This window comes from Rhizobium bangladeshense (assembly GCF_017357245.1).
GTDB lineage: Bacteria > Pseudomonadota > Alphaproteobacteria > Rhizobiales > Rhizobiaceae > Rhizobium > Rhizobium bangladeshense.
Genome location: NZ_CP071617.1, coordinates 57672 through 114713 on the forward strand (window position 1 = coordinate 57672; position 57042 = coordinate 114713).

Annotated in this window: 55 protein-coding genes and 1 pseudogene (2 of these 56 running past the window's edge); 38 read left to right on the forward strand and 18 right to left on the reverse strand. The window is 61.0% G+C overall.

The window, feature by feature from the left end; translation table 11 throughout:
• The 6 genes from J2J98_RS29415 to glpK form a co-directional block, all read left to right on the forward strand.
• Positions 1-411, forward strand: the final stretch of a protein-coding gene (locus tag J2J98_RS29415) for an ABC transporter ATP-binding protein (protein ID WP_207604262.1). Its footprint begins 660 nt before the window's first position; 411 of the gene's 1071 nt are visible here — the last part of the coding sequence; its start codon lies beyond the left edge, outside the window; it ends in the stop codon at positions 409-411.
• 3 nt (positions 412-414) lie between these two features.
• Positions 415-1281 (forward strand): carbohydrate ABC transporter permease, encoded by an 867-nt coding sequence (locus J2J98_RS29420; protein ID WP_064709986.1) that lies wholly within the window; start codon positions 415-417, stop codon positions 1279-1281.
• A gap of 15 nt (positions 1282-1296) precedes the next feature.
• Positions 1297-2124: a carbohydrate ABC transporter permease gene (locus J2J98_RS29425; protein ID WP_064709985.1), complete on the forward strand. Its 828-nt coding sequence runs from the start codon at positions 1297-1299 to the stop codon at positions 2122-2124.
• A gap of 13 nt (positions 2125-2137) precedes the next feature.
• On the forward strand, positions 2138-2419 hold the full coding sequence (locus J2J98_RS29430) for a DUF2160 domain-containing protein (protein WP_064709984.1): 282 nt from the start codon (positions 2138-2140) through the stop codon (positions 2417-2419).
• A gap of 77 nt (positions 2420-2496) precedes the next feature.
• Complete coding sequence (locus tag J2J98_RS29435; RefSeq protein ID WP_064709983.1) at positions 2497-4221, forward strand: ABC transporter substrate-binding protein; 1725 nt, start codon at positions 2497-2499, stop codon at positions 4219-4221.
• A 150-nt stretch (positions 4222-4371) separates the two neighbouring features.
• The gene (glpK, locus tag J2J98_RS29440) at positions 4372-5874 is read left to right on the forward strand and encodes a glycerol kinase GlpK (protein WP_207604263.1); all 1503 of its coding nucleotides are present in this window, start codon (positions 4372-4374) and stop codon (positions 5872-5874) included.
• 24 nt (positions 5875-5898) lie between these two features.
• Here glpK and J2J98_RS29445 read toward each other — a convergent pair whose 3' ends face one another.
• The 4 genes from J2J98_RS29445 to J2J98_RS29460 all read right to left on the reverse strand — a co-directional run bounded on the left by J2J98_RS29445 (position 5899) and on the right by J2J98_RS29460 (position 10540).
• Positions 5899-6900: an ABC transporter permease gene (locus J2J98_RS29445; RefSeq protein WP_207604264.1), complete on the reverse strand. Its 1002-nt coding sequence runs from the start codon at positions 6898-6900 to the stop codon at positions 5899-5901.
• A 2-nt stretch (positions 6901-6902) separates the two neighbouring features.
• On the reverse strand, positions 6903-7922 hold the full coding sequence (locus tag J2J98_RS29450) for an ABC transporter permease (protein WP_207604265.1): 1020 nt from the start codon (positions 7920-7922) through the stop codon (positions 6903-6905).
• Complete coding sequence (locus tag J2J98_RS29455) at positions 7912-9462, reverse strand: sugar ABC transporter ATP-binding protein (protein WP_207604266.1); 1551 nt, start codon at positions 9460-9462, stop codon at positions 7912-7914. The genes J2J98_RS29450 and J2J98_RS29455 overlap by 11 nt, the downstream gene beginning before the upstream one ends.
• Before the next feature lie 67 nt (positions 9463-9529).
• The gene (locus J2J98_RS29460; protein WP_207604267.1) at positions 9530-10540 is read right to left on the reverse strand and encodes a sugar ABC transporter substrate-binding protein; all 1011 of its coding nucleotides are present in this window, start codon (positions 10538-10540) and stop codon (positions 9530-9532) included.
• Positions 10541-10960: 420 nt separating this feature from the next.
• On the opposite strand from J2J98_RS29460, the gene J2J98_RS29465 reads away from it, so the two are divergent.
• The 7 genes from J2J98_RS29465 to J2J98_RS29495 all read left to right on the forward strand — a co-directional run bounded on the left by J2J98_RS29465 (position 10961) and on the right by J2J98_RS29495 (position 16104).
• Positions 10961-11824, forward strand: a complete 864-nt coding sequence (locus J2J98_RS29465) for a helix-turn-helix domain-containing protein (protein WP_138395888.1) — start codon at positions 10961-10963, stop codon at positions 11822-11824.
• 107 nt (positions 11825-11931) lie between these two features.
• A complete protein-coding gene (locus tag J2J98_RS29470; protein WP_138395889.1) occupies positions 11932-12369 on the forward strand; it encodes a VOC family protein in 438 nt (145 codons plus the stop codon).
• Between the two features lie 55 nt (positions 12370-12424).
• Positions 12425-13471, forward strand: a complete 1047-nt coding sequence (locus tag J2J98_RS29475; protein WP_138395890.1) for an ABC transporter substrate-binding protein — start codon at positions 12425-12427, stop codon at positions 13469-13471.
• Between the two features lie 8 nt (positions 13472-13479).
• Positions 13480-14268 carry an ABC transporter ATP-binding protein gene (locus J2J98_RS29480; RefSeq protein ID WP_207604268.1) on the forward strand — a complete coding sequence of 263 codons (789 nt, stop codon included), beginning with the start codon at positions 13480-13482 and terminating at the stop codon, positions 14266-14268.
• On the forward strand, positions 14265-15035 hold the full coding sequence (locus tag J2J98_RS29485) for an ABC transporter permease (RefSeq protein ID WP_207604269.1): 771 nt from the start codon (positions 14265-14267) through the stop codon (positions 15033-15035). Before J2J98_RS29480 ends, J2J98_RS29485 begins: the two co-directional genes overlap by 4 nt.
• Positions 15036-15193: 158 nt before the next feature.
• On the forward strand, positions 15194-15625 hold the full coding sequence (locus tag J2J98_RS29490) for an antitoxin Xre-like helix-turn-helix domain-containing protein (RefSeq protein WP_138395934.1): 432 nt from the start codon (positions 15194-15196) through the stop codon (positions 15623-15625).
• Complete coding sequence (locus J2J98_RS29495; RefSeq protein ID WP_064712020.1) at positions 15622-16104, forward strand: RES family NAD+ phosphorylase; 483 nt, start codon at positions 15622-15624, stop codon at positions 16102-16104. Before J2J98_RS29490 ends, J2J98_RS29495 begins: the two co-directional genes overlap by 4 nt.
• A 38-nt stretch (positions 16105-16142) precedes the next feature.
• Here J2J98_RS29495 and pdxA read toward each other — a convergent pair whose 3' ends face one another.
• The 4 genes from pdxA to J2J98_RS29515 all read right to left on the reverse strand — a co-directional run bounded on the left by pdxA (position 16143) and on the right by J2J98_RS29515 (position 20633).
• Entirely contained in the window at positions 16143-17129 is a 987-nt protein-coding gene (gene pdxA / locus J2J98_RS29500; protein ID WP_207604270.1) for a 4-hydroxythreonine-4-phosphate dehydrogenase PdxA, read from the reverse strand.
• A gap of 27 nt (positions 17130-17156) precedes the next feature.
• Entirely contained in the window at positions 17157-18290 is a 1134-nt protein-coding gene (locus J2J98_RS29505; RefSeq protein ID WP_138395895.1) for an iron-containing alcohol dehydrogenase, read from the reverse strand.
• Positions 18291-18533: 243 nt separating this feature from the next.
• Entirely contained in the window at positions 18534-19718 is a 1185-nt protein-coding gene (locus tag J2J98_RS29510) for a sialidase family protein (RefSeq protein WP_207604271.1), read from the reverse strand.
• A gap of 9 nt (positions 19719-19727) precedes the next feature.
• Positions 19728-20633, reverse strand: coding sequence for a dihydrodipicolinate synthase family protein (locus J2J98_RS29515; protein ID WP_138395897.1), 906 nt, complete (start codon positions 20631-20633; stop codon positions 19728-19730).
• Positions 20634-20909: 276 nt separating this feature from the next.
• Between J2J98_RS29515 and J2J98_RS29520 the strand changes: the two genes are divergently transcribed.
• The 7 genes from J2J98_RS29520 to J2J98_RS29550 all read left to right on the forward strand — a co-directional run bounded on the left by J2J98_RS29520 (position 20910) and on the right by J2J98_RS29550 (position 28441).
• On the forward strand, positions 20910-22544 hold the full coding sequence (locus tag J2J98_RS29520) for an ABC transporter substrate-binding protein (protein ID WP_207604272.1): 1635 nt from the start codon (positions 20910-20912) through the stop codon (positions 22542-22544).
• 135 nt (positions 22545-22679) lie between these two features.
• Complete coding sequence (locus J2J98_RS29525) at positions 22680-23636, forward strand: ABC transporter permease (RefSeq protein ID WP_207604273.1); 957 nt, start codon at positions 22680-22682, stop codon at positions 23634-23636.
• Between the two features lie 2 nt (positions 23637-23638).
• On the forward strand, positions 23639-24598 hold the full coding sequence (locus J2J98_RS29530; protein ID WP_138395900.1) for an ABC transporter permease: 960 nt from the start codon (positions 23639-23641) through the stop codon (positions 24596-24598).
• A complete protein-coding gene (locus J2J98_RS29535; protein ID WP_375337118.1) occupies positions 24598-25602 on the forward strand; it encodes an ABC transporter ATP-binding protein in 1005 nt (334 codons plus the stop codon). The genes J2J98_RS29530 and J2J98_RS29535 overlap by 1 nt, the downstream gene beginning before the upstream one ends.
• On the forward strand, positions 25602-26594 hold the full coding sequence (locus J2J98_RS29540; RefSeq protein ID WP_064712026.1) for an ABC transporter ATP-binding protein: 993 nt from the start codon (positions 25602-25604) through the stop codon (positions 26592-26594). Before J2J98_RS29535 ends, J2J98_RS29540 begins: the two co-directional genes overlap by 1 nt.
• A complete protein-coding gene (locus tag J2J98_RS29545; protein ID WP_207604275.1) occupies positions 26591-27655 on the forward strand; it encodes a four-carbon acid sugar kinase family protein in 1065 nt (354 codons plus the stop codon). The genes J2J98_RS29540 and J2J98_RS29545 overlap by 4 nt, the downstream gene beginning before the upstream one ends.
• 21 nt (positions 27656-27676) lie before the next feature.
• Complete coding sequence (locus J2J98_RS29550) at positions 27677-28441, forward strand: FadR/GntR family transcriptional regulator (RefSeq protein WP_064709973.1); 765 nt, start codon at positions 27677-27679, stop codon at positions 28439-28441.
• A gap of 52 nt (positions 28442-28493) precedes the next feature.
• On the opposite strand, the gene J2J98_RS29555 is transcribed toward J2J98_RS29550, so the two are convergent.
• The 4 genes from J2J98_RS29555 to J2J98_RS29570 all read right to left on the reverse strand — a co-directional run bounded on the left by J2J98_RS29555 (position 28494) and on the right by J2J98_RS29570 (position 33439).
• Positions 28494-30278, reverse strand: coding sequence for a thiamine pyrophosphate-requiring protein (locus tag J2J98_RS29555; protein ID WP_207604276.1), 1785 nt, complete (start codon positions 30276-30278; stop codon positions 28494-28496).
• A 94-nt stretch (positions 30279-30372) separates the two neighbouring features.
• Entirely contained in the window at positions 30373-30780 is a 408-nt protein-coding gene (locus J2J98_RS29560) for a DUF2934 domain-containing protein (protein ID WP_207604277.1), read from the reverse strand.
• Between the two features lie 51 nt (positions 30781-30831).
• Positions 30832-31359, reverse strand: coding sequence for a DUF4142 domain-containing protein (locus tag J2J98_RS29565; RefSeq protein WP_138395905.1), 528 nt, complete (start codon positions 31357-31359; stop codon positions 30832-30834).
• 97 nt (positions 31360-31456) lie between these two features.
• Positions 31457-33439 (reverse strand): protein-L-isoaspartate(D-aspartate) O-methyltransferase, encoded by a 1983-nt coding sequence (locus J2J98_RS29570; RefSeq protein WP_207604278.1) that lies wholly within the window; start codon positions 33437-33439, stop codon positions 31457-31459.
• A 522-nt stretch (positions 33440-33961) separates the two neighbouring features.
• Between J2J98_RS29570 and J2J98_RS29575 the strand changes: the two genes are divergently transcribed.
• The gene (locus tag J2J98_RS29575; RefSeq protein WP_064709969.1) at positions 33962-34207 is read left to right on the forward strand and encodes a hypothetical protein; all 246 of its coding nucleotides are present in this window, start codon (positions 33962-33964) and stop codon (positions 34205-34207) included.
• 32 nt (positions 34208-34239) lie between these two features.
• Complete coding sequence (locus tag J2J98_RS29580) at positions 34240-34503, forward strand: hypothetical protein (RefSeq protein ID WP_064712032.1); 264 nt, start codon at positions 34240-34242, stop codon at positions 34501-34503.
• 70 nt (positions 34504-34573) lie between these two features.
• On the opposite strand, the gene J2J98_RS29585 is transcribed toward J2J98_RS29580, so the two are convergent.
• Positions 34574-35374: an SDR family NAD(P)-dependent oxidoreductase gene (locus J2J98_RS29585; protein WP_207604290.1), complete on the reverse strand. Its 801-nt coding sequence runs from the start codon at positions 35372-35374 to the stop codon at positions 34574-34576.
• A gap of 11 nt (positions 35375-35385) precedes the next feature.
• Positions 35386-36555 carry a zinc-dependent alcohol dehydrogenase gene (locus tag J2J98_RS29590; protein WP_207604279.1) on the reverse strand — a complete coding sequence of 390 codons (1170 nt, stop codon included), beginning with the start codon at positions 36553-36555 and terminating at the stop codon, positions 35386-35388.
• Positions 36556-36812: 257 nt separating this feature from the next.
• Here J2J98_RS29590 and J2J98_RS29595 point away from each other — a divergent pair, with 257 nt between their 5' ends.
• The gene (locus J2J98_RS29595; protein ID WP_207604280.1) at positions 36813-37019 is read left to right on the forward strand and encodes a hypothetical protein; all 207 of its coding nucleotides are present in this window, start codon (positions 36813-36815) and stop codon (positions 37017-37019) included.
• A 17-nt stretch (positions 37020-37036) separates the two neighbouring features.
• Here the strand turns inward: J2J98_RS29595 and J2J98_RS29600 are convergent, their stop codons facing one another.
• Both J2J98_RS29600 and J2J98_RS29605 read right to left on the reverse strand, forming a co-directional pair.
• On the reverse strand, positions 37037-37759 hold the full coding sequence (locus tag J2J98_RS29600; protein WP_064709964.1) for a metallophosphoesterase family protein: 723 nt from the start codon (positions 37757-37759) through the stop codon (positions 37037-37039).
• Between the two features lie 10 nt (positions 37760-37769).
• Positions 37770-38576 (reverse strand): nucleotidyltransferase family protein, encoded by an 807-nt coding sequence (locus tag J2J98_RS29605; protein ID WP_064709963.1) that lies wholly within the window; start codon positions 38574-38576, stop codon positions 37770-37772.
• A gap of 197 nt (positions 38577-38773) precedes the next feature.
• Between J2J98_RS29605 and J2J98_RS29610 the strand changes: the two genes are divergently transcribed.
• The 3 genes from J2J98_RS29610 to J2J98_RS29620 are packed head-to-tail and all read left to right on the forward strand — an operon-like array spanning position 38774 to position 39356.
• A complete protein-coding gene (locus tag J2J98_RS29610) occupies positions 38774-38995 on the forward strand; it encodes a hypothetical protein (RefSeq protein WP_207604281.1) in 222 nt (73 codons plus the stop codon).
• A complete protein-coding gene (locus tag J2J98_RS29615; RefSeq protein WP_138395911.1) occupies positions 38992-39189 on the forward strand; it encodes a hypothetical protein in 198 nt (65 codons plus the stop codon). Before J2J98_RS29610 ends, J2J98_RS29615 begins: the two co-directional genes overlap by 4 nt.
• Positions 39186-39356 carry a hypothetical protein gene (locus tag J2J98_RS29620; RefSeq protein ID WP_167358982.1) on the forward strand — a complete coding sequence of 57 codons (171 nt, stop codon included), beginning with the start codon at positions 39186-39188 and terminating at the stop codon, positions 39354-39356. The genes J2J98_RS29615 and J2J98_RS29620 overlap by 4 nt, the downstream gene beginning before the upstream one ends.
• Positions 39357-39360: 4 nt before the next feature.
• On the opposite strand, the gene J2J98_RS29625 is transcribed toward J2J98_RS29620, so the two are convergent.
• Positions 39361-40386 (reverse strand): Gfo/Idh/MocA family protein, encoded by a 1026-nt coding sequence (locus J2J98_RS29625; protein WP_138395912.1) that lies wholly within the window; start codon positions 40384-40386, stop codon positions 39361-39363.
• On the reverse strand, positions 40383-41372 hold the full coding sequence (locus tag J2J98_RS29630) for an MDR/zinc-dependent alcohol dehydrogenase-like family protein (protein WP_138395913.1): 990 nt from the start codon (positions 41370-41372) through the stop codon (positions 40383-40385). The genes J2J98_RS29625 and J2J98_RS29630 overlap by 4 nt, the downstream gene beginning before the upstream one ends.
• A 179-nt stretch (positions 41373-41551) precedes the next feature.
• Between J2J98_RS29630 and J2J98_RS29635 the strand changes: the two genes are divergently transcribed.
• The 12 genes and pseudogenes from J2J98_RS29635 to J2J98_RS29690 form a co-directional block, all read left to right on the forward strand.
• Entirely contained in the window at positions 41552-42655 is a 1104-nt protein-coding gene (locus J2J98_RS29635; RefSeq protein WP_171049280.1) for an NAD-dependent epimerase/dehydratase family protein, read from the forward strand.
• Positions 42652-44694 (forward strand): NAD-dependent epimerase/dehydratase family protein, encoded by a 2043-nt coding sequence (locus J2J98_RS29640; RefSeq protein WP_207604282.1) that lies wholly within the window; start codon positions 42652-42654, stop codon positions 44692-44694. Before J2J98_RS29635 ends, J2J98_RS29640 begins: the two co-directional genes overlap by 4 nt.
• Positions 44691-45803: a glycosyltransferase family 4 protein gene (locus J2J98_RS29645; protein WP_259665045.1), complete on the forward strand. Its 1113-nt coding sequence runs from the start codon at positions 44691-44693 to the stop codon at positions 45801-45803. The genes J2J98_RS29640 and J2J98_RS29645 overlap by 4 nt, the downstream gene beginning before the upstream one ends.
• A 2-nt stretch (positions 45804-45805) precedes the next feature.
• Positions 45806-46936, forward strand: a complete 1131-nt coding sequence (locus J2J98_RS29650; protein ID WP_207604283.1) for a CgeB family protein — start codon at positions 45806-45808, stop codon at positions 46934-46936.
• Positions 46933-48021 carry a CgeB family protein gene (locus tag J2J98_RS29655; RefSeq protein WP_207604284.1) on the forward strand — a complete coding sequence of 363 codons (1089 nt, stop codon included), beginning with the start codon at positions 46933-46935 and terminating at the stop codon, positions 48019-48021. Before J2J98_RS29650 ends, J2J98_RS29655 begins: the two co-directional genes overlap by 4 nt.
• Entirely contained in the window at positions 48018-49118 is a 1101-nt protein-coding gene (locus tag J2J98_RS29660; RefSeq protein ID WP_207604285.1) for a CgeB family protein, read from the forward strand. The genes J2J98_RS29655 and J2J98_RS29660 overlap by 4 nt, the downstream gene beginning before the upstream one ends.
• 12 nt (positions 49119-49130) lie before the next feature.
• The gene (locus J2J98_RS29665; RefSeq protein WP_207604286.1) at positions 49131-50177 is read left to right on the forward strand and encodes a UDP-glucuronic acid decarboxylase family protein; all 1047 of its coding nucleotides are present in this window, start codon (positions 49131-49133) and stop codon (positions 50175-50177) included.
• A 20-nt stretch (positions 50178-50197) separates the two neighbouring features.
• Complete coding sequence (locus tag J2J98_RS29670; protein WP_064709952.1) at positions 50198-50932, forward strand: TIGR04290 family methyltransferase; 735 nt, start codon at positions 50198-50200, stop codon at positions 50930-50932.
• 340 nt (positions 50933-51272) lie between these two features.
• Positions 51273-52436, forward strand: coding sequence for a helix-turn-helix domain-containing protein (locus J2J98_RS29675; protein WP_207604287.1), 1164 nt, complete (start codon positions 51273-51275; stop codon positions 52434-52436).
• A 74-nt stretch (positions 52437-52510) separates the two neighbouring features.
• On the forward strand, positions 52511-52903 hold the full coding sequence (locus J2J98_RS29680; RefSeq protein ID WP_207604288.1) for a response regulator: 393 nt from the start codon (positions 52511-52513) through the stop codon (positions 52901-52903).
• A gap of 150 nt (positions 52904-53053) precedes the next feature.
• A complete protein-coding gene (locus J2J98_RS29685; RefSeq protein ID WP_207604169.1) occupies positions 53054-54076 on the forward strand; it encodes a chemotaxis protein CheB in 1023 nt (340 codons plus the stop codon).
• Positions 54077-54140: 64 nt separating this feature from the next.
• Positions 54141-57042: pseudogene (locus tag J2J98_RS29690) on the forward strand (CheR family methyltransferase); it runs 1099 nt beyond the window's last position.

The following is a 57042-nucleotide window of genomic DNA, read 5'->3' on the forward strand; positions in this document are numbered from 1 at the left end:
CAGATCGGCACGCCGGCCGAACTCTTCGAGCGCCCAAGCCACACCTTCGTCGGCTATTTCATCGGTTCGCCTGGTATGAACGTCATGCCGGCGCAGGTTAACGGCAGCGCGGTCAAGGTGGGGGACGAGGTGCTGACGCTCGATTACGCGCCGAAGACAGAAGGAAGTTCCAAGACCGAGCTCGGCATCCGCCCCGAATTCATCCGTCTCGGGCGGGAAGGCATGCCGGTCACCGTCACCAAGGTCGAGGATATCGGCCGGCAGAAGATCGTTCGCGCCCGCTTCGCCGGCCAGCCGATTGCTATCATCGTGCACGAGGATGCCGACATACCCGCCGATGCCCGCGTCACTTTCGATCCGTCCGCCATCAGCATTTACGCCGACAGCTGGCGTGTCGGCAGGGAGGCCTGAGCCATGCAGAAGACGTGGAATAATAAAGCCTGGTTTCTGGTCCTGCCGGTGCTGCTGCTTGTCGCCTTTTCGGCCGCCATCCCGCTGATGACCGTCGTCAATTATTCCGTCCAGGATACGTTCGGCAACAATGAGTTCTTCTGGGCCGGCACCGACTGGTTCGTCGAGACCCTACATTCCGACCGCTTCTGGGAAGCGCTCCAGCGCAATCTGCTCTTCTCCTTTATAATTCTGGCGCTGGAGATTCCGCTCGGCATCTTCATCGCGCTCAACATGCCGAAATCGGGCCTGGGCGTCCCCGTCTGCCTGGTGTTGATGGCGCTGCCGCTGCTCATTCCATGGAATGTCGTCGGCACCATCTGGCAGGTTTTCGGACGCGTCGATATCGGCTTGCTCGGCCACACGCTCGAAGCAATCGGACTTGATTACAACTATGTCCGCGATCCCGTCGACGCCTGGGTCACCGTCATCGTCATGGATGTCTGGCACTGGACGAGCCTCGTCGTGCTGCTCTGCTATGCCGGCCTCGTTTCGATCCCGGACGCCTATTATCAGGCCGCCAAGATCGACGGCGCCTCGCGCTGGTCCGTGTTCCGCTATATCCAGCTTCCGAAGATGAAGCGGGTGTTGCTGATCGCTGTGCTGCTGCGCTTCATGGACAGTTTCATGATCTATACCGAGCCCTTTGTCGTCACCGGCGGCGGTCCCGGCAACTCGACGACGTTCCTTTCCATCGATCTCGTGAAGATGGCTGTCGGCCAGTTCGATCTCGGCCCCGCCGCGGCGATGTCCATCATCTACTTCCTGATCATCCTGTTGCTGTCATGGATCTTCTACACGGTCATGACCAGCAGCGACGCCAACGCTTGAGAAAGGAGAGATCCCATGGGTTCGAGAATGAAATACAAGCCCGCAGGAAATCTCTCCTGGGTAGTCACGACGCTCTACATCCTTTTTCTGCTCCTGCCGATCTACTGGCTGATCAACATGAGCTTCAAGGAGAATGCCGAGATCACGGGCGCGTTCTCGCTGTGGCCGCAAAATCCGACGCTTCGGAACTACACCGTCATCTTCACCGATCCGTCCTGGTACAGCGGTTACATTAACTCCATCATCTACGTGGCGATGAACACGGTAATTTCAGTGCTCGCAGCGCTGCCGGCGGCCTACGCCTTTTCGCGTTACCGTTTCCTCGGCGACAAGCACCTGTTCTTCTGGCTGCTGACCAACCGTATGGCGCCGCCCGCCGTTTTCGCGCTGCCCTTCTTCCAGCTCTATTCGGCCTTCGGTCTCATCGACACGCATATCGCCGTGGCGCTTGCCCACTGCCTGTTCAACGTGCCGCTGGCGGTCTGGATCCTCGAAGGCTTCATGTCCGGCGTGCCGAAGGAGATCGACGAAACCGCCTACATCGACGGCTACTCCTTCCCGCGCTTCTTCGTGAAGATATTCATGCCGCTGATCGCAAGTGGGATCGGCGTCGCCGCCTTCTTCTGCTTCATGTTCTCCTGGGTCGAGCTGCTGCTTGCCCGCACGTTGACGACGACGGCGGCCAAGCCGATCTCGGCGATCATGACGCGCACGGTCTCCGCCTCCGGTATGGATTGGGGCGTGCTGGCGGCGGCCGGCGTGCTCACCATCATCCCCGGCGCGCTCGTCATCTATTTCGTCCGCAACTACATCGCCAAGGGCTTTGCCCTGGGCCGCGTCTGAGGAGGAGACCGCAATGACATTTTCCTGGATGGCATGGACGCTGCCGACGGCGCTGTTCTTCCTGACGATCCTGGCGCTTCTGATCGCGATGAGCGGCTGGGAATATTTTTCGCCGGGCGGCTCGCCGCGCACAGGCGTGCTGCGTTTCGAGACGACGCGCGGCGACCGGCTTTTCATTTCGCTGCTGGGCAGCGCTTTCATTCATCTTGCATGGCTTGGGCTCGCTGGGCCCAACCTGTGGTGGGCTCTTGCCATTTCCGTAGTCTACGCCATCGGCGTGTTCCGCTACGTGTGACGGCAAGGAGAAGACAGATGGCCGGGGTACTGGCCGCCTGAGACGTGACTGCAATCGCAAACCCTTGGGAGGATATTATGCGACGGCACTTATTGACGACGACAGCATGCTTGCTGCTGGCGATGACAGGTTCGGCCTATGCCGGCATGGACGAGGCGAAGACCTTCCTCGACAAGGAAGTCGGCGACCTCTCGACGCTTCCCCGCGCCGACCAGGAAAAGGAAATGCAGTGGTTCGTCGATGCAGCGAAACCCTTCGCCGGCATGGACATCAAGGTCGTTTCCGAAACGATCGCGACCCACGAATATGAATCCAAGGTGCTGGCCCCGGCTTTCACCGCCATCACCGGCATCAAGATCACCCATGACCTGATCGGCGAAGGCGATGTCGTGGAAAAGCTGCAGACTCAGATGCAGTCGGGCGAAAACATCTATGACGCCTACATCAACGATAGCGACCTGATTGGCACCCATTGGCGCTATCAGCAGGCCCGCTCGCTGACCGACTGGATGGCCAATGAAGGCAAGGACGTCACCAATCCGGGCATCGACATCGACGACTTCATCGGCAAGTCCTTCACCACGGCCCCGGACGGCAAGCTCTACCAGCTGCCGGACCAGCAGTTCGCGAACCTCTACTGGTTCCGCTACGACTGGTTCAATGACGAGAAGAACAAGGCGGACTTCAAGGCGAAGTACGGCTACGATCTCGGCGTGCCGGTCAACTGGTCGGCCTATGAGGACATCGCCGAGTTCTTCACGGGCCGCGAAGTCGACGGCAAGAAGGTCTATGGCCACATGGACTACGGCAAGAAGGACCCGTCGCTCGGCTGGCGCTTCACCGACGCCTGGTTGTCGATGGCCGGCAATGGCGACAAGGGCATCCCGAACGGCAAGCCGGTCGACGAATGGGGTATCAAGGTCGACGAGAACTCCCGTCCTGTCGGTTCGTGCGTCGCGCGCGGTGGCGACACCAACGGTCCGGCCGCGGTCTATTCCATCCAGAAGTATCTAGACTGGATGAAGGCCTATGCACCGGCTGCCGCTCAGGGTATGACCTTCTCCGAATCCGGGCCGGTCCCCTCGCAGGGCGAGATCGCGCAGCAGATGTTCACCTACACGGCCTTCACCGCCGACTTCGTCAAGGAAGGCCTGCCGGTCGTCAATGCGGACGGCACGCCTAAATGGCGCTTCGCACCGAGCCCGCATGGCGTCTACTGGAAGGACGGCATGAAGCTCGGCTATCAGGATGCCGGATCGTGGACGCTGATGAAGTCCACGCCAGACGATCGCGCCAAGGCCGCCTGGCTCTATGCCCAGTTCGTCACATCGAAGACCGTCGACGTGAAGAAGAGCCATGTCGGCCTGACCTTCATCCGCCAGTCCACGCTCGATCATAAGTCCTTTACCGACCGCGCACCGAAGCTCGGGGGCCTCGTCGAATTCTACCGTTCGCCGGCCCGCCTGCAGTGGTCGCCGACCGGTACGAACGTTCCTGACTATCCGAAGCTCGCGCAGCTCTGGTGGCAGGCGATTGGTGACGCCTCCTCCGGCGCCAAGACGGCTCAGGCAGCAATGGACTCGCTTTGCGCCGAACAGGAAAAGGTGCTGCAGCGCCTGGAACGCGCCAAGGTCCAGGGCGATATCGGTCCGAAGCTCGCCGAAGAGCACGATCTTGAATATTGGAACAAGGACGCCGTCGCGAAGGGCAACCTTGCACCGCAGCTGAAGATCGAAAACGAGAAGGACAAGCCGATCACTGTCAACTACGACGAACTCGTCAAGAGCTGGCAGAAGAACTAAGGCGGACCCTGCCGGAAGCGACGAGGCTTCCGGCCATCACTTCCCGCCACCGGCGATTAGCCGGTGGCACCCCACAATCTTTCTCTCACAAATTATCCGCGCCCTGCCGCCCGGCGGCAGGGACCGGTTTCGTGCGAGCTGGAGACGGTTATGAGCGGCTACATTCTTTCGATCGATCAAGGCACGACATCGTCGCGCGCGATCATCTTCGATGGCGACATGAAAATGGCCGGCTCGGCCCAGGCGGAAATCACCCAATATTATCCGCAGCCCGGCTGGGTGGAGCATGACGCCGCCGAAATCTGGCAGTCCGTCATCGATACCGTGCGAGGGGCAATCGCCGATGCCCGCTTGGACGCCGACGCAATCGCTGCGATCGGCATCACCAATCAGCGCGAGACGGCGGTCGTCTGGGATCGCCGCTCCGGAACACCGCTTCACCGCGCGATCGTCTGGCAGGATAGGCGCACGGCCGAAATGTGCGAGAGCCTGAAGGCCGACGGATATGAGAAGTTGTTCAGCGCCAAGACCGGCCTGCTGCTCGATCCCTATTTCTCAGGAACGAAGCTGCGCTGGCTGCTCGATAATGTGGATGGCCTGCGCGAAATGGCGGAGGCGGGCGAAGTCTGCTTCGGCACGATCGACAGTTGGCTGATCTACAAGCTGACTGATGGTCGCGTGCATGCCACCGATGCGACCAATGCGTCGCGGACGCTGCTCTACAATATCGACGACGGCGCGTGGGACGAGGAGCTTCTCGGCATTCTCGGCATCCCGGCCGTCATGCTTCCCGAGGTGAAGGAATGCGCCGATGATTTCGGCCAGGTGGACGAGGCGCTGTTCGGCGCCCCGCTCCCGATTCTCGGTGTGGCAGGCGACCAGCAGGCGGCGGCGGTGGGCAATGCCTGCTTCGAGCCAGGCATGATGAAATCCACTTACGGCACCGGCTGCTTTGCCCTGCTCAATACCGGCAGGGACCGTGTTTCCTCTTCCAACCGCATGCTGACGACGATTGCCTGCCGGCTCGACGGCGAAACGACCTATGCGCTCGAAGGCTCGATCTTCATCGCCGGTGCCGCCGTCCAATGGCTGCGCGATGGGCTCGGCATCATAAACCAGGCCTCCGAGGCGGGGGGGCTTGCGACCAAGGCCGACCCCGGACAGCAGGTCTATATCGTTCCCGCTTTCACCGGTCTCGGCGCGCCCTATTGGGACCCGGCCGCGCGCGGCGCAATTTTCGGCCTGACGCGCAACAGCGGCCCGGCGGAGTTTGCCCGCGCCGTGCTTGAATCCGTCGCCTATCAGACGCTCGACCTGCTGGTGGCCATGAAAAAGGACTGGGGCGCAAACCAGTTGGAAACCGTGCTGCGCGTGGATGGCGGCATGGCAGCGTCGGATTGGACGATGCAGTGCCTGGCGGACATCACCGGAAATCCCGTCGATCGCTCGGCGATCCGCGAGACGACGGCGCTCGGAGCCGCCTGGCTTGCCGGCTCGAAAGCCGGCATCTGGCCGGGCAAAGGGGAGTTTGCGCAGGCTTGGGCCTGCGATCGCCGCTTCAGCCCTTCGATGGAAGAGACCGAGCGGCAGGCCAAGATCATCGGTTGGAAGAATGCGGTGTCGCGGATGATCTCGGACACCTCGGCGGGCTGACCTATTCCGCGGATACTGCAGCTCTCACGCGCGGGTGGCGGCTTTCCTGTTGATGAAGCTCAGGGCGAGCACGACAAAAATCAGCGTGCCTGTCCCGACCTGCTGCCAGTAGAAATTCAAATCGGTCAGCAGGAGGCCGTTGGCGACGATGCTGAGCAGCAGCACGCCGAGGACGGTGCCGCTGACGTTCGGCCGCCCGAGCGGGCTGAGCGTCGTGCCGATAAAGGTCGCGCCGATGGCGTTCAGCAGGAAGGCGTTGCCAGAGGAGGGGATGTAGACGTTAACGGTCGCCGTCAGGATCAAGCCGGCGACAGCCGCGATCAACCCGACGATGACGAAGGTTGCGGCGATATGGGCCGATGCAGCGATGCCGGAATAGCGCACGACGGCCGGCTGGATGCCGATCGACAGGATGACGCGGCCGAAGCGCGTGCGGGCAAAGGCGACCGCGGCGGCGGCTATGATGAGGATTGCGGCCGCAAGCGGCACCGGAAAGCCGGCGATCGTGCCGTGGCCGAGAAAGCGGAAGGCTTCCGGCACACCGCTCGGCGGCAGGTAGACAGGGTTGCCGCAATTGGTCAGTAATTGCTGGGCACTGCGGCCGATGAACAGCGTGCCGAGCGTTGCAAGGAAGGGGGAGACGCCAATCCCTGAGATCAGCAGCGCGTTGACGGCACCGACGAGTGCTCCTGCCCCCAGCCCGGCAAGGGCCGCAATCGCCACCGGCTGACCCGCGAGGACCAGGGAGACGAAGGCGAAGCTGGCAAAATCCATCGCCGTTCCCAAAGAGAGATCGATCCCGCCCGAGGAGACGGCGAAGGTCATGGCGATCGATACGATGGCAAGCAGCGTGAAATTATTGACCAGGATGCTCTGAAGGTTGGCGAGCGTCAGAAACGTCGGCGTTGCCGCGGAGAAGATGGCGGACACCGCCACGAGCGCAAGGATCAGCCCGTAACGCACCACGCCGGCAGCGATGAGGCGTGGCAGGTCGTAGACGGCTGATGTCGAAGACTGAAGCGACATGATCAAGCCTCCTGTCGGCGCAACAGGGTGGTCGCGGAGACCACGAGCAGAATGAGCAAGCCCTGGACGCCGCTGACCAGCGTGCTCGAAATGTTGAGCAGCTGGAAGCCATTTGTGAGGAAACCGACCAGCAGGGCCGAGAGGAAGGTGCCGCTGATCGTGGGAACCAACCGGCGCGAAAAGACCGAGCCGAGCAGAGCGGTGACGACGACGGGCAACAGCATCTCCCCGGAGCCGGTCGTGCTGCCGCTCAGATAGGAGACGCTCAAGATACCGGCGATGCCGCCGGACACGCCGCTGGCGATGAATGCGCCGGCAAGCAGGCGGCGAAGTGGCAGGCCGGCGGCGCGCGCCGCATCCGGGAGCTCGCCGACGGCATAAAGGCGCAGGCCAAGCGGGGTATATTGGATGATGGCCGTTGCAAGTGCCGTGAAACCGAGAAGCGCGTAGGCAAGAACGGGCAGGCCTAGGGGACCGGACGCCGAAAGCGCCGAGAGGAAGGGCGTGGAGGCCGGCAGAACGGTATTCTGGGTCAGCACCAGTTCGAGGCCGGCGACGACATTCATCACCGCAAGTGTGGCCAGCAACGGCACGATGCCGGCATAGACGACGGCAATGGCATTGACCGTACCGATCAGCGCTCCGGTCCCGATCGCCGCCGAGATCGCCGCCCCGTCGCCGAAGCCGAGCTGGGTCAAGGTGGCGTAGACGGCGGCGCTGAGACCCATATTGGCCGCGAGCGAAAGATCGATGCCGCCGGTGACGACATTGGAGCCGCCGGCAATCAGAACGACGGTCAGTCCGATAGCGAGCACGCCGGAAATGGCGGATTGACCGAGCACGTTGCCGATATTTCCGACGCTAAGGAAGTAAGGCGCCGTGAGCGAGAAGACGATCAGAATGGCTGCAAAAACGATCAGTGATCCGAAGCGCAGCGCCGCAGCCGCGATGTTACCGGCCGGCCTGGGAGGCGGTACTATTGCCGAAAAGTCGGCAGGCGCGAATTCCACTTCAGCCGACATGGCGTTGTCCCTCCGACGATCCGGTCGATTCCGCCAGCACGGCATCCGCAGTAGTCTCCGACGAGATGAATTCCCGCACCACGCGACCGCGGAAGAGCACGAGGATGCGATCCGTGATGCCGATGAGTTCTGGCAGATCCGAAGACAGTACGATGACGCCGGCGCCCCGCGCCGCGAGTTCGCCGATGAGCGTGTAGATCTCGACTTTGGAGCCGATATCGACGCCGACCGTCGGCTCGTCGAGGAGATAGACCTCCGAGTGCCGGCTGAGCCACTTGGCAATCGCCACCTTCTGCTGGTTGCCGCCCGAGAGTGTACGCAAAAGCGCGTTCCGCCCGCTGGTCTTCACCTGAAGCCGCGTGAGCAGGGCATCGACTTCGCGCCGCTCGCGCTTGCGGTCGAGAAAGCCGAAACGCGAGAGGCGGCCGAGGCTTGGAAGACTGGTATTTTCCGCGACACTGAGATCGAGTGCAACGCCGTGGCGGCGGCGATCCTCCGGCACCAGCGCGACCTCATGGCCGGCCGCCTGCGTTGGATTGGTAAAACGGGCGGGTTTGCCGTTGATTTCGACGCGGCCGGAAGATGGCGTCTCCAGACCGAAGAGAGCACGCACCAGCTCTTTTGCGCCGGAGCCGAGCAGGCCGGTGAGGCCGAGCACCTCGCCGCGGCGAAGCGAGAAACTGATGTCGCTGTATTTTCCCGGCGCCGACAGCTGCTCGACCTTGAGCATCTCTTCGCCGGGCCTAACCTCAGGCTTCGGAAACATCTCCTTGATATCCCGCTCGACCATCAGCCGGGCGATCGCTGCGGCCGAAGTCTCGCCGATCGGCGCGGAAGTGACATCAAGCCCGTTGCGCAGCACCGTGACGTGGTCGCAGAGCTCCTCGATTTCGTTCAGGTAGTGCGAGATGTAGATTATGGTCACCCCTTCATCGCGCAGTCGGCGGATCAACCGGAAGAGGATATCGGCCTCGCGGCGCACCAGGGCCGCCGTCGGCTCATCGAAGACGAGCACCTTCGGCTGGTTGAGCAGGGCGCGGGTGATCTGCACGATCTGCTTTTCGGCGGTCGACAATTCGCCGATCAGGGCAGCGTTTGGCAAGCGGACGCCGAAATAGTCGTTGAGGATCTCGGAGGCGTGGCGCTGCATCAGCCGCCGGTCGAGGAAAGGCGTGCCCGGTATGCGCGGTTCCCGGCCGAGAAACAGCGCTTCGCTGACGGTGAAGGTCGGCACCAGCAGCCGGTCCTGGTGAATGAAGTAAATGCCGAGCTCTTCGGCAAGATGCGGCGTCAGCCTTTCGAACGTCTGTCCTTCGATCTCGATCCGCCCGTCATCCGGCTGATGGAGGCCGGCAAGCAGCTTGATCAGCGTCGACTTACCGGCGCCATTCTGCCCGACGAGACCATGGATGGTTCCGCGCTTGACGATCAGCGACGCTCCTGCCAACGCCTGTGCGCCGCCAAAACGTTTGACGATGCCTTCGAAGCGGATGATGTCGTCTCGCGCCGTCACCGGCTGCTTCAAGGAAATGGCAGTCATGCAATCCATCCCGACGTGGTGCCAATAGTGAGCGGTCCGGCACGGCCGGACCGTCCATCAGGCTGCGTCAGCCAATGCCGAGTTTCTTGGTGACTTCGCCGACATTCAGCTTGTTGGCCAGAAGTGCGGGAACGTAGGTCTCGCGCGGCAGCGTCTGGCCGGCGAGCAGCTTGGCGACGTTGCGGATGGCGGTGCGGCCGATTTCCGCTGGCTGCTGCGCGACATCGGCGCCAGCAGGCGAATTCGGATCTGCGATGAGCTGCAGCACTTCGGGGCTGCCATCGACGCCATAGGTGCGGATTTCGGTCCGCCCTGCTGCCGTCAGCGCCTGAGTCGCGCCGAGCTGGGGAATGTCCCAGGCCGACCAAATTGCCTTGATTGATCCCTTTTCCGGATATTTGTTGAGGATCGCCGTGATCTGGGTGAAAGCGTCCTGTACCGTATTCGGGATGACGTCGCGCAGTTCCGGCTGGAGGATCTTCACCTTCGGGAAATATTTGACGACGTTGACCAGCTGGTCGTAGCGGATTGCGCAGGGGGTCACGCCATAGAAGCCGTTGAAGACCACGATATTGCCTTCGCCGCCGATATCGGAGACGAGCTGCAGCGCTAGGTCTTTGCCGATGCCCCAATTGTCTGATGTGGTATTGTTGATCGAATTGGTTGAGCCGACGTCGACGGTCAGAACCGGGATGCCGGCATCACGCGCCTTCTTCAGCCAGGGATCGATGACGCTCAGCGTGCCGAGGATCTGAACGATCGCATCTGGCTTCTGAGCGATCAGCGTCTGGAGCTGCGAGACCAGCTTGCCGTCATTGCGCCCGGCATCGACGGCGATCGGCTCGCCGCCGAGGCGCTTCACCTCTTCTATCTGGGCATTGTAGGCCTGCAGGTCGAAGAAGTGATCGGTCCCGGTGGCGCTGATGGCAATGCGCTTGCCTTTCAGCGACAGCTCTTCGGCCGCAAAAACCGGCTTCTGCCCGATGAGCGAAGCACCGGCGAAGGCAACCCCGGCCGCGGCGGACAGTTTCAACAGGTCTCGTCTTCCGAGACTGCTTCCGGATTTTTCGATGGTCATTCCCACTCTCCAAATTGATGTTGTCTATAAATTAAGTGTACTAATAGGAATGGGGAGAAACGAATTTCCAAAAAGACCATCTCCGAGAAAAAGAGTGGATGGAGCAAAAGCGCATTCCTGGCTGCGGTTTGCCGTGGCCGGGAATGATTTCGGATGCCGCGCGCTGTTGAGAGCGATCCGATGGGTCTGCAGCCACCCGATCAGGAAGAAGCATGCATTGCATAATTCTTGCGCATGCGACCAAATTTGCTGATGATGAACGCCTGCCAGGTCGTGGTGCCGTGTGGCATGACAGCGGGCAGAAAATCACGATTTAAATGGGCACGGTCGGGTTTTATCCCACGACGTCGATATCCAGCGCGAAGCTTGGCTTCCATTTGGCGCGCAACTTGCCTCTTCCCTGCCAGGGAGAATGAAACAATGCCCGATATCGACCCGCAGATTTTCTCAATTAGCCGGCCATCCCTTGGAGGCTACAAGGCCTTCGTCCAACGCGACATGATTGTTGAGACCTATCGCAGCGCTGCGGGACAGATGGTTTCGAAGGGCTCGCTTCACAGAATCTCGATCAACCGTACGGCGCACGGAAAATATGCCTATCGGCTTGGAAGCGGGGCGTTCCGCAAAGTTGAAAGGCCGCCGTTCACCCTGGGATTTCAACCGGCTGCCACGGTCCTTGAAGTCGAGGGCGATGCGGCGGATTATATCTCGATCTTCCAGTCGCCTGCGCTCTACAGCAGCCTCGGGGGCTCTCGCTTCGATCCGGAGCATTGGGATAGTGATGCACTGAGCGCGACGACTGATCCGACAACGCTGCAGGTTGCACTTTCTCTTGCATTTGCAGTCGAGAAGACCGGGCGCGACGATCTGCTTTTGATGCAGCATCTGGGAATGGCACTTGCCTGTTGCGTTGTAAAACTGCTGGGCGCCAGACCTGAGGCCGGTGATCGTCCGCTGACATCGGAAAATCTCCGGCGCGTGATCGATTACATCGAGAACCTGCTTGGCAAATCCGATCTGAGTGTGGAGGAGCTGGCCGGTGTGGCCCATATGAGCCCCTTTCACTTCAGCAGGGAATTTAAACGGGCGGCGGGCGTGGCGCCGCATCGCTTCGTCCTCGAACGCAGGATCGAGCGCGCGCGACTTTATCTCGCCGATGGCAAGGAGACGCTTGCAAGCATCGCTTACGCTACAGGCTTTTCCAGCCAGGCGCATTTCTCCAGCGTCTTTCGCCGCCTGATGGGGGCGACACCGAAGGAATACCGGCGTTCGGTCCGTCTTTGAGTCGGCGCCCGCGGACGGCGAATCAGCAATTTTGCGAAAGATAATCGCACGAATTTGAAATCCCTTGAGGCTGTTGTCTGCGAGGCTTTTCCCATCAGGAGGCCTGTATGACCGCTTTTGCCCAAATCAATCCGATTACCGACATCTGTTTTTTGGTCGAGGATATCGAAAGAGCGTCTGCCTTCTATGTCGAGCGGCTTGGCTTCAGACCGCGCCGCCGAGCTCTCGGCTTTGCCGATTTCAAAGGCGCGGGTGTGACGCTGGCGCTCTGGGAGATCGCGCATATCGCCGAGAATACCGGTGTCTCAAGCCGCCGGGCTCCTCCGGGCGTGCACAAGGCCTGCGCGGCCATCGAGCTTGCCTCGCCAGAGCAGGTCGATGCTGCCTATGCGGAGCTGAAAGCCGCCGGCGTGCTCTTCCACGCGCCGCCGCAGAATTACGTCTGGAATGCGCGATGCTGCTATTTCGCCGACCCGGACGACAATCTCTGGGAGATCTATGCGTGGTCGGAAGGCGGCCCGGTCGGCGACATCGACTCGCGGTAACCAGCATAGCGGCCCAGCCAGCCGTTCGGCAAACCAACAAGGGGAAGGTAAGCAAATGAACGGGTATGACAAACAAATCATGGTCGGCAGGCGTAGCGTCCTGAAGGGTGGAGCCTTCGCCCTCGCCGCGGCGACGGCGGGGATCAGCGTGTTCGTACCGCGTCATTCGAACGCCGCCGCATCCAAAGTCGTCATCAAATACGATTGGTTGATGAGCAATGGACAGATCGGCGATATCGTTGCCGCCAAGCAAGGCCTGTTTGAGGCCGAGGGTCTCGACGTCGAGTTCTCCCCTGGAGGTCCCAATTCGGCAACGGTGCCGCCTGTGATCACGGGTGATGCGCAGCTCGGTCAATTCTCGGATTCGGCGCAGCTTCTTCTTGCCCGGTCATCCGGCGTGCCGATCAAGATCTTCGCCTGCGGTTTCCGCACGGCGCCTTTCGCCTTCTATTCGCTGCCCAAGGCGCCGATCCGCACCGTCAAGGATATGGTCGGCAAGCGTATCGGCATCCAGCCGACGGCCCGTTACGTGCTCGATGCCATCCTGCTGAAGAACAATATCGATCCCTCGAGCCTGGCCATTTCCAATATTGGGTTCGACATGACGCCGCTGCTGACCGGCCAGGTCGATGCGGTCACCGGATGGATCACCAACACGCAGGCCCTTTCCGTCATCGGCCCCGACCGCATCGATCTGATGATGAAGCACACGGGCCTGCCATCCTACGCCAATGTCTATTTCGCCACCGACGATGCCGTGAACGGCCACGCCGAGACGCTGGCAAAGGTGCTGCGTGCCGTCGCCAAGGGTTGGGCCTGGACGCATGAACATCCCGAGGAGGCGGTCAAATTGACGGTGGCGGCCTATCCGCAGCTCGATCTTGCCGCAGAACTGAAGACAGTGCCGCGCATATTGTCGCTGAGCTTCGACGCAGAGACCGGCAGGGACGGCTGGGGCAGCTTCGATCCAGCCGCTCTCGCCGAGCAGATTTCCGTCTACGACAAGATCGGCCAGTTCAAGAGCGGCGCGCCGAAGCTGGAGGATTGCTATACGACTGAGATATTGGATATGACGGCGGGTGACCGCCCAAAGATTGCGTGAGAGCGGATTTGCCTGAAGCAGTGGCCATCGAAACCAAGAATCTGGCGATCGGCTATGCCGGCGCCGTCCAGACAACCCGCATTCTTTCCGGCGTCGACCTCAGCGTCGGCAGGGGCGAGTTTCTGACCATTCTCGGCCCTTCCGGTTGCGGCAAGTCGACCTTCTTGCGTGCGTTGGCAGATCTTCTTCCGCCCCTTGACGGGCGGTTGTCGGTGCTCGGCAGGACTGCCTCGGAGGCGCGCCGGGGGCGCGAGGTCGCCTTCGTCTTTCAGGACGCAACGCTGTTACCCTGGCGGACCGTGCGGGAGAATGTCGCGCTGCCGCTGCAGGTGGGGAAGAAGAGCATCTCGCGATCGGTCGATGCGCGCCCCGACCATTGGATCGAGCTGGTCGGCCTGTCGCATCTGGCCGACCGCTATCCGCATCAATTGTCCGGCGGACAACGCCAGCGCGTCGCCATAGCGCGCGCGCTTCAATGCGAGCCGGATATCCTGCTCATGGACGAACCCTTCGGTGCGCTCGACGAAATCACCCGCGAACGACTGAACGATGAGCTTCTTGACGTCTGGCGCCGGACCGGCACGACCATCCTGTTCGTAACCCACAGCGTCGTCGAGGCGATCTATCTCGGCGGACGCGTGCTGGTCCTGGCCGCCAATCCGGGCCGCGTCCAGGCGCTGATCGACCTAAAACCGCTGAAAGACGAGCGCGGCCTCTGTCGGCGCGAGAGCCTCGATGTCCAGGAGACCGCCGCCCATCTGCGAGGATTGCTGCAGGAGGGGAGTGCGGCTGCATGACGCACCGTCCGTTGTCCCTCACAGAGGCAATCGGCCTTCCCATTATCGGCGCCTTTTCGCTGCTCCTAGCCTGGCAATGGCTGGTACCGGCGCTCGGTGTTCCCAGTTATATCGTTCCAACGCCGCTGGCGATCATGCGTACGCTTGGCATCGAATGGCGCTTCATGCTGTCGAACGCCGTCCCGACGTGGGGCGAGGCGGGCCTCGGCTTTCTCCTGGGCAATAGTCTCGCCGTAATACTGGCGGTTGCCTTTGTCTATAATCCGCGGTTCCAGGCCGCCTATTTTCCCGTTGTCCTGCTCTTCAACACGATTCCGGTGCTGGCGCTCGCGCCGATCATCATTCTCATCTTTGGCCTCGGCATGCTACCCAAGGTCATTATCGCCGCTCTCATATGCTTCTTCCCAACCCTGGTGAATACCGCCCGGGGCCTCAATCTGGCTACTGTAAGCGAGCTTGAGCTGATGCATGTTCTTTCGGCGAGTGGGTGGGAAACGTTCTGGCGCCTGCGCGCGCCACGGTCCGCCCCATTGCTGTTTGCATCGCTGCGCATTTCGGCAACCACCTGTGTGATCGGCGCGATCGTTGGGGAGTGGATCGGCTCTAACCAGGGGCTGGGCGCTGTCATCATTCAGTCGACGTTCAACTATCAGGCGGAAAGGCTCTTTGCCGCCGTCGTGCTCGCTTCTCTCTCCGGCATCGTCTTTTTTGCCGTTGTTGCCCAGATCGAGCGGATTTTCCGTTGGCTGCATCAGGGGCAAAGCTGAGGCCCCGGCACGAGCGAACGCCGCCTGGGCAAACGGGAGCCGGCCGGAACGGCGGCGGCGCGGCAATCCGCCGCTATCGAAGATAAGCCGGATCGGCGCTATTGAACATTGGCTCACTTGAGACCAAATATAACCTCAAGTGAAAAGGACCCATGATTATGGTGGGATTTGCTGTCGTGGCCGATGTTCTGGGACTGCCCGCCCGGGAGCCGGCATCACGTTCGGCCTTCGGCCTGCTCTCCAGTATCGAGGAAGGATTGCCGGTCAAGGCGCTCGATCGCATGGCCCTGCTTCTGGCGCCTGATGATATCCAGTTCAAATACCGCCTCGTTCCGAAGGCCACCTACGAGCGGCGCAAGTCCAAGCATCGGCTCTCCTCCGACGAGGGCATAAAGCTCGCCCGTGTCGCGCGAGTCTGGAGCCTGGCGTTGGACGTCTGGCAGACCGAAGACGAGGCGCGTAATTTTCTATTTCGGCCGCATGCGATGCTGGAGGACAGGCGGCCGATCGACCTCGTTATCCAGAGCGAAATCGGCGGCGAACTCGTTCTCGATATCCTCGGAAGCCTGAAATACGGCAGCGCTGCGTGAGCGCGCAACGCCTGGACCGCACGCTGACATCCGTCCGCATCGGTGATCCTGACGGAACCTATCCGATCTTCGACGCCACTGGCTCGACCATTGCGCCGGGGCGGTGGAATACGGCAGGCAGCCCGATCATCTATACGAGCGAACACTATTCGACGGCGCTTCTCGAAAAGCTCGTCCATGGCAGCGGGCGGCTGCCGCCCAACCAGCACTATGTTACCATCACCATACCGCGCGGGGTCAGCTACGAGGTTTTCTCCGAGCCCGCGCTGCCGGGCTGGGACAGCATGCCGGCAGCCGTCAGCCAGGAATTCGGTGAAGGCTGGTGTCAGGAGAAGCGTAGCGCCATCCTGCTGGTGCCGAGCGTCGTCGCCCGCGTCGACCGCAACGTTCTGATCAATCCGGCGCATCCGGAATTCGCCTCGATCACGGCGAGTCTACACGAGCCTGTCTTCTGGGATCGTCGTCTGTTCGGGATTTAACGCGGCAACCGCGAATGTTTCCCGCGGGTGCGTCCGGATCAGGTCCTTTGGCGCGGCGAGCGCGCCATCAGCCGGGCATAGGCAATAGCCGACAGCATGTTGACGTGATTTGCTTTGCCGGTGCCAGCGATATCGAAGGCGGTGCCGTGATCGACCGAGACGCGGTCGATCGGCAGGCCGAGCGAGACGTTGACGGCCGTCTCGAAGGCGACCAGCTTGATCGGGATATGGCCCTGATCGTGATACTGGGCGATGACCAGGTCGAAGGCGCCGTTATAGGCGCGTGCGAAGACTGTGTCGGCGGAGATCGGGCCGACAACGTCAATGCCCTTTGCCTGCGCTTGCTCGACGGCCGGCGCCAGGAATTCCATGTCCTCGGTGCCGAACAGGCCATTCTCGCCGCAATGCGGATTGAGGCCGGCGACGGCAATGCGCGCTTTCTTGCCGAGGCGGAGGAAATGTCTGTGGCCGGCTTCGATGGTCGCCAGCACGCGCTCTGTCTTGGCGCGTTCGATCGCGCCCTTCAGCGAGATATGGGTCGAGACGTGAATGGTATTCAGCCGTTCGGAGGCGAGCAGCATGAACGAGCTCTTTGAGCCTGTGAGGTGCGCGAGAAGCCCGGTATGGCCGTCATGGTGATGGCCGGCAAGGTTCATCGCTTCCTTGTTGATCGGGGCGGTGACGATGACATCGGCTTGTCCCGACATGGCGAGGTCTACGGCGCGGGTGATGTAGCGCACCGAGGCATCGCCGGCGACGGGGCTGACTTTGCCGATTTCGGGTAGAGCGGCGCCGAGCGGGACTTCGTCGACTGCGATCGTATTTCCGTCCTCAGAGGCGGAGGGGCCGAAACCCAGGCCGACGCCGGTCGCGCGTGCTGCCCGTTCCAGTGCTTCGCCATTGCCGACGATGACGAAGTCGCGTCGCTCATCTGTTGGCAATGCCGCCAGTGCCTTCACGATCACCTCCGGGCCAACGCCAGCTGGATCGCCGAGGGTTACTGCAACTTTTGCATTTCTGTCCATCGGTCAGTTCCTCTTGAAAGCGCGGCCTCAATAGGCTGCTTCGTAGATCGAGCGTATGTCAGTGCGCGTCAACTCGCGCGGATTATTATCCAGGAGCCTGCGGATGGCGAAAGCGTCGTCGGCCATGGCGTCGAGATCGTTTTTAGCCACGCCGAGGCCGGACAAGGTCATCTCGATGCCGAGCTCGGCGCAGAACGCGTAGGCCGCATCGAAAACCGATTTTACGGTTTCGGACGTGTCGTAACCGAGCGCCTCCATGATCGCCTTCGTCTTTTCCGGCACGGCCGGCGTGTTGAAAGCAAGAACATGTGGGAAGATCAGCGCATTTGCGGCTCCATGCGCGACATGCCACCGGGTGCCAAGCGGGTAGGCGAGGGCATGGCCGCCCGCCGTATTGACCGGACCGAGGCAGAAACCGCCATAGAGGGATGCAAGCGAAAGGCCGGCGCGGGCTTCGGCATCCGAGCCGTCGCGGACGGCTCGCGGAAGATATTTGCCGACAAGCCGCGTTCCTTCGATCGCGTACATGTCAATCATTGGATGCGCCTTTCGATTGGTGAAGGCCTCAACGCAGTGTGCCATCGCATCGACGCCGGTTGCGGCAGTGGTGCGGGCCGGGACGGAAAAAGTCAGCGACGGATCGATGACGGCGATATCGGCGAGCATATGAAGGCTCTCGACCGCAAGTTTCGCCTTAGTTTCGGGATCGGTGACCAGCGCGCGAATGCCGGCCTCGCTGCCCGTGCCCGATGTCGTCGGCACTTGGGCGAGCGCTGCTTTTCTCGATCCCTGAACCTTGTTCGGGCCAACAACTTCGCGAAGTGTCTGCTCAGAGCCGGCAAGCACGGCAGCGAGCTTGGCAAGATCCATGGCGCTGCCGCCGCCGAAGCCGACGATCAGATCTGCTTGCGCAGCTTCGGCCGCTGCAAGCACCTTGTCGAGATTCGCAATATCCGGCTCGGGCGTCACATCCGAAAAAATCGAAACCTCGCCATCCAGCCGCAAGACATCTATGCGTGCGGCATTGAAGGCGTCCGAGATAACCAGCGTTCTGGAATAGCCCTTGCTGGTGGCCCAGGCCCCGAGCCGCCCGGCGGCCCCAACACCGAATTCAATCAGATGTGGCCGAACAACGGTAACAGGTGAATCCAAGCTGACCATATTAGGTCCTCCGAGCGTGACGGTCAGGGCCGCCAACGATTTACATTTGTTACGCCGCCGATAGCGAGACCCAGCCTTGGTCTTTCCTGCTTGACGAACAGGTCCGTCGCAACGTACCGGTGCTTTCGCAAACTGCTCGGCGCGCTTACCAACCCACCTTGCGAAGGGTTCGTCCGAGGTCCGCACGGAAGCGCCGATTTCGCAGACCGCCGCTTGCCACACTTCTCCCTATTGCACTGCGCTCTATGCAATGGACCCCAATGGAAGACGGACATATTTGATGGCGCGCCGGTAATAGGTATAGGCGACGTGAAGCGCGCCGTCCGGCCCTTGGGTGATTGAGGGATAGGAGAATTCGCGGTTCAGCAGGTCTTTCGAGTTGTTGCTCAAACAGTATCCGTCGCCTGTGTCCAGGTCGAGCTTACGCTCGAAGTGCGCACCTTCATCGATGGACACTGCGAGGCTTAACGGCGCGCGCGGAACACCCCATACCGCTTTTCTGGCGGTTGCAACGGAAGTCTCCGAAACAGGCGCACCGGTAGCTTCCACCTCGTCATAAAGTGATTGGCGTCGGGCGTCATGGGAAGCAGCGCTGCTGTGGTTGTAAACCATCGCGATCCTTCGGTCTCGGAGATTTATGGCCTGGATCGAGGAATTGTTGTTGGGCAAATCGATCGGCTTTGGCGTGCTCCAGGTTTCGCCCTGATTTGTAGACAAAGAAGAGTGGATATTCTCCGCATAGCGATCACGGAAGAAGGCGACCATCCTGTCGTCTTCGAGCGGCACGATATTCATGTGAACCGCGCCCAGACTGTTGTCTATCTCTTTAGTCTGCCAAGTTTTTCCTCCATCGCCTGAGATCATAACGCCTGCCGTGTCCGCGTCGCCACTCCAGCGCCGACCGGGCAGGCTGCCGCAGCGAAAGATAGGAAGCAGCCATTCACCCTTACCATTGACCACAATCTGCTGGCGTACGAAGGTGCCAGGCAGGTCGCAAAGGATTGAGGGCGGAGCAAAACTCTTTCCGCCATCCTGCGAGACCCGGCATTTGACAACTGCGCCGTCCTGATCGCCAGATGTCTGGGAAGTATAGAGCAACCAGACCCGACCATCCGGCGCATTGAAAATCAAGGGATTCTGCTCGGACCTTGCCGGATCGTCAGACATCTTCTCCGGTTCGGTCCAGCGCTCTGCATCGGGTGCCAGCCGCGACATGTAAATCGAGATGTCGCCCATGCCTTCCATTGTACCGCCGAACCAGACGCACGTAAGCGTGCCATCGGCCAGAAAAGCGAGATTGGCAGCGTGGTTCTGAACGCAGGGGGAGGGTAGATAAGCATCAAAGCGGCCGGTCTGCGCGATATTTGCCCTAAGGACACCGTCCATCAGCGACGGAACTTCTTCGGGTTTTAGGCCTGTCGATTGCATGTTACCTCCTTAAGGCAGTTTTGCGTAACGGTCGGCGAGCGCCGCATATTCAGCATCATTGAGTGGTACGAGCGGCGGGCGTGTGCGCCGCCAACCGACGTTGCCGGTCTTCAGGCCGATCATGGCCTTGATCGTCGGGATTTGGACATAGGAGTTCGACAGGGTACGGAAGGCATTGATGCGTGCCTGCGCGGTCTCGACTTCTACGCTCCTTGTCGCGTCATGAACGTTGTCGTAAACGGTGCGCAGCGAATCGGCGACGAGGTTCGAGGTGGCGGTAACGCAACCGGCGCCGCCCGCCTTCAGCAGCGGCAGCAGCAGCGGATCTGCGCCGCAGAGTACAGAGAAGCCGGGGCAGGCTGCTACGATCGCCTGCATATTGTTGAAATCGCCTGCAGAATCCTTGATGCCGACGACTGTTTCCGGGAATGCTTCGACCAGCCGGCTGATAAGCGAAATGGAAAGTGGAACGCCCGAAACCTGCGGAATATGATAGAGTATCACCTGAAGCCTGCTATCGCCGATCTTCTCCAGAATCTGCGCATAGGCGGCGAAAAGCCCTTCGTCGGACACGCCCTTGTAGTAGGAGGGCGGTAGCATAACCACTCTGGAAACGCCGAGCGAAAGCGCATGCTTCGTCAGTTCGACTGTCTCGGGAATGGCGACGACGCCGGTGCCCGGCAAGAGCTTATCGGCGGAAATGCCGGCTTCAAGAGCCGCTTCGAGGATTGTGCGGCGTTCGGTGAGAGAGAAGGAGTTGGCTTCGCCTGTCGTTCCGAGCAGTGCCACTCCGTGGCATCCTTCTTCGATCAGCCGCTGGCAATGTTCAGTAAAGATTGCGAGATCGGGGCTGCCATCGGCGTTGAGAGGGGTGGCTGCGGCGCTGTAGACGCCTGTAATCTTGTAATTGTTCAAGACATCCTCCTCGTCGAACTGGGCCTTCCTGGCATGTTCCTCGCCCTTGTATTCATCTGAGTGTTGCCTGGTTGTCAATCTGACAAATTCTGCTTTTGCTTTGTTTATGCAGCAAGTGCCTGAATACAATAGATAAAAATTTTCGTTTCGTCGACATGGCGGCTTTATACAAGATTTTTCATTGACATGTTTACATTATGAAGTGATTGTCTGAGCTCTGCCGCGCAGCTTCGGGGAGGTCTTTCGAAAGGGCGCGCTATTTGCCAGGAGGAGCAAATGACATTTGGTAATGAGCAAGATTTTTCGCAGATTTCCCGTCGTAACGCGCTCAAGCTCGGGCTTGCGGCCGGCGTCGGCTTCTCGCTCTTCGGTGCGAGCGCTCGCATCGTCATGGCGCAGGACGGTCAGGTCCTGAAGGCTATCAACCCAGCCTTCGACCAGGATTGGTCGCCATTGCGCGGCGGCGGCAGAACCTTCCGTTGGAACTCGTTCTGGTGGGCGTCGCCAATGTATTTCGACGCCGAGGGCAAAATCCAACCCTACGTCTTCACGAGCTGGGACTCGCCGGACAAGAAGGTGTGGACGTTCAAAATCAACCCGAAGGCAGTTTTTTCCGATGGCAGCAAAATCACCTCGGCCGATGTCAAAGGCTCGTGGGAGGTTTGCACCATGCCCAGCACCAAAAACCAGCGCGTCGATCAGGTGTTGAGCAAGGTTGCCGGTTATAAGGAAGTCTCCGCCGGCTCCGCAAACGAGTTGACCGGCGTTTCGACGCCTGATGAATCCACTGTCGTCTGCACGCTGGCGGAAGCCGACCCCATCTTCTTCATGCGCCTTGCCAACCACATTGTGCCGATCACCAAAGCTGCCCAGTCGCGCGGCAACGATGGTGAGGAAGTGGCCGACTGGTACAAGGCTGACAATGGTGCCGTCTATTCCGGACCCTTTAAGCTGACCGCGCTCGATATCGACGCCGGCACGGTGACTTTCGAGCCCAACGAGAATTTCTTCGGGCCGAAGCCGAAGCTCGCCCGTGTTGAGATCAGCTCGATCGAAGACAATGTCACCGCGACCTCACTTATCGCATCCGGCGAATACAACGTTCATACCGAGCTCGTCACTTCGACGATCATTCAGGATCTCGGTCCGGAATTTTCTGCCGGTCCGATCATCCCAACCAGCCAGCATTTCTGGTTCAATACTTCTCGCGCACCGATGGACGATCCCAAGGTTCGCCAGGCCCTGATCATGGCGGTCGATCGCGACGGCCTGTTCAAGGCGTCTTATCCGGACGGTCCACACAAGAAGGCCGACCAGATCCTGAACTCGGTTCCGGGTGCCGACAATTCCGGCTTCGAGCCCTATCCTTATGACCCGGCGGCGGCCAAGAAGCTGCTTGCTGAATCAAGCTATGGCGGACCGGATCGTCTTCCCAAGCTTATGTTTGTCGGGATTTCGGGGCCGGCCATCCAGGCTGCTGCGCAGTTCATCGCCGAACAATGGCGACAGAACCTTGGCATAACGTCTGTCGACATGAAGCCACAGCAGGATGGCGGACCGAACCAGAACGCGGTGCAGATTTTGCGAGATGACGTCGGCACACGCGTTCCCGATGCCGCCTCCTATCTCACCGGCTGCATCGCCTCGACCTCGTCCCACGCCCAGAACAAACTCGGCAACTACAAGAACGATAAGGTAGACAGCCTGCTTGCAGAAGCTGCAACCAAGGCTGTCGACGATCCGGATCGCGTGAGGCTCGCGCAGGAAGCCCAGAAGGCGTTCCGCGACGATTGGGTGTTTATTCCGTGGTATTCTCAGGCCATGTCCCGCTGGGCGAGCAAGGAGGTCAAGGCCATGGAGAAGAACCTCGACTGGCAGGTCGTCGCTCCCTGGGACGTATCGATCGGCTGATTCGGAGTTTTAGCCAATTCTCGATAGCTCAAGCAACCGCGCGAAGGCCGCGAGGTCTTCGCGCAAGTTCAAGAAGGGTAAGCGCGATCCGCACAGCTTGCGGAAAACGCTCCTGATAAAAGGTGGGAGGTGGTCTTGCTACGTTATGTGCTCACGCGGTTTGCCATCTGGATTCCGTCCGTTCTGGTCGTGATGATGGCCGTTTACGCGATGGCTTTTTACGGTGCGGGCGATCCGATCAAACTGATCTTTCTTCGTGCGCCGGGCGACGTCGCTTATAATCCGGAGCGTATCGAAGCGATCCGAGAAAGTGCTGGCCTCAACAATCCTTTCATCGAACAGTTCGGCTATTACGTCTGGAACTTGCTGCACGGTCAGTTCGGCAACTCGCTGATGTCGGGCCGTTCCGTCTGGGCAATGGTTTCGGCCGCTGCACCCGTTTCCTTCAAGCTGGCGCTCTGTTCCATCATCCTGACGACTGTCGTTGCGATCCCGCTCGGCATGGTCGCTGCCCTGAACCAGAACAACCGCGTCGACTACACGATCACCGGTACCGCGCTTTTCCTCTGGGCGATCCCGGCCTATGTAGCTGGTCCGCTGCTGATGGTCGGTCTCATCGTGCTGCTGCCGATGATCAGGGTGCCCTATGGCTGGGGCGGCGTCTTTGACGTGCGTATCATTCTGCCACTGGTCGTGCTTTCCTTCCAGCCGATCGCGCTCATCGTGCGCCAGACGCGCGCCGCAGTCATCGAGGTGCTTTCGGAGGACTTCGTGCGGACGGCGCGGGCCAAGGGCGTTCCTGAGATAGTCGTGGCCTTGCGCCACATCCTGCGCCCGGTGCTGACGCCCGTTGTGACCCAGCTGGGTCTGATCATGATCGCCATTGTCAACGGGGCGATCTTCGTGGAGCTTGTTTTCGGTCTTCCAGGTCTCGGGCGCCTGACGGTGCAGGCACTCACCAATTCCGATTATCCTGTCATCCTGGCGATTACCCTGATCGGGTCGTTCCTTGTCATGGCATCGAACCTCCTGGTCGATGTGCTCTATCCGCTGCTTGATCCGCGCGCTAACGATGCAAGAAGGAGCCGCTGACCATGTCCGCCATCCCCCTCTCTCCCGTCGCACCTCAGGAAGAAGCGCCCGTCAGCCTGTGGCGTGACGCGTGGTACCGCCTGAAGCGCAACAAGCTTGCGATCTTCGGCCTGATCGTTGTTGCCATCCTCGCCTTGACCGCGATCTTCGGTCCTTACCTGACGCCCTACGACTATCTAACGCAGGATCTGCAGGCGAGAAACGCTGCTCCTTCGCTGCACCACCCGTTCGGCACCGACGATCTCGGCCGCGACGTCTTCAGTCGCATCGTCTTCGGTACGCGCACGGCCTTCCTCGTCGCAGTCATCGTCACCGTCATCGCGGTCTTCATCGGCACGGTGCTCGGCGCCGTCGCCGGCTTTTTCGGCAATCCTTTCGACCAGGTCATCATGTGGCTGACGGATGTGACGATGTCGGTTCCGAATCTACTTCTCGTCGTCGTCATCAATGCATCGCTGAAGACGCCCATCACTAGGTGGATGGAGGCGCAGTATCTTGCGACGCTCAACCCCTTCTACCGACAGACGATCTGGGTGGATTTCATCCTGGTCTTCGGATCGATGGCGCTGATCTCCTGGCCGCCCTATGCACGCCTCGTGCGCGCTCAGGTGCTGTCGATCCGCAGCCGTCCTTATATCACGGCCGCCCAGGCGCTCGGCCTATCGAACTGGATCATCATCAAGCGCTACGTCGTGCCGAATGCGATTGGACCTCTGATCGTCTCGGTCAGCGCCGGCCTCGGCACAGCGATGGTGCTGGAAAGCGCCTTCAGCTTCCTCGGTGTGGGCGTCAATCCCCCGACGCCAAGCTGGGGCAACATGATCTCGGACGGCCTGCGCGTCTGGCAGCATTATCCGCATCTTCTTGCCGCTCCGGCGGCGGTGCTCGGCCTCGCTTCGGTTGCCTTCAGCTTCCTCGGCGATGGCCTTAATGACGCACTCAATCCGCGAGGCGGCAAATGATGAACGCGACAAGCAATGAACGTCTGCTGGACGTGAAGGATCTTACCATCGAGATCGATTCGCGCCGCGGCCCCGCCGTCGTCGTCGATGGCATAGATCTCTACGTCAACAAGGGTGAAACGCTCGGCGTTGTCGGTGAATCCGGCTGCGGCAAGAGCCTGACCATGCTCAGTCTGATGCGGCTGCTGCCAAACAAGATCAAGGTGACCAAGGGCTCGGCCAAGTTTGATGGACGCGACTTGCGGAATATGTCGAACAGCGAGCTGCGCAAGGTGCGCGGCGGCGATATCGGTTTCGTCTTCCAGGACCCGATGACCTCGCTCAATCCGGTCATGCGTGTCGGCGACCAGATCTGCGAGCCGCTGATCTATCATCGCAAGATGAAAAAGGCCGAGGCCCGAGTCCGCGCTGTCGAACTCCTGCGGCTCGTCGGCATTCCCGGGCCCGAAGAGCGCCTACAGGCGTTTCCGCACGAGCTTTCCGGCGGAATGCGCCAGCGCGTGATGATCGCGATCGGCCTTGCCTGCAATCCCAAACTCCTCATCGCCGACGAGCCGACGACGGCGCTCGACGTTACCATTCAGGCCCAGATCGTCGATCTCGTGAAGGATCTGCGCGCCAAACTCGGCATGTCGGTCGTCTGGATCACCCATGATCTGGCGCTGATCGCCGGCCTCGTCGACCGCGTCGCCGTGCTCTATGCCGGTACGGTCGTCGAGGACGCGCCCGTCGACGAACTCTACGCCCGCCCGAGCCATCCCTATACGCGGGGTCTGCTGTCCTCGATCCCGAAATTGTCGGATCCGCCGGCAAGCCGGCTGAGCTCGATCGGGGGCACGCCGCCGGAGCCCGGCCGCCGGCCGAAGGGCTGCCCCTTTGCGCCGCGCTGCCCGCTCGCTGAGACGATCTGTCACGAGAAGGTGCCGAGGCTCGAACCTTTGAGCGGCAGCAGCAAACATCGCGCCGCCTGTTTCGTCGTCCAGAGAATGCAGGAGGCCGCGTGATGACTGCTCAACCGCTGCTCAGGGTCGAAAACCTGGTCAAGCATTTCCACGTCAAGCTCGGTGCTTTCGGCGAACGCTCGGCGACTGTCTATGCGCTCGACAACGTCGATCTCGACATCATGGAAGGCGAGACGCTGAGCCTCGTCGGCGAATCCGGCTGCGGCAAATCGACGACAGGCTTCACCATCCTCAACCTCTACAAGGCGACCAGTGGCAAGGTCGTCTACAAGGGCCAGGATCTGGCAAGCCTCGACGAGAAGCAGATGCGGCCCTTCCGCCGCGACCTGCAGATCGTCTTCCAGGATCCTTATTCGACGCTCAATCCGCGCATGACCGTGGGCGAAGCGATCGGCGAGCCGATCCTCTTTCATAAGCTCTGCACCAAGGCCGAGCTGAAGGAGAGGGTGGCGACGCTGCTCACGGACGTCGGTCTGCCAAAGCAATTTGCCCAGCGCTATCCGCACGAACTTTCCGGCGGCCAGCGGCAGCGCGTCGTCATTGCGCGTGCGCTCGCCTGTCAGCCGAAATTCATCGTCTGCGACGAGGCGATCTCCGCGCTCGACGTGTCGATCCAGGCGCAGATCATCAACCTCCTGCTCGATCTGCAGGAAAAATACGGGCTGACCTACCTCTTCATCGCCCATGATCTAGCGGTCGTGCGCCATATCAGCACCCGCGTCGGCGTCATGTACCTCGGGCGGCTTGCCGAACTCGCGACCCGCGAGGAGCTCTTCGACAACCCGCTGCATCCCTACACCAAGGCGCTGCTGTCGGCCGTTCCGGAGACCGATCCGGAACTCGAGCGCACCCGTCAGCGCCAGATCCTGCAGGGCGACGTGCCGAGCCCGCTGAACCCGCCGTCGGGCTGCCGTTTCCACACCCGCTGCCCGATCGCCATGGATGTCTGCAGCAGGGTTATTCCCGCCTGGAAGGAGGCCCGGCCCGGCCACCTCGTCGCCTGCCACGCCGTCAACCCGGGCCAGATCGCATGACACTGCAGGCCGCGATCATCGCCGACGATCTGACGGGCGCGCTGGATACCGGCACGCCCTTCGTCGCGGCCGGCCTTTCGGTCGCTGTCGCCGTCGATGTCGGGGCAGCGCAGGATGCGGTCGCCACCGGCTGTGAGGTCGTCGTCATCAACACCGCCTCTCGTGCCCTTGGTGCGCGCGAAGCCGCCGAAAGGGTGCGATCGGTGGCCAAGGTGTTTCGCGACATGAAGCCGGCAGTCGTCATGAAGAAGATCGACTCCCGGCTGAAGGGCAATGTCGCGGCGGAAAGCCTGGCGCTCGCGGATGTGTTCGGTCTGAAGAATATCCTTGTGGCGCCCGCCATTCCCGATCAGGAGCGCCTGACCTACCGGGGCTGTGTCGTTGGCCGAGGGATCAACAAGCCGCTGCCAGTTGCCGATCTGTTCGAGGGCCTCGCGGACAATGTCGTCGTTGCCGATGCCGAGGACGATGCTGATCTCGATCAGATCGTCGAGGGTCATGTCTGGCTGACGACGCTCGGCGTCGGTGCGCGCGGCCTCGGTGCGGCATTCGCCCGGCAGCTCGGCGGAAGCGGGCGACGGCCGACAACGGAATTTACCGCCACTCCGCGCACGCTGTTCGCCTTCGGCTCGCGCGATCCGATCACGGCCGTCCAGATGAACCGGCTCGAAGCCTCGGGCGCCTTGCGCATGGTAGTGGATGCGCCGATGGGGCAGATCGAATGCGGGGAGGGCTTGGCGCTGCCGGTGCTGTTGCGCTGCACCGGCAATATGACGGCGGATGCGGCACTTGTTGCCCGTGATTTTGCGGCGGGCGTCAAAACGCTGATCGACGATACGAGGCCCGAGATGCTGATGCTTGGCGGCGGCGATACGGCGCTTGCAGTTTTCCAGGCGCTTGATGTGAGGGTGCTCACGCCACAGGGCGAGATCGAGGCCGGCATTCCGTGGTTCGATGTCATGGCCGCCGATGGGCGGCATTTTCGGTGTGCCGTCAAGTCGGGGGGCTTCGGCAAGCCCGATAGTTTGTTAAAACTGGTTCTTCGGAATCAGGCGGCATGAGATACCGTCGGGGAGAATGACGTGGTTGAAGCGAATGGCGAATCTTTGAACGCGGAAGCCGGCCCGCCGGGCAAGCCCGAGCGCGGCAAGGCCGTCAAGCTGGTCGATCGTGTTTTCGACCAGCTGCTCGAGCGGATCCGCGGCGGAAACTATCCGCCGGATTCACGTCTTCCCGGCGAACATGAACTTGCCTCGATGCTCGGAGTTTCCCGACCGATCGTGCGCGACGCGCTGGGGCGTCTGCGCGATCAAGGCATCGTCTACGCCCGGCAGGGGGCCGGCACCTTCGTCAGCGCCCATGGATCGCCGACAGCACAGCTTGCCTATTCGCCTGTTAAAACCATTGCCGATATTCAGCGCTGCTACGAATTCCGCCTGACCATCGAACCGGCGGCCGCTTATTTCGCCGCAAAGCGCCGCAATGAGCAGGCGATCCAGAAGATCGCCAGCGCCCTTGCCGACCTGCGCGAGGCGACCAGCCATCAGCTGCACCGCACCGACGCCGACTTCATCTTCCATCGCGCCGTGACCGAGGCTGCCAACAACCACTATTACACAGCCTCCATCGATGCGCTGAAGGCGCATATCGCCGTCGGCATGCATCTCCATGGCCTTTCCCTGCTCGGCCCGCGCCAAGGGTTGGAACAGGTCTATGAGGAGCATAACGCCATCTACAAGGCGATCGCCGATGGCCGGGCTGATGATGCACAACGGTTGATGAAGGCACATCTCGAAGGCTCCCGCGACCGTCTGTTCGAGGGCAGGGTGCTGGATCTTTCCTTCTGAGACGCCTTCGGGGCTGACTAAACAATTCGTACCGGTGAGACAATCTCGCCAGCTACCGCCGCGAGAGGATGCCGGCAAAGAGCTGGCGGAAGGTACCGGCAATGACGCCCCCCTCATGCGGGTCCCCCGTCATCAAGGCCGAGGTGAGGTTCCGCATCTGCTCGAAGGTGATGTGCGGCGGCAGAGGCGGCACTTCGGGGTCGGTCTTCACCTCGAGGATGACGGGGCATTCGGCCGTCAGGGCTTCTTCCCACGCGGCGCCGAGCCTATCCGGATGGTCGACGAAAATGCCGCGCAACCCGATGAGCTCGGCGAACTTGTGGTAGGCTACGTCGGGAATGGACTGCGACGCCTGGAATTTCGGATCGCCCTCCATCACCCGCTGCTCCCACGTCACCTGGTTCAGATCCTGATTGTTGAAGACGCAAATGACGAAAGTCGGATCGGCCCAGTCCTTCCAGTATTTGGCAACGGTGATCATCTCGGCGAGATTGTTCATCTGCATGGCCCCGTCGCCGACCAGGCCGACAACGGGGCGATCGGGATGAGCGAATTTCGCTGCGATCGCATAGGGGACGGCAGCTCCCATCGATGCGAGTCCGCCGGAGAGCGATGCCTTCACGCCGCGGCGCATCTTCAGGTCCCGGGCATACCAATTCGCGCAGGAGCCGGAATCGCAGGTGACGACGGCGTTTGTCGGCAGCCGCGGCGAAAGTTCGCTGACCACACGCTGCGGATTGATCGGGTTGGCGTCGACGTTGGCGCGCTCGTCCAGGGTCTTCCACCAGGCGGCGACGTCTTTCTGGATCGTTTGCCGCCAGCTGCGGTCCGGATTTTCCTGCAACAGGGGCAGCAGCGCCCGCAGCGTTTCGGCCGCATCGCCGGTCAGGTTGAGTTCCATGGGATAGCGCAGCGACAGCATATCGGGATTGATGTCGATCTGCACGCCGCGCGCCCGGCCTTCCTCCGGCAGGAATTCGGAATAGGGAAAACCGGAGCCGATCATCAGCAGGGTGTCGCAGTCCCGCATGAGGTTCCATGACGGTTCTGTCCCGAGAAGGCCGATCGAACCCGTCACCCACGGCAGGTCGTCCGGCAGCGCGGCCTTGCCGAGCAGGGCTTTGGCAGCGCCCGCCTGGAGGCGGTCTGCAACGGCAATGACCTCGTCCGTGGCGTTGAGCGCGCCGGCACCGACAAGGATCGCCACTTTCTTTCCGGCGTTCAGAATATCGGCCGCAGCCTGAAGATCGTCTCCGTGCGGAAAAACCCTTGGCGGCCGGTAACCTGGGCCTGAATGCACGGTGCCGTGCTTTCGCGCAGGCTCCTCATAGGGCATTTCCTGCAGGTCATTCGGCAGAATGATCGCTGTCACCGTCCGGTTCGCGAGTGCGATGCGAACCGCGCGGTCGATCAGATGGCGCACCTGCGCCGGAGCCGAAGCCTGCTGCACGAAATCGCTCGCGACATCCTTGAAAAGGGCGGCAAGATCGAGCTCCTGCTGGTAATGTCCGCCGAGCGCACGGCGCGCCTGCTGGCCGACGATGGCGAGAACAGGCTGATGGTCCATTCGAGCGTCGTAGAGACCGGTGATCAGATGGGTGGCGCCAGGTCCCGACGTTGCGATGCAGACGCCGAGTTCGCCTGAGAACTTCGCATAGGCGGCTGCCATGAAAGCCGCCATTTCCTCGTGTCGTGCCTGGATGAACTCCATCTTGTCGGATGCGCGATGGAGCGCCCCGAAGACGCCGTTGATGCCGTCTCCGGGATAGCCGAACATACGCCGCACACCCCATTCGCCAAGCCGTGCCACAAGGAAATCGCCGACAGTTCTCGCCATGGATCAGTTCTCCTGGGACGTGTGGGATCAGCTGAAGCAGATCTGATCAAGCCGCAGTTTCGGTGCCGGACCTATCGATGCGGCCCGGTCTGCTTCAGCTGGGTGTTTGATACCTGAGGCGACCCCAGGAAGGATCCCATTCGACGTCCTCGACAAGTTCGACGAAGACCGGCCGGCCGCTGTTGCCTCTATGGGATTCTGCCAGCTTGAATGCCGCTTCGGGTTCCATTTCTTCGCCGGGGAATACCGTGTCGTCCACGTCGGTTTCCGCGACCTTGCGGACATATCCCCGGATCTGGTCGCCCGATCGATAGAGTTTGATGATCAGCGACCCCGCGGGCGCGGTGTCTGGGGAATATCGGCAGTATTCCCGACCGCCTTGCGCCGGGTCGATCGTGTCGTCACCCGCTCGATACCAATGTGCAAGGTCCTGACCTTCCGGGCGTCCCTCGCTTTCCCAAATACGGTAGGCGCGGATCCTTCTTGTCTCGTCATCGATCATGCTTGCCTCCCGGCGGGCCTCATGATCACCTTGACCATGCGGTCTGGCCGTTCACTTGTTGAGCTCTTCGGCCATCTGGAGATGATGTTCCAGAGCGGGGCGCGTGCTTGCAGCCCATGCCTTCAATTCGGGATTGTCCCCTTCGTCGCCATAGCGCTTGAAGAGATCGACCGCGTCCTCATGGGCAGATTCCTGGTCGGAGCGATATTGCTTGTTGAAATCGGCTCCTTGCAGGCTGTTCAGCTTGTCGAGCATACTCTGCTGATCCGACGTCATGGCGCTCGGAAGCGCTGCCTTGACCTTGCCGCCGGAAACCAATGCCTTCAGTTCCTCGCTGGTCTTCTGATGGTCGGTTAGCATCTGCTGCGCAAAGGCCTTCGTCGCATCGTCGCCACGCTCGATCGCAAGCTTGCTGGAGGCGATTTCGAACATGTCGCTTGCGGCTGCTTCCTTGACGAAATCTTCCGTTTTCGGCGGCACGCCGATCAGGGAATTGACCCCTGTCTTTTCGGCAGCCGATTGCGCGAAGGCCGGGACGGCAAGCGCGAGTGCGAGCGAGGCGATAACAAAGCGTTTCATAAGGATCTCCTGGGTTGATGATCGCTAAACTTGCGGACCGGCGCAGAGTTCCCGCCTTATCGCGTCGATGGTGATCGCGGCTCGATCGGCGAAGGCTCTACAACCCGAAGGGAAAAGTTTCCTGATCCGATGTTCCGGGCTCCGGCGCCGTGAGCGGTGAAAGCGGCCGGGTTTCATCAAACCAGAGAAATGCATCATATTGCCGCGACAGCGATGTCGACATGTAATGGCTCATCCGTTCCGTCTCCGGCCGGTAGATGACGCCGATGAACCGCTGAAGCCGCTGTTCGACCAGGCTTGCATGCAATTCCTCATCGGCCGCGAGGTCGAGGAGAAATCGCGGCTTTCCGGAATCGTGACAGAGACGCTCGTAGCTCTGCGGCAGTGATGGATTGACTTGCTTCTTCTCGGCCTGTCCGTCCCAGTCGCTTGCCGCAATCACCTCGCCGGAATGGGTTCCCAGTCCGATAAGGCTGGTCAGTCCATCGAAACGCTGCCGGCACAGCTGGCCAAGGTTCAGCTCGTCGCGGGCGGTTGCCATATCGGTGTAGCGGGCATCGCCAATATGCGAGTTATGCGCCCAAATGATGACCTTCGCAGTCGGACCGTGAAAGTCGAGGAGATGCTCGACTGTATCCGCCATGTAGGTGTCGCGCAGATTCCACGCATGAGAACCGCCGTAATACATGACCCGGTAATACCGCTCGGCTGCGGCAAGCAACCGTGCCGACTGGGCGGCGTCCAGGAAATCGTGACCATCCGAGGCGGCGTCGTCCAGGGATCGCGAAAGCAGCTCCGTGCATTGCTTCAGCACCGCCTCCTCGCATGATCGATAGGCATCGGTAAGCACGGCCCGGCCGTAGGTCGCAGGATCGCTCTGCCAGGGGCTGAGGCAGCCATAGCGCTCCCTGGCAATCCTGGCGGTTTCCGGGCTGACATTTTCGAGATAGTTGAGAACCGAGCGGATCGATCCCGACATGTTGTAGAGATCCAGGCCGTAGAACCGGATCGGGTCGTCGCGCAAAGCCTTGCGACGTTCGTTATCCCCCTTCAGCCAGCCGAGGAATTGCGAAAATTCTCGGTTCCTCCACATCCACCTGGGAAAGCGGCTGAACGGCTGATCGCCTTTTGACGCCTGGCCATTTATCCAGCGGTCGACCGCCGCGGCGTCCGGCCAATCCGCTTCGACCGCCACCATGTTGAACCCATGATGTTCGATCAGGTAACGGCTGATGGCTGCGCGTGCCTCGTAGAATTCGGCCGTGCCATGGGTGGATTCACCAAGCAGAACGATGCGGCTTTCGCCAAACCGATCGAAAAGGGCGGCAAAGCTCCGGTCGTCGACCGAGGGAAATTCTTCCGCCACGGCCGCGATGAGTTTGCAAGGTGTTTCCTCCATACTCGATGAGGGGGCCGTCGCCGTATACATCGGATGTGCGGCAGTCCAGGCATCTTCGCCGATCAGAGGGACGAAAAAGACGCCGCCGAGATCTTCCTCCTCGAAGGTGGTCGCCCCGGTGCGCGTGATGCGTTTCAGGCGTTGCTCGTCACCGCGGCCCACCGGGATGATAAGCCGCCCGCCGAGATCCAGCTGCTCCTTCAAGGCGACCGGGACCTCGGGTGCGCCCGCCGAAACGACGATGGCATCGAAAGGAGCGGCTTTGGCCCAGCCCTTGCTGCCGTCGCCGACCCGGACGTCGATGTTGCGGTATCCGAGCTTCTCGAATCGCTCCCGGGCCTGAAGCGCCAGCCTTTCATGCCGTTCGATGGAATAGACGTGTCTTGCGATCCGGCTGATGAGGGCCGAGGCGTAGCCGGAGCCGGTTCCGACCTCCAGGACTTTGTCGCCCGCGTCCAGATCGGCCTTTTCGATCATCAGGGCGACGATGAAAGGCTGCGAGATTGTCTGACCCTCGCCAATCGATAGCGGCGCATCCTCGTAGGCGAATTCCTCGAAGCCGGGGTCGACGAATTTTTCGCGCGGCACCATCCTCATCGCCCTGGTGACGCTTCGATCGCGAATGCCGCGACGCACGACATGATGTTCCACCATGTGGTCTCGGATACGGGTCATATCCATGGGGTCACCTCCACTCACGAGGAGAACAGCTGAAAGCAGGTGGTTGTTCCCACGGCAATGGGGCGGTCGCCCGTTAGGGCTCACGCTGGTTTGCCGGCATTGGCTTGCTGGGCAACCGGACTGCCGAGCCCGTCAGCGCGGCATTGATTTCCTGCGCGCGTCTGAGATGATCGCGCACGGTTGGCGGCATCGACGCCGCCAGATTTGCATCTCGGCGTCTTCGCCGGGGGAGATTTCTCCCTCTCCTCCGCTCGCAGCCGGCATCCCAACCGTACGCAAGGTCAAATGTTCCGCACGAATTTCCTAATCGCGTTCTTTCTCGACCGGTATGTCTTACCGCCGATCCTCTCGGCTCAGGGGCAAATCTGGTCAAGCTCGGAGGGCCTCATCTGACGGGGGCGACGGTTCCCTGGCTATTATACCGGGAAGAGCAGGAGGCGGTGTGATCGCTCTTTTGCCCGGTCTGTCGGTGGAACTTAGTATGAGAAGCGAAGTTGGACAGGCATCAGCAAAGAGGCGCCAGTGTCCACCAACCCACTTATCAGCGAACCGGTCGAAGATTTCGTCTCTCGCCTTGAGGCGATGACTGACGACGAATTGTTCGTGATCATGAATGATCTGGAAAAAGCGAGCGAGACTGCCAAAGGCGGCGCAGCAGAGGAGATTCTTGCCCGGATCGCTTTGACCGAAAGCGAGATCGAGCGGCGTTATCCCGGCCGATTGCTCGCACCCTATCGCGACTGGAAGCAAAGACAACCGCTCCTGTAAGCGCTCGCGATATCATGTGAAAGGAAGCTTCGATGAGCAGTTCTGAGACAACGACGGATCACAAGAAAATCCGCAAATGGGCGGAGGAAAGGGACGGCAGGCCGGCGGCTATCCGGACCCGCGGCAAGGGCGGCGTTCTCCGGATCGACTTCGGAGAAAAGGAAGAGGAATTCGACGAGATCGACTGGGACGAATTCTTCAAGATCTTCGACGAAAACAAGCTCGCCTTTCTCTATCAGGACAAGACCAAGGACGGAAAGACGAGCCGCTTCAATAAATTCGTAGAGCGTGATTGAGCGCTCGACCTCATCCCCTCGACCGCTGCCGTAATCACGGCGGCGATCGGCCGTTTAGGGACACTCTTGTCTATTTTGTTCCTGAGCCGGGCTTTGCAATCTTTGCATGCTGGCGGGCGAGCACGCTTGCCGGCGTGACGTTGGCAACGGCTGCCTGCAGTTTGTTCTTCCAGCCGCTGACGACATCGCCTTCGCCATCCATCATCGCGTCATAGCCTATGCGCGCGACTTCGCCGGCGTCGTCCTTCTCCGCCTGGCCGATCGCCGTATCCACAAGACCGGCTCGTCTGAAGAATTCGGTTTCCGTCGCCCCCGGCATGAGGCAGCTGACGGTGACCCCGGAATCCTTCAGCTCTTCGCGCAAGGCGAAGGAGAAGCTGTTGATGAAGGCCTTGGTACCGTTATAGACGGCCTGGTAGGAGCCCGGCATGAATCCGGCGATCGAGCCTGTCAGCAGGATGCGGCCCGCGCCGCGGCTGCGCATCTGGTTGCCGATCTGATGGATCAGATAGATCGTTCCGGTGATGTTGGTATCGACGACTTTGCGTGCCTCGTTGAAATTACGGTCGAGGAAAGCTTCGCCGATGCCGCGGCCGGCATTGGCCATCAGCAGATCGACCGAACGGCCGCTGGCGGTGATGCGCTCGGTCAGACGATCGACACCTTCGAGCGTCGATAGGTCGGCTTCGACAGCATCGACGGAAGTGCCGAACTCCTTGAGATTCGCGGCTGCCTGATTGATGCGCTCCTCGTCGGCGGCAATGATGAGATCATAGCCGTCCTCGGCCGCGCACTTCGCCAGCTCGTAGCCGATGCCGGTGGAAGCGCCGGTGACGACGGCCAGGCCCTTGCCTGGTTCATGATGAGCCATCATGTTTCTCCTTAAGGTTTGAGAACGACCTTGATGCATCCGTCCTGCTTGTCGCGAAATGTCTTGTAGAGAGCCGGACCGTCGTCCAGCGAGCCGCGATGGGTGATGACGAAGGAGGGGTCGATGTCGCCCTTTTCAATACGCTCCATCAGGATCGGCAAATAATGTTGAACCGGCGTCTGGGCCATCTTGAAAGTCAGGCCCCGGTTGATTGCCGAACCCATCGGGATCTTGTCGAGAAAACCGCCATAGACGCCGACGATCGAGACCGTGCCGAAGTTGCGGCAGCAGTGGATGGCCTGACGCAGCACATGCGGCCTGTCCGTTCCCATGAACAAGGCGACCTTGATGCGGTCGAGGCGCGAATCCCAGCTGGCAGCCGCCTCGGCTTCGGTTCCGACGGCGTCGATGCAGGCATCCGCACCGCGACCGTCAGTCAGTTCCATGATCTGGTCGTAGACGTCCTTGTCCATGAAATCGAGGGTGATGGCGCCGGCCGCCTGCGCGAGCGCCATCCGTTCGGGCACCGCATCGATGGCGATCACCCGTTCGGCGCCAAGCAGGAAGGCCGAGCGTATCGCCATCTGGCCGACCGGGCCGCAGCCCCAGATCGCAATCGTATCGCCGGGCTGGATGTTGCAGAAATCGGCCGCCATATAGCCGGTCGGAAAAATATCGGAGAGGAAGAGCACCTGTTCGTCGGAAAGTCCGGCCGGCACCTTGATCGGCCCGACATCGGCATAGGGCACGCGCAGATATTCCGCCTGTCCGCCGGCATAGCCGCCGAGCAGATGCGAGTAGCCGAACAGGCCCGCAGGCGAATTGCCCCAGAGTTTCGCGACCTTCGCTCGATCGGGATTGGAACGCTCGCAGCCGGAATAGAAGCCCCGCTTGCAGAAGAAGCATTCGCCGCAGGAAATGGTGAAGGGCACGACGACCCGGTCGCCGACCTTGAGATTGGTATTGTCCTTGCCGACCTCCACCACTTCGCCCATGGTCTCATGACCCATGACGTCGCCGCTGTGCATCTCCGGCATGACGCCGTCATAGAGATGCAGATCCGATCCGCAGATCGCGCACGCCGTGACCTTTATGATGGCATCGCGCCCGTCCTCGATCTGCGGATCGGGAACGCTGTCACAGCGGATGTCATGCTTGCCGTGCCACGTCAGAGCTTTCACGATGGTTCTCCCTTGCCGGTCGCCAGCCCATCGGCCCGAAGAATCGGAATCGATTTTCGGTAAGCCCGATGCGCAGGTTCAAGATGTTAGATCGAACGCCCGAAAGGACGCGCAGCGCTCTAATGGCGCTTCAACCTCGGCTTCGGAGAAATGTTCCCAGCGATGCAGGGCTTTTCATCATGGCGGATTCTTCGGGGGAACCCGGGACTATGCAGTGAGTTCACTCAAAAGGGTCGCAACGTTTTAAGGAGAAAATCATGACCTCCCCCAAACATGCCAAGACCAGGAAGCCAAGCGATAGAGACCTTACCGACGACCCGGGCATCAGCCGTTCGCGTGGTATCGTTTCGCCGCCGGATGACGAAGCGATGCGGGCCGAAAACACCATCGAAGGCGATACAGCCAACGATGCGACGCCCCAAGGCGGCGTGGATCCACGTCACCGGGGACGCACCAATAAATAGTCGTGACACTCGGCCTATCAGAGTTCGAGCAACGCGTAAGTTTTGCCGGTGGGCTTCTCTATATGGGCCGCGACATTGTAGACAGGGGCGCCGCCCGGCGTCCGGCCCTGATAGGATCCCCGATGGGCATGACCATGTACGACCGCACTCACGCGGAAGCGGTCGATTGTTTCCGCCAGCCGTGAAGAGCCGAGAAACGGGTAAATTTCCAGGGGCTCGCCGGCCACTGTTTCGGCGATCGGCGCGTAGTGCAGCACGACGAGGGAGCGATCGGATCGGACCTGGCGCATCGCGTTTTCCAGGCGCATCGACTCCTCGACGCTTTCTGCGACCATCGCCTTGATCGCCGGCTCGCCGAAGGAGCCGAGCATATGGCGCCCGAAGCCGCCGGCAAAGCCCTTGACGCCGACGAAGCCGACGCCGGCGACCTCGGCCGCCTGGCCGTTGAGCAACTTCACACCGGCATCCGTCAGGACCCGGCAGACGTCATCGACCTGCCCGCTCTCGTGATCATGGTTTCCGAGGACGGCGACTGTCGGTACCGTGCAATGGCGCAGATCGCTCGCAAGCAGTTCGGCTTCCCTGGGTTTGCCGAGATCGGTGAGGTCGCCAGCGATGACGAGAACGTCGGCCACGGAGGAAACCTCCGCGAACAGATCCTTGTAGGACTTGGCGCCGTCCTCCGTCACATGAAGATCGGCCACCGCCGCAACTCTCACGCTCTTTCGCTGGTCATCCATTGAGCTTCTCCTAATCTCCTCGCAGTTCACCTTCGCCGCCGACATCGGCAAAACCCCATTCCTTCACGTCGATTTCGAAATCGACACGGGAATACATCCGGCCGCGGCATATTTTCATTTGCGGAAGCGGCAACTCCTGCTGCGCTTTGAGCCGGTCCAGAAGCTCTTCGAGCAGCCACTGCGGAATCTTGTCTCGCTCGGTCGGGTAGATCCACCTGAAATTGAGGAGATGGATAAGAAGGACCTCCCAGTGAACTTCGAGATAACCCAGCAACTTCCGCCAATCGATGGAGTCATGTGCCTTCAGAATGATGTGTGCGATATCGGCGCCGTCATAGCGGTGGCGCAGTTGGACAAAGCATTTCGACCAGACCAGCTCGGTTGGGCTGACGATCCTGACCGTGTGGCCGCACATCTTGACCCTGCGCGCATCCTCGAACCAGTCGTCCCCGACCGGCATCGTTCCGTTGGAAGAGGCAAAGATGACATCGAAGAAATGGTTGCCCTTCAAGACCTTTCCGAGCCAGCGCTCGTCTTCGACTTCGACCGTGTAACCCTTCGATTTGAAATGGCCGAGGATGCGCGCGTAGTCGCCCGCTTTGCAAAAAATGTCGAAATCCTTCGTCTGGCGGGAAATGCCTGTATACGCGCAGACAGCGTAGGTGCCGGCGACCAGGAACGGGATCTGCGATCCGACGAGTTCTCGGACGACTTGGGTCACGAACGGCTCGGCGTCTGGATCGATGAGCTCCGGAACCGCCTTCACTTTCATGAGCGTATTGTTGTTCTTATGTCTTTCGGCACTTTCAGCGGTCATCGTCGATCCCAGTAATTGATACGCAAAGCAACACCTGGATGGCTTCTATGTTCCGCCGCGCCCGTCCGAGCGATGAACCTGGGTAATCGCAGGGGCCGACGAAAGCTCCCGAATCATCCGGAACTTCGCTACCGGCGCGTCGTTTGGACCATGACAAGCATCGCAGAAACGTTCTCAAGATCTGAACGGAGGATGTCATGGACAAGCGAGCGAAAATATCGACTGGCACCAACGCCAGGCCCAGAAACGAGACCATTGCTGGAAGCGGCCCCGGCATTCCCGATGATAGCGGTCGGATGGTTGAGGTGCCGGATGCGGAAGCAAGACGTCTGAAAGCGTCTCTGCTACGCGATCGGCTCGATGAGCTCAGGGAGAAGCTCGATGAGGAGATCGAGCTTCCGCAAAGGGGTGCGCCATGAGCGAAGTCCGGAAAGGCGGACCCATTCCGTCGGGAATGAGCCACGATAACTCCAAACCGCCGCGGCGCATGATGATATTCGTCATCACCATCTTCCTGATCGCCTGCCTTGTCGCACTCGCATTCACGTGGATGAGGCATCCCGGCGAACCGGACGAGAAATCACCGACTGCGACGACGGAGCAGACACGATGAGCGAGGGGAATAAGGATCCTGTCCAGCGGCAATCGTCGTCTTCCGTGGGCAAGCGCACGAGGCTGAATGCCGGCAGAATAGCGCTGATCCTGGTCGGCACGGTCGCCGTCGTCGCATTCACCCTTTATGCGACAATTGTTCTCTACGGGCTCGTCAAGGGCTCGTGACCGATCATCCGCCGGCGCCGTAGATGCCGTCGATCGCCTCCGCGACTGCGATGAAGTTTTCGCAGGCGGAGTCGTAGCGCTGGCCTCCCGCGAGCTTTCTCGCCCAATCCACGGCTGCCCGTCCGCCCCAATCATCGGGGGGTAGGGCTAGAGTTTCGCTCGAAGTGCCGGACATCCGGACGGCCGTAAAATCGTAGAAGGAGCCTTCGACGTTCCTGAAGGAGGCGCCTCCATCGGTTCCGAAGAAATCAGCGCCGATCTCGGCGTCGCAGCCGGCGTTGAGCCGCCAGGAACATGTCAGCCGGATGATTTCGCCGCCGGAGAGCGTCAGCGTCGCGGCCGCAAAATCTTCGACCTGGCCCTTGGTTTCAAGCCTTTTCCCACCCGCTCTCAATGCGCTCGTTACATTGGTGACGGAGGGAAAATCGAGGCACCACAAAGCCAGATCGATGAGGTGGACCCCGAGATCGATAACGCAACCGCCGCCGGACTGGTTCTTGTCGTAAAACCAGGGCTTGTCAGGGCCATAGGCGTTGTGGAAGGTCAGATCGGCCGCAAAGATCTTGCCAAGAGCGTTAGAGCGAACGAGCTGACGGATCCGCTGCATGCCCTGCGTGTGCCGATAGGAAAGGTCGACGCCAAGCAGCCGGTCGGCTGTTCTGGAAGCGTCGACGACGGCCCTGACCTCGGACGCGGTCCGGCCAAGCGGCTTTTGGCAGAAGACGGCTAAGCCTGCCCCGAGGGAGCGGATGGACTGTTCGGCATGTGTCGCGCTCGGTGTCGCGATCACAATTCCGTCGAGTTCCTGGTCGAACAATCCCTCCAGATCGGCCACGATCCTGGCATCGGGGGCCAGCGCCAGGGCCTCTCGCGCCATGTCTGTGGAAGGGTCGGCGATGGCGACGGCTTCGGCAAGGCCGCTGTCGAGGATCGCTTTCATCCGATGCCGGCCGATCCACCCCACGCCGAGAAAGCCGAGCTTCAGCGGTTTGGCGGTCGCCGCTTTTTCTTCGGAAACCAACCCGTTCATGAATATTGCACCAGAGCCTTGAGAAAACCATCCGGCCGGTCGCGCGTCGAGTTGAGGGCGTCGTCCAGCCTTTCCAGCGGATAGATGTGCGTGTAAAGCGGCTGCGGATCGATCCTGCCCTGGCGCACGGCTTCTATGGCGTCGCGAATACCCTTGATATAGATGGCTGGGTCGCGCTCGTGAGCGTTGATCACGTCGAGCCCGCGCCAGTTCCAAAGCTGCATGTTGATCTGGCGGGGGCCATCCTGGTGATAACCGGCTATAATCAGTCGCCCACGTTCCTTTGTCAGCTCGCCCGCCAGGTCGAGCGGCCATTGTTTGCCGACGGCCTCGATGACGCGGTCGCAGAATTTGCCGCCGGTGAGTGTTTTGACGCGTTCGATGATGCGCCAATGATCGTCCATGGGAATCGTCTCGGCCGCTCCCATTTCTCTGGCTACCTCGAGGGAATAGGGCCGGCGCGAGATGGCAATCACCCTGGCGCCCGCAGCCGCGGCAAGCCTGGTGAGGAGGGCGCCTAAGAACCCGATGCCGATGATGGCGACTGTCTGGCCGCTTTCGATGTTGCTGCGGCTGAAGATGTTCATCGCGCATCCGAGCGGTTCGCCGGGAAAGGGCTTGCCGTCCAGCTCCTTCGGCAGCGCTGCGACCATCGAAGCATCGGCGATGTCGTGCGTGGCGTAGGCGTGATAGGAAAGAGCGGCAACCCGCTCTCCCACCCGAAGCCCCGTGACATCGGCGCCTATGGCGTCGACAATGCCCCAGCCCTCGTGACCTAATCCACCCGCCTCGGTTGGGAACGTCATCCAGTCCGGTCCGGCCCAGGGTGTGAGGTTGGAGGCGCAGACGCCGCATCCTTCCAGTTTCACCCGGACCTGGCCCGGACCGGGTTCCGGTATGGGACGGGTCTCGACCGAGATATGTCCGGGCCCGGTGACGATAGCAGCCCGCATGAGCCCGGTCTTCTGGCTCGCCGCAATGTCCATGAGATGTCCTCCAATGTGGCAATCCTAGAACAACCGGCCTCCCGAAGAGTTCCGATAGCGGTCAAAGAAGTCATAGATGATGAAGTCAATAAAGATGTCATTGAAGAAGGAACTTTTCCATCCGCGTTCGGTTCGACGCCTATCTCCGAAGCAAATTATTCAACCGGACGGATCTCATAATGACGATTTTGATAACTGGCGGATGCGGCTTCATTGGTCGCCACGTTGCTGAAGAACTTCTGAAAAATGGCTATGGCGTGCGCATTCTCGATGCGCTGATCGATCAGGTGCATGCCGATGCCGAAGTCAGTGTGCCGGATGGAGCCGAAATTATCCAAGGCGATGTCAGAGACAAGGATGCAGTGCGCGCGGCGCTTGCCGGTGTGAGCGGCGTCATCCATCTCGCCGCCGAAGTCGGCGTCGGACAGTCGATGTATGAAATCGCCCGCTATGTCGGCTGCAACGATCTCGGCACGGCGGTGCTTCTGGAAGCGATGATCGGCCTTCCCGTCAAGAAGATCGTCGTCGCCTCGTCGATGAGCGTCTACGGAGAAGGGCTCTATCTGACGGCGGACGGAAAGCGGCTCGGTTATGTCAGGCGGCGCATGCAAAATGTCAAGCAGGGCCAGTGGGATCCGCTCGATGAGGACGGTCAGCCGCTGACGCCGGTCGCCACCGACGAGGAGAAACCGGTCGATCTTGCATCCATCTACGCGCTGACGAAATTCGCCCAGGAGAGGCAGGTCCTTATTTTCGGCGAAGCCTACGGCCTGGACGCCGTCGCCTTGCGCCTCTTCAACGTTTTCGGCGCGGGCCAGGCGCTTTCCAATCCCTACACCGGGGTCCTTGCCAACTTCGGTTCGCGCCTCGCCAATGGGCAGCCGCCGATGATCTTCGAGGATGGCAGGCAGCGGCGCGATTTCGTCCACGTCCGCGATGTTGCGACAGCCTTTCGCCTGGCCCTCGAAAAGCCCGCGGCATCCGGCCACGTTATCAATATCGGCAGCGGCCAGGCCTATTCGATCGCCGATGTCGCGACGCTTCTTGCCGATGCCATGGGCGTGCCCGAGATCGGCCCTGACATCATGAACAAGGCGCGTTCGGGAGACATCCGCAATTGCTTCGCCGACATTTCCAAGGCGCGCGAACTGCTCGGCTTCGAACCGAAATATCGCCTTGAGAATGCACTCGCTCCCTTCGCCGAATGGGTGCGGCAGACCGGGGCGGTCGACCGTGGCGCCGAAATGAAGCGGCAGCTGGAAGAGCGGGGGCTGGTTTCATGAACAAGGCCGGTTCTCGAGCATCCGGTCAGCAGGAGGCGAGGCGGTTCGGTTTCGTCGAATGGTTCCGACCCGGAGAATATGAGCGGACTGAGCTGGTGCTGCCGGATATCCTGAAAAGCGGCGCCAGTTATCTGCGCACGCATCTTTCCTGGGCCGAATATCTGGCGCCCGGCGGCGAGCAATGGTTCGACTGGCTGATCCCGCGTGTCGGCAGCCAAATCGATCTTCTGCCCTGCATACACTACACGCCGCCCTCCCTGTCCCGGACGGGCAGGTCTTCGGGCGCGCCGGTCGATCTCAAATCCTATGCCGACTTTGTCGATCACATCCTGACTCGCTATGGCCGCTATTTCCGTCATATCGAGCTCTGGAACGAGCCGAACAATCTGCTTGACTGGGATTGGCGTCACGACAGCGATTTTCTGCTTTTCTGCGAAATGGTCGGAGGCGCGGCCTACTGGGCGAAGCAAAGGGGTTACAAACCGGTTTTGGGCGGCCCGTGCCCCTTCGACCCATACTGGCTCAACCTGATGGGCACGCGCGGCGTGCTCGGCGTCATCGACGCTGTCGGCTTCCATGGCTTTCCCGGAACCTGGGATAGCGAGGAGGCAACCTGGGGCGGCTGGGACATGCATCTCGGAGAGATGCGCGGGATTATCGACCGCTATAATGCCGATGCGGAAATATGGATCACCGAAGCCGGGTACTCCACCTGGCGCAATGACGAGATCGAACAGGCGCGGCGCTTCATCAAGGCGCTGAACGTGCCGGCCGATCGCATGTATTGGTATTCCTGGCGTGACGTGCCGCCCGATGTTCCGGTTCAGGAAGGCCTGTGGTTCGATCCGCGGCATTATCACCTCGGCGCTGTCAGCCACGACAACAAGCCGAAGCTTCTTGCCCGCCTTCTCATGGAAGGAGGCGTCAAGAGACTGGAGGATGTCGCGGCCCTTGCGGCTCCCCAAATCGCCTCGGGTGCCGCGCCGATCGTTGTTACCGGCGGCAGCGGGTTTGTCGGCTGCAATCTCGCCGACAGCCTGCTCAGCGACGGCGAGGACGTCATCATCCTCGACAATCTGGCACGATCGGGGGTCGATCAGAATCTGACCTGGCTGATTGAGCGGCATGGCGGGCGGGTTCACCCGGTCCTTGCCGACGTTCGTGATCTGATGGGCATCGAAGCAGCCTTCAGGGACGCCAAGGCAGTCTTCCACTATGCCGCGCAGACGGCGGTGACCACCAGCCTCGTCGATCCGCTCGAAGATTTCGAGACGAATGCTCGCGGCACGCTCAACGTGCTGGAATCGGTGCGCAGGGCGGGCAGACGCGCTCCGGTCATCTTCGCCAGCACCAACAAGGTTTATGGCGCTCTCGACGATCTCGGCGTGATCGAACTCGACGATCGCTATCTTCCCGAAGACGAGACCGTCAGGAAACAAGGGGTCGGCGAGGATCGGCCACTCGATTTCTGCACGCCTTACGGATGTTCGAAAGGTGTGGCCGATCAATACATCCTCGACTACGCGAAATCCTACGGCATTCCTGCCGCCGTCCTGCGGATGAGCTGCATCTATGGACCGCGCCAGTTCGGCACCGAGGACCAGGGGTGGGTGGCGCATTTCCTGATCCGCGCGCTCGGCGGCGAACCCATTTCCATCTACGGCGACGGCAAGCAGGTGCGGGATATTCTGCATGTCGATGATGCCGTCGCTGCTTATCGGATGCTACTTTCCAATATCGAACGGGTCAGCGGCAAAGCCTTCAACCTCGGTGGGGGGCCGCGTAACGCCGTCAGCGTGCTCTCAGTGTTGCGCGAGATCGAATTGCTTGCGGGCCGTCCCGTCGAAACGAGCTTTGGCCCCTGGCGCGCCGGCGACCAGTTCTATTTCGTGGCCGACACGACGAAACTTGAACGGGAAACCGGCTGGCAAGCCGAAATCGGATGGCGTGATGGTTTGCGGCACCTCGCCGAATGGCTGATCGCCCATCGTTTCGGCGGGCGGCAGTTCCGCAGGGAAAAGCGGAAGGTATCAGCATGAGCGGAGATGAACGGAGCAACGGACACCGTCGCGTGCTGATGACGGTTGACGCCATCGGCGGCGTCTGGCGTTACGCCATGGACCTGGCAGCAGCACTGAAACCGAACAACATCGACGTTGTCTTTGCCGGGCTGGGGCCCACACCGACAGACGACAAAGTCGCCGAGGCGGGCCGGATCGGCAAGCTCGTCTGGCTGGACGCGCCACTCGATTGGACGGTCGAGGGTGAAGAGGCAGTTGCCGAGGTCCCGCGGCTGATCGCCGATCTCGCACGCCGGGAAGAGGCGGATCTTCTGCATCTTAATCTGCCGTCGCAGGCGGCGGGCATCGAAACGGACCTGCCGGTTGCGGTGGTTTGCCATTCCTGTGTTGTCACATGGTTTGCCGCCGTCCGCGGCAGTGAAGTCCCGCCGGACTGGCGATGGCACTATCGGCTGAACCAGGCGGGCTTCACGCGTGCGGACGCGGTGATCGCGCCAAGCCGCAGCCATGCGAGAGCGATGGAAGCGGCCTATGGACCGATCGGCGGTCTCCACGTCGTTCACAACGCCAGCTCCCTTGAGGCTTCCGACGAGCCCAAGCAGGATTTTGTCCTTGCGGCCGGGCGCTGGTGGGACGACGGCAAAAACGGCGCCGTGCTGGACAAGGCTGCAGCAATGACCCGATGGACGGTGGCGGCGGCCGGCGCGACGACCGGCCCGAACGGCCAGACCATGCGATTTCGCCATGCTGATCACCGAGGCGAGCTTTCGCACGAGCGGATGAGCGCCTTGACGCGGCAGGCGGCCGTCGTGGCCTCGCCTTCGCTCTACGAGCCGTTCGGTCTTGCCGCTCTCGAAGCAGCGCGGGCGGGCGCGGCCTTGGTGCTTTCCGATATCCCAACCTATCGCGAGATATGGGACGGCGCTGCTCTGTTCGCCGAGCCGCATCGCCCCGATGTCTTCGCCGATGCCTTCAATACTCTTGCCGACGATCCGCAGCTGCGGGCTGCATTCGGACGAAAAGCACGTGCCCGGTCTGCCGGCTTCAGCGTCAAGGCTAAGGCAGAGGCGATGTGCTCGGTCTATTCCGGCATGTCCGCCCGCGGTTTTTCAACAGCAGCGGAGTGATCATGAAGTTCGTTTTCTACACCCATTCGCTGGTCTCCGACTGGAATCACGGCAATGCCCATTTTCTTCGCGGCGTCATGCGCGATCTCCAACGGCGCGGCCATGAAACGCTGGCGCTGGAGCCGCAGGATGCCTGGAGCCGGGCCAATCTGGTGAAGGATCAGGGGCCGGCTGCGGTCGAGGCATTTCACCGGGCATTTCCGCAGCACCGTTCGCAGATCTACGGCGAGGGATTAGACCACGAAGCAGCGCTTGCCGATGCCGATATCGTCATCGTCCACGAGTGGACGGAACCGCGATTGGTCGAGAGGCTCGGCCGCATCCGACGCAATGGCGCGACCTTCACCCTGCTGTTCCACGATACGCATCATCGGGCGGTATCTGCCGAAGACGATATCGCAGGACTGGCGCTCGACGACTATGATGGCGTGCTGGCCTTCGGGCAGACCTTGCGTGAACGCTATCTCAGAGCCGGTTGGGGAAAGTCGGTATTTGCCTGGCACGAGGCGGCGGACGACACGCTGTTCAGACCGTTGCCGGACATCGAGAAAACCGGAGACCTCATCTGGATCGGCAACTGGGGTGACGATGAGCGGTCCGCCGAAATCGGCGAATTCCTGATTCGTCCCGCGAAGGAGCTGAAGCTCGACACGGTCGTTCGTGGCGTGCGCTATCCCGACCATGCATTGAACGAACTTCGCAAGTCCGGCATCGCCTATGGCGGCTGGATCGCCAATGCCGATGTTCCCGAGGCCTTCGCCCGCCACAGGGCCACCGTTCACATTCCGCGGCGACCCTATGTCCAGCATCTGCCGGGTATTCCGACTATCCGCGTCTTTGAGGCGCTCGCTTGCGGCATACCCCTGATCTCGGCGCCCTGGAGCGACGCCGAACATCTCTTCGAGCCTGGCAGGGACTATTTGGTCGTCGGCGATGGCGAGGAGATGAAGAAAAGCCTGCGCGACGTCCTCTCCGATACCGATCTGGCTGCGGGCCTTGCCGCCGCCGGCCTTGAAACGATCAAGACCCGTCACACCTGCCGCCACCGCGTCGACGAGCTTTTCGCCATTCTGGAGCGCTGCGGCACGCACAGGGTCGTTGAAAACCTGCAATCCAGGGAGGCTGCCGAATGAAGATCGCCTTTTATGGTTCGAGCCTCGTCTCCGCCTATTGGAACGGCGCCGCCACCTATTATCGCGGCTTGCTGCGGGCGCTGGCGGAGAAAGGCTACAACATCACCTTCTATGAACCCGACGTCTATGACCGGCAGATGAACCGCGACATGGATCCGCCGGACTGGTGCAGGGTCGTCGTCTATGAAGGGACAGTCGACGCACTCAAGGCCGTCACAAGCGAGGCGGCCGAGGCTGATATCGTCGTCAAGGCAAGCGGCGTCGGTTTCGAGGACGACCGATTGCTGGAAGAGGTGCTGCGCAATGCCCGACCCCACGCGTTGAAAATCTTCTGGGACGTGGACGCGCCGGCAACGCTTGCCGAACTCAGGGCCGACCCCGACCATCCGTTGCGCCGCGCGCTTTCCGCGCTTGATCTTGTGATGACCTATGGCGGCGGCGATCCTGTCGTGAGCGCATACCGCTCCGTGGGAGCGGCCGAATGCGTGCCGATCTACAATGCGCTGGACCCGCAAACGCATCATCCGGTGCCGAAGGACCACCGCTTTGCCGCCGACCTCGGTTTCCTCGGCAACCGCCTGCCGGACCGGGAGGCGAGGGTTGAGCATTTCTTCCTGGAGCCGGCGTCGCGTCTGCCGAACCGAACATTCCTGCTTGGCGGTTCCGGCTGGCACGACAAGCCGATCTCTTCGAACGTCCGCTATATCGGCCATGTCCCGACGCGCGATCATAATGCCTTTAACGTAACACCGATGGCGGTCCTCAACATATCGCGTGCCAGCATGGCGGAGAATGGTTTTTCCCCTGCGACGCGGGTCTTCGAGGCGGCTGGCGCCGGGGCTTGCCTCATTACCGACTATTGGGAAGGCATCGATGTCTTTCTGAAGTCGGGCGAGGAGGTGCTGGTCGCGCGCGACGGACAGGACGTGGCTGCCTTGCTTAGCGGCTTGTCCCGGCAAGCCGCACGGGAAATCGGAGAAAGAGCGCGCCGGCGGGTTTTGGCCGAACATACCTATGTCAATCGCGCCGAAGCGGTAGACAGGATTTTTCGCGCACGTCTTGGTGGGCGGGAGGCTGCCGAATGACGAGATCGCTCGACATCGTCTTCCTCGGCCTCTCCCTTTCCTCATCCTGGGGAAACGGTCATGCCACGACCTATCGCGCCTTGATCAAGGGCCTTCGGCACGCCGGCCATCGGATCTTTTTCCTGGAGCGGGACGTGCCGTGGTATGCCAGCCACCGGGACCTGCCTTCGCCTGACTTCTGCGAGCTCGCCTATTATTCTGATCCCGCCACAATGATCGAGCGTCACGGTGAGAGGCTCGGCAACGCCGATGCGGTCATCGTCGGATCCTACGTTCCCGATGGTGTGCCGCTCATCGACGGGCTCGAGGCGTTGCAGCCGAAACGCCTTTGCTTCTATGACATTGACACGCCCGTCACCCTCGCCAAGCTCGACCGTGGTGACGAGGAATATCTGGCGCTGAGGCAGATTCCCTTGTTTGACGCTTATTTCTCCTTCTCCGGCGGAAGGGTGTTGACCTGGCTAGAACAGAGATATGGCGCGCGCAGAGCCATCGCGCTCTATTGTTCGGTTGACGAGGGCCGCTATGCCAATACCGGCGAGTCCAATTGCTGGGATCTTGGTTATCTCGGAACCTATAGCCCTGACCGGCAGCCGACACTGGAGCGCCTCCTCCTGGAGCCGGCGCGCCGCCTGCCGTCGATGCGCTTCGTCGTCGCCGGCCCGCAATATCCCGCCGAGATCGAATGGCCGGCCAATGTCGAGCGCATCGAGCATCTGCCGCCTGCCGATCACGCAAGCTTCTATAGCCGTCAGAGGTTCACATTGAACGTGACCCGCAGCGATATGATCGCCGCCGGCTGGTCGCCCAGCGTGCGGCTGTTCGAGGCTGCCGCCTGCGGAGCGCCCATTATCAGCGACTTCTGGCAGGGTCTTGATGAGCTGCTGCCGGACACTGAGGCTTTGTTCATTGCGCGCGCGCCGGAGGATGTCGTGGCGCTGCTGACGGAGCTTTCTGACAGCGACCGTCTGGCAGCCGCCGCCGCAGCGAGAAAGCGCGTCATGAGCAGTCATACCGGGTACGCCCGTGCCGGCGATCTCGCTGGGGCTCTTTCGAACCTGCCAGCCAATCCAGCTTTCGAGCGTATCTCAGCGTGAAGGAGAGTATCGATGCTTCAAGTCAATCGTCGCGGAAAAGGCAAGACTGTTCTGGTGGCAGGAGGCGCCGGCTTTGTCGGCTCGCATCTCTGCGATGCTCTGCTCGGCCGTGGCGACAGCGTCATTTGCGTCGACAGCTATATCACCGGCTCGCGGGACAATGTCCGACCGTTGGTGAACCACCCCGGCTTCCGGCTGATTGAACAGGACATCTGCAACTTCCTCGAAATCGACGAGCCTATTGACCAGATTTACAACCTGGCCTGCGCCGCCTCGCCGCCGCAGTACCAGGCGGATCCCGTTCACACCATGATGACCTGCGTCGCCGGCACGGGCAATCTGCTGGCGCTCGCCGAGCGGCACCGCGCCTCCTTCCTCCAGGCTTCGACCAGCGAGGTCTATGGCGATCCGGCGGAACATCCGCAGACAGAGGACTATCGCGGCAATGTCAGCTGCACCGGACCGCGCGCCTGCTATGACGAGGGAAAGCGCGCCGCTGAGGCCCTTTGCTTCGACATGCTGCGTGCCGGCCGCGTCGACGCGCGGGTCGCCCGCATCTTCAATACCTATGGACCGCGAATGCAGGCCAATGACGGCCGGATCGTCTCCAATCTGATCGTGCAGGCCCTCTCGGGCAAACCTCTGACCATTTATGGAAGCGGCATGCAGACGCGGTCCTTCTGCTACGTCAGCGATCTCGTGGGCGGCCTCACGGCCCTGATGGACGTGCGCCAAAATCCCGGCGCGCCCGTCAACCTCGGCAACCCCGGCGAATTCACCATCAACGAGCTCGCGCAGATGATCCGCGCGATGGTGCCGGTACGCACGGTGGTTGCCTACAGGCCTTTGCCGAAGGACGATCCTCAGCGCCGCCGCCCCGATATAACCCGCGCCACCGAACTTCTCGACTGGCAGCCGACGGTGCCCCTCGCCGAGGGACTCAGATATACGATCGATTGGTTTGCCGCCAATTTGGACGATCGTCCGCGCAAACGCGTCGCCGCGCCTCGCCGTCACCGACGTGCAGCTGCCTCGCAGGCTGCTCCCTTGGACAACTAACCGAGAAGCGGAGGCAAGCGATGATGAACCTGGCTTTGAAACAGCGCATCAGCGAACTCGGCCCCTGGTTTCAGAATATGCGGCTCGGAGAGATCGAAACCGCGCCGGATCATTTTCTCGGCGACTATCCGGCGTTCAAATGGGAGGGCTTCAAGCATGTCGTGCCCACGGATCTGGAAGGGCGCAGCGTTCTCGATATCGGCTGCAATGCCGGCTTTTATGCGCTCGAAATGAAGCGCCGCAATGCCGGACGGGTGCTGGGAATTGACAGCGATCCACGTTATCTCGAGCAGGCCCGTTTCGCCGCCGATCATTTCGGCCTCGATGTCGAGTTCAGGCAGATGTCGGTTTATGAAGTATCGAAACTCGCGGAGCGTTTCGATCTCGTGCTCTTCATGGGCGTTCTCTACCACTTGCGCCATCCGTTGCTGGCACTGGATCTGCTCTACGAACACGTAGTCGCAGATCTCATGCTGTTCCAATGCCTGCAGCGTGGCGACGAGCATATCGCCACGCTGGAGGAAGACTACGACTTTTCGGAGTGGAAGGTTTTCGACCGGCCGGATTTTCCGAAGCTGTTCTTTGTCGAAGAGCGCTATTCTGCCGATCCCACCAACTGGTTCATTCCCAACAAGGCGGCGGTCGAAGCGTTGCTGCGCAGCTCCGGCTTTGTCATAGAGGCCAATCCGGAGCGAGAGGTTTATCTCTGCCGCCGAGGCCGGCGGCCATACATGGTCGAGCCGCCGCCCGGTTGAGGCGATTGGTCACCTGAGGGAAACAGTTCATACTTCATGGAATTGATCTAGCGGGTCCAGAATGTTTTGAGGCCCTGACTGTTTTCCACCGCTGTCGCTGCGGTCTCCTAGCCTTTTGACCATCGCCTGATTGGTGAAGTCGCTGCCGCCGCAACCGACACGGAATCAGTGCATGTCCGCGCAAGTCACCGCAGAGCTAGGCGGAAACACCCGTCGTTATAAGAAGGCGGGGACGCGGCCGACGTTCGAAGCTATCATCTGCCAAATGCCGCCGATTGGGAACAGGCCATGGGCGCGAGCGTTTTTGTCCAAACGGGTTTGATGCCGGGAGCAGATCGCAGTGAATACGGTCTTTGACAAACTTGCGCGAAAGGCGGTTTTGATCGTCGAGGACGATTACACCCTTGCCAGCGAGCTCGCGTCCAAACTGACCCAAACGGGAATCGATGTCGTCGGGCCGGCACCCAACGTTGAGCAAGCGCTGAAATACATCGAAGATTCCAAGATAGAAGCGGCTATTTTGGACATCAATCTCGGTGGAACGATGGTGTTTCCTGTCGCCGATGTGCTGTCGAAGCGCAATATCCCGTTTTTCTTCGCAACCGGCTACAGCCGGGACGTCGTCCCTCCGCGGTTTGCCGATCGAATATTCGTGGAAAAGCCGTTGGACACGGGCGCGATTTATAGTGCCCTTTCCAGTTGTGGAAGCTCGACGGCGACGGCAGCAGGCGGCCAAAAGAACCTCATTCTTTCTGCGCTTTCTCCCCGCGAAAATGACCTTGTCCGTCCGCTGCTTAATCCTGTCCACCTGGTTCAAGGCGAGATTCTTGAGCAACAGTTTGGGGAGATAACGACGGTTTTCTTCATCGAAAGCGGGACGGTTTCGGTTGTGGCCTCGTCGCCCAATGGGTCGCAGGTGGAGGTCGGTCTCATCGGGCGTGAAGGCCTGACCGGCACTGGACTGTTGGAGGGTGATTGGCGCACGCCCTACAATATGGTGGTGCTGACCGAAGGAAGCGCCCAGCGCATCGATACCGACGGTTTCCTCCGTCTGGTGCAGAGGGCGCCACAGCTACGCTCTCTTTCGTCGTCCTTCTCAAGGACGCTCGCAATTCAGATCGGGTACACGGCCCTCGCCAACAGCCGCTATTCGATCGAGCAGAGGCTGGCCCGCTTGCTGCTCATGCTCAATGATCGGTCGGAAGACAAGATGCTGCTTCTGACGCACGAACACATGTCTTCCATGCTCGGCGTCCGACGTTCCGGAGTCACGGGCGCGCTTCCGGTTCTGGAGGGGGAAAAGCTCATCAGGTCGGTACGGGGAAAGGTGATCATCATCGACCGGGAGGGCCTTATCCTTAAGGCCAATGGCTCTTACGGCATCCCTGAGGCGGAGTACGAGCGCCTGATGGGGTTTTCACTGAGAGGCACGGGGAACGCCAAAAAGGCTGTCGGGCAACCCGGTCCCCACTTTTACGGCCCCCATTCCGGCGAGAAATGGTAACCGTAAGTCGCCCGGCTGCGGACCGAACTTTTGTCATCGGCAACGGACAGAACCTGCGTGTGGAAAGGTGCCCGGTGGAAAAGAACAATCAGACCAGACTTTTCTCCGGAAAGCGCATCCTGGTTGTCGAAGACGAATATTTTCTCGCCGGCGAGACCCGACGGAGGTTGGAAGATCTTGGTGCAACCGTCGTCGGGCCAGCGGCAAACATTCGTAGCGCGCTCGAGCTAGTCGCTGTCGAGCAGGTCGATGCAGCCGTCCTTGACGTCCATCTTGGCGATGAGTTGGTGTTTGACGTCGCCGACGAACTGGAGAGACGAGAAATCAACTTCGTCTTTGCCACGGGATATGACCCATCCTTTATCCCACAGAAATACGAAGGCTTTGCGCTTTGCGAGCCGGCCGAACTCGAAAAGATTGCAGTCGCGCTCTTTGGTCCAGCCGACGGTTTGAAACGACTGAATTAATCGTCTCGCGGGTGAACTCTTCGGAGATATTGACGCCCGCTGGAGCAAGCAGGGCGCCCCCAGCGCCTTGCCGATATGCGGCTATGGTTCAATCGCGGGGAACCATGAGCGGCATCGGGTGTTGGGAGGTTAAGCCGAAAGGGTAAGACAATGACTTCCAGCGCCACCAAGGATATCATCGCTATCGGCGGTTCGGCGGGAAGCGGTGCGGTTCTCAAGACCCTTGTTGCCGACCTACCTGCCAACCTGCCGGCAAGCATATTTGTCACGACTCATGTTCCGGCGAACTATTCGGGCTACCTGCCTGAGATCCTGGCGGCACGCTCGAAGCTTCCAGTGACGCAGGCGGTTGACGGCCAGCCGATCGAGCGAAGTCACATTTACGTTGCCGCGCCCGATCGTCACCTTCTCCTCGCCGGTGAAACGATCAAGTTGGGCGGGGGCCCCAAGGAAAACATGGTGCGACCGTCGATTGATCCGATGTTTCGCTCTGCGGCCCTGTCGTTCGGCCCACGAGCTGTGGGGCTGATCCTGACCGGGATGCTCAATGACGGAGCCGCGGGACTGCAAGCGATCAAATCCCATGGCGGGACCGCGATCGTGCAGCATCCGCTCGATGCCGAGGCGGATCAGATGCCGCTCGCGGCGCTTGAGGCGGTGGAGGTCGATCATGTTGCCTCGGCAGCTGAGCTCGGCGGGCTGCTTGCCAGCATCGCCGGAAGCGAGGCAGGGCCGACAGTCGCTCCGCCGTCAGACGATCTGCGGCTGGAGGTCGGGATCGCCGCCGGCGCCCGGCTTGGCAGCGCGGAACTTCGGAAGATCGGATCTCCAACAGCCCTGACCTGTCCGGATTGCCACGGGGTGCTTTCCGAGGTTCGCGGTTCGCGGCCGCTGCGATTTCGGTGTCAGATCGGACACGCCTTTACCGCCGACGTCCTCGCTTCGCATATTGATGAGCTTGACGAGGCGATCAGGGTCGCCATGCGGATCATGGAAGAGCGTCTGACGCTCGTGGAACGGATGGCGCGGGACGCCCGCGACACCGGCCGCACTGCCGTCGCCGAGCTTTATGAAGCGAGGGCGTCCGAATATCGGCGGTATTCCGAGACCCTTCGGGACGCCGCTCTCACCTCCCTGCGCCTCGGCCGCGCGTTACGTTTCCAGGACCTGTGATAAAGTGGTATCTTTCTGCCGTGCGGACGGTTTAGATTCGTCGCGGCAGAGACATGGATAGACGATGGCTTACGACGAACGGGAAGACACGGAGCAACAGGCGGGCGCCTTCGAGCAGGATCAGCACGAACAGCCTCTCGTGATCGTCGGCATTGCGGTGTGTGCCCGCTCGCTTGCGTCGCTGGAACGGATATTCTCAGACATCGGCGTTGGCCTCGGCGCGTCCTACCTTGTGGCGGTAAGCCAGCAGGAGGGGCTCCGGCTCCATACGACGACCGTTCTCGAAATGCTGCGGCGGCAAGGCCGGCTGGCCGTGAAGGTCGCGGTCGATGGAGAGCCCATCCTTCAGAACCATATCTACATCGGCGGGTCCGACGATACGATGACCCTTGAAGATGGGCATATCCGCATTCGGGCGGCCTCGGAACCCATCGGCCATCGCGGCACCGTCGACACCATGTTGATCTCGCTGGCAGAGCATGCTCACGAACGCGCCATTGCGGTGGTCCTGGCCGGGCTCGAGAACGACGGCACCGCCGGGGTGGCGGCAACCAAGAAATTTGGTGGTCTCTCGATCGCGGAGATAGACGAGAGCGAAGACAGATCTCCCGAGGAAGCGGGAGGAGCGCTGGCGATCGCCGACCTCAGATTGCCGGCGCCGGGCATTGCAGGACAAATCGCGCTTTATGCCGGCAATGTCGCCGAGGAGGAAGATGTCGGCCTGGATGATGAGCCGGGGAGCGCCATGGAGGCGCAGATCACGCAGATCGCGACGATTCTGCGCAATGTCACCAGCCACGACTTCCACGGCTACAAGCGCGGGACGTTCACCCGGCGCGTTCAGCGGCGCATGCAGGTTCTGCAGATCGGCAATACCGACAGCTATATCGAGCGGCTGCGCGCCAGCCGTGACGAAGCGCAAAACCTGTTTCAGGACCTCCTGATCGGCGTGACCCAGTTTTTCAGGGACCCGGCGGAGTTCGAAGCTCTCGAGCGTGAAATTCCAAGGCTGTTCGAAGGCAAGGAGGCGGGCGACCAGTTGCGGGTCTGGGTGCTTGGCTGCGCTACCGGGGAGGAGGCCTATTCGATCGCAATGCTGCTGCGCGAGCATATGGCGACCATGGATTACCCCCCTGATGTGCAGATCTTCGCGACGGACCTCGATGCGCGTGCGCTGGGGATCGCGCGCGCCGGACGCTATTCCGCAGCCATCACCTCGCAGGTCCAGCCCGACCGGCTTGCCCGGTGGTTCGTGCGTGAGGGCGACACCTATTGTGTCGCCAAGGAATTGCGGGAGATGTGCATCTTCTCGCCGCACAACATTGTCAAGGATGCCCCGTTCTCCCGCATCGATATTCTGTCCTGCCGGAACTTGCTGATCTACCTCGACAGCGAGCTCCAAAACAGGGTGATCCCGATCTTCCATTTTGCGCTCAGGCCGAGCGGCATTCTGTTTTTGGGGTCGTCGGAAAACGTGACCCGTCACGCCAAGCTTTTTGCGCCCGTCGACCGCAAGAATCGCCTGTTTCGGAGGCTCGAGACAGCCACCCGCATCATTCCGGACTTTCCCCTCAGCCCACGGCCGCGCAGCCCGGACCATCCGCTTTCGGCGCCGGCTCCCACCTTGCAAACGGGGCGGCTGTCGGCGACGATCAGCCGCCAGGCAGAGGTGGTCGCCGAGCGCTTCGCGCCAGCCTATGTCGTCGTCGATTCCCATTATGACGTGCTGCACTTTTCAGGGCGCACGGGCCGCTATCTCGAGCCGATGTCGGGGACCGCGACGCTCAATCTCCTGAGCCTGGCTCACCGCGATCTGCGGCTCGACATGCGCTCCGCCCTCCAGCGTGCCACGACGGAAGCCGTCAAGGTGGAAGTCCCCAGGGTGCTGCTGCGCCAGGACGACCGCACCTACGCCGTCAACATCATTGTCGAACCGCTCGGCAGCGGCGACGTCACCTCGCTGATCGTTCTGTTTCAAGATGCCGGGCAGGTGGCCGAGGGCACGGCTCCTGACGGAGGCAGGCTGACCAGCGAAGAGCATGTTCAGCGTCTGGAGACCGATCTTCGCGTCACCCGGGACCGGCTTCAGGCGACGATCGAGGAATTGGAATCGACAAATGAGGAACTGAAGTCTTCCAACGAAGAGTATCAGTCCATCAATGAAGAGCTGCAGTCGGCCAACGAGGAGATGGAAACCTCGAAGGAGGAATTGCAGTCGGTCAACGAGGAGCTGCAGACCGTCAACGGCGAGCTTGCCCATCGCGTAACCGAATTGGACCGCACCAACTCCGACTTGAAGAACCTTCTCGAGGCGACGCAGATCGCCACCGTCTTCCTTGATAATGATCTGCGGGTCAGGAGTTTCACGCCGGCGGCGACGGAAATATTCCATCTCCTCGACACGGATGTCGGTCGGCCGCTGGACCACGTCGTCTCGCGGGTCGTATATCCGGAACTGCTCGACGATGTCCGCCTGGTTCTCAGAACGCTGGTGCCGGTCGACCGAAAGGTCAGCGACCCCGCCAACAACCGCCATTACGCCGCCCGCGTCCTGCCCTACCGCAGTGTCGACAACTATATCAGCGGGGCTGTCGTGACTTTCACCGACCTGACCGCGACTTACGAGGCGGAGGTGGCGCTTCGCCGCAGCGAGGAGCGCCTGCAGCGCGTTTTGGAGACGGATGCAGTCGGCGTGGTCTTCATCAATCAGGATGGCGTCATCTGTGATGCCAACGAAGTGTTCCTGAAGATGACGGGCTACACGCGCTCGCAGATGGAGCGCTCCGAACTGCACTGGCGGCGGCTCACGCCGGCGGAGCACCTCGCCGAGAGTGAAGCGCAGATGGCTGCGGTGAAGGAAACCGGCAAGCTCGGGCCCTATGAAAAGGAATATGTCCTCGCCGATGGGACGCGTCGCTGGATGCTGTTTGCCGGGCGCGATCTTGGCGACGGCACGATTGCCGAGT

Coding starts and splice junctions, on each gene's coding strand:
- J2J98_RS29460 (WP_207604267.1), bottom strand. CDS start 10,540: ATGACCATCGAAAAATCCGGAAGCAGTCTCGGAAGACGAGACCTGTTG.
- J2J98_RS29570 (WP_207604278.1), bottom strand. CDS start 33,439: ATGGATATGACCCGTATCCGAGACCACATGGTGGAACATCATGTCGTG.
- J2J98_RS29545 (WP_207604275.1), top strand. CDS start 26,591: ATGACACTGCAGGCCGCGATCATCGCCGACGATCTGACGGGCGCGCTG.
- J2J98_RS29555 (WP_207604276.1), bottom strand. CDS start 30,278: ATGGCGAGAACTGTCGGCGATTTCCTTGTGGCACGGCTTGGCGAATGG.
- J2J98_RS29665 (WP_207604286.1), top strand. CDS start 49,131: ATGCTTCAAGTCAATCGTCGCGGAAAAGGCAAGACTGTTCTGGTGGCA.
- J2J98_RS29655 (WP_207604284.1), top strand. CDS start 46,933: ATGAAGATCGCCTTTTATGGTTCGAGCCTCGTCTCCGCCTATTGGAAC.
- J2J98_RS29580 (WP_064712032.1), top strand. CDS start 34,240: ATGAGCAGTTCTGAGACAACGACGGATCACAAGAAAATCCGCAAATGG.
- J2J98_RS29430 (WP_064709984.1), top strand. CDS start 2,138: ATGACATTTTCCTGGATGGCATGGACGCTGCCGACGGCGCTGTTCTTC.
- J2J98_RS29645 (WP_259665045.1), top strand. CDS start 44,691: ATGAGCGGAGATGAACGGAGCAACGGACACCGTCGCGTGCTGATGACG.
- J2J98_RS29660 (WP_207604285.1), top strand. CDS start 48,018: ATGACGAGATCGCTCGACATCGTCTTCCTCGGCCTCTCCCTTTCCTCA.
- J2J98_RS29435 (WP_064709983.1), top strand. CDS start 2,497: ATGCGACGGCACTTATTGACGACGACAGCATGCTTGCTGCTGGCGATG.
- J2J98_RS29520 (WP_207604272.1), top strand. CDS start 20,910: ATGACATTTGGTAATGAGCAAGATTTTTCGCAGATTTCCCGTCGTAAC.
- J2J98_RS29530 (WP_138395900.1), top strand. CDS start 23,639: ATGTCCGCCATCCCCCTCTCTCCCGTCGCACCTCAGGAAGAAGCGCCC.
- J2J98_RS29505 (WP_138395895.1), bottom strand. CDS start 18,290: ATGGTCAGCTTGGATTCACCTGTTACCGTTGTTCGGCCACATCTGATT.
- J2J98_RS29465 (WP_138395888.1), top strand. CDS start 10,961: ATGCCCGATATCGACCCGCAGATTTTCTCAATTAGCCGGCCATCCCTT.
- J2J98_RS29640 (WP_207604282.1), top strand. CDS start 42,652: ATGAACAAGGCCGGTTCTCGAGCATCCGGTCAGCAGGAGGCGAGGCGG.
- J2J98_RS29625 (WP_138395912.1), bottom strand. CDS start 40,386: ATGAACGGGTTGGTTTCCGAAGAAAAAGCGGCGACCGCCAAACCGCTG.
- J2J98_RS29605 (WP_064709963.1), bottom strand. CDS start 38,576: ATGACCGCTGAAAGTGCCGAAAGACATAAGAACAACAATACGCTCATG.
- J2J98_RS29615 (WP_138395911.1), top strand. CDS start 38,992: ATGAGCGAAGTCCGGAAAGGCGGACCCATTCCGTCGGGAATGAGCCAC.
- J2J98_RS29620 (WP_167358982.1), top strand. CDS start 39,186: ATGAGCGAGGGGAATAAGGATCCTGTCCAGCGGCAATCGTCGTCTTCC.
- J2J98_RS29535 (WP_375337118.1), top strand. CDS start 24,598: ATGAACGCGACAAGCAATGAACGTCTGCTGGACGTGAAGGATCTTACC.
- J2J98_RS29470 (WP_138395889.1), top strand. CDS start 11,932: ATGACCGCTTTTGCCCAAATCAATCCGATTACCGACATCTGTTTTTTG.
- J2J98_RS29490 (WP_138395934.1), top strand. CDS start 15,194: ATGGTGGGATTTGCTGTCGTGGCCGATGTTCTGGGACTGCCCGCCCGG.
- J2J98_RS29685 (WP_207604169.1), top strand. CDS start 53,054: ATGACTTCCAGCGCCACCAAGGATATCATCGCTATCGGCGGTTCGGCG.
- J2J98_RS29445 (WP_207604264.1), bottom strand. CDS start 6,900: ATGTCGCTTCAGTCTTCGACATCAGCCGTCTACGACCTGCCACGCCTC.
- J2J98_RS29420 (WP_064709986.1), top strand. CDS start 415: ATGCAGAAGACGTGGAATAATAAAGCCTGGTTTCTGGTCCTGCCGGTG.
- glpK (WP_207604263.1), top strand. CDS start 4,372: ATGAGCGGCTACATTCTTTCGATCGATCAAGGCACGACATCGTCGCGC.
- J2J98_RS29585 (WP_207604290.1), bottom strand. CDS start 35,374: ATGGCTCATCATGAACCAGGCAAGGGCCTGGCCGTCGTCACCGGCGCT.
- J2J98_RS29565 (WP_138395905.1), bottom strand. CDS start 31,359: ATGAAACGCTTTGTTATCGCCTCGCTCGCACTCGCGCTTGCCGTCCCG.
- J2J98_RS29635 (WP_171049280.1), top strand. CDS start 41,552: ATGACGATTTTGATAACTGGCGGATGCGGCTTCATTGGTCGCCACGTT.
- pdxA (WP_207604270.1), bottom strand. CDS start 17,129: ATGGACAGAAATGCAAAAGTTGCAGTAACCCTCGGCGATCCAGCTGGC.
- J2J98_RS29670 (WP_064709952.1), top strand. CDS start 50,198: ATGATGAACCTGGCTTTGAAACAGCGCATCAGCGAACTCGGCCCCTGG.
- J2J98_RS29510 (WP_207604271.1), bottom strand. CDS start 19,718: ATGCAATCGACAGGCCTAAAACCCGAAGAAGTTCCGTCGCTGATGGAC.
- J2J98_RS29455 (WP_207604266.1), bottom strand. CDS start 9,462: ATGACTGCCATTTCCTTGAAGCAGCCGGTGACGGCGCGAGACGACATC.
- J2J98_RS29595 (WP_207604280.1), top strand. CDS start 36,813: ATGACCTCCCCCAAACATGCCAAGACCAGGAAGCCAAGCGATAGAGAC.
- J2J98_RS29485 (WP_207604269.1), top strand. CDS start 14,265: ATGACGCACCGTCCGTTGTCCCTCACAGAGGCAATCGGCCTTCCCATT.
- J2J98_RS29450 (WP_207604265.1), bottom strand. CDS start 7,922: ATGTCGGCTGAAGTGGAATTCGCGCCTGCCGACTTTTCGGCAATAGTA.
- J2J98_RS29630 (WP_138395913.1), bottom strand. CDS start 41,372: ATGGACATTGCGGCGAGCCAGAAGACCGGGCTCATGCGGGCTGCTATC.
- J2J98_RS29560 (WP_207604277.1), bottom strand. CDS start 30,780: ATGATCGATGACGAGACAAGAAGGATCCGCGCCTACCGTATTTGGGAA.
- J2J98_RS29425 (WP_064709985.1), top strand. CDS start 1,297: ATGGGTTCGAGAATGAAATACAAGCCCGCAGGAAATCTCTCCTGGGTA.
- J2J98_RS29600 (WP_064709964.1), bottom strand. CDS start 37,759: ATGGATGACCAGCGAAAGAGCGTGAGAGTTGCGGCGGTGGCCGATCTT.
- J2J98_RS29650 (WP_207604283.1), top strand. CDS start 45,806: ATGAAGTTCGTTTTCTACACCCATTCGCTGGTCTCCGACTGGAATCAC.
- J2J98_RS29610 (WP_207604281.1), top strand. CDS start 38,774: ATGGACAAGCGAGCGAAAATATCGACTGGCACCAACGCCAGGCCCAGA.
- J2J98_RS29540 (WP_064712026.1), top strand. CDS start 25,602: ATGACTGCTCAACCGCTGCTCAGGGTCGAAAACCTGGTCAAGCATTTC.
- J2J98_RS29475 (WP_138395890.1), top strand. CDS start 12,425: ATGAACGGGTATGACAAACAAATCATGGTCGGCAGGCGTAGCGTCCTG.